At 67.2% G+C, this 54506-nt stretch carries 57 protein-coding genes and 2 tRNA genes (2 of these 59 running past the window's edge); 33 read left to right on the top strand and 26 right to left on the bottom strand.

Features of this window, described 5'->3' with window-relative positions; translation table 11 throughout:
- The 3 genes from AC3WMA_RS21130 to AC3WMA_RS21120 all read left to right on the top strand — a co-directional run.
- Nucleotides 1–236, top strand: partial view of a hypothetical protein gene (locus AC3WMA_RS21130; RefSeq protein WP_492287304.1) — the 3' end only. 787 nt of this gene lie to the left of the window's left edge; the window shows 236 of its 1023 coding nt (coding positions 788–1023); the start codon falls outside the window, past its left edge; it ends in the stop codon at nt 234–236.
- A gap of 180 nt (nt 237–416) precedes the next feature.
- Complete coding sequence (gene dksA / locus AC3WMA_RS21125) at nt 417–839, top strand: RNA polymerase-binding protein DksA (protein WP_492287303.1); 423 nt, start codon at nt 417–419, stop codon at nt 837–839.
- 130 nt (nt 840–969) lie between these two features.
- A complete protein-coding gene (locus AC3WMA_RS21120; protein ID WP_492287302.1) occupies nt 970–1362 on the top strand; it encodes a GFA family protein in 393 nt (130 codons plus the stop codon).
- 18 nt (nt 1363–1380) lie between these two features.
- Here AC3WMA_RS21120 and AC3WMA_RS21115 read toward each other — a convergent pair whose 3' ends face one another.
- The 6 genes from AC3WMA_RS21115 to flgF form a co-directional block, all read right to left on the bottom strand.
- Entirely contained in the window at nt 1381–2613 is a 1233-nt protein-coding gene (locus AC3WMA_RS21115) for an HlyD family secretion protein (RefSeq protein ID WP_492287301.1), read from the bottom strand.
- The gene (locus tag AC3WMA_RS21110) at nt 2606–3058 is read right to left on the bottom strand and encodes a hypothetical protein (protein WP_492287300.1); all 453 of its coding nucleotides are present in this window, start codon (nt 3056–3058) and stop codon (nt 2606–2608) included. Before AC3WMA_RS21110 ends, AC3WMA_RS21115 begins: the two co-directional genes overlap by 8 nt.
- A 378-nt stretch (nt 3059–3436) precedes the next feature.
- Complete coding sequence (flgH, locus tag AC3WMA_RS21105; protein WP_492287299.1) at nt 3437–4189, bottom strand: flagellar basal body L-ring protein FlgH; 753 nt, start codon at nt 4187–4189, stop codon at nt 3437–3439.
- 17 nt (nt 4190–4206) lie between these two features.
- Complete coding sequence (gene flgA, locus AC3WMA_RS21100) at nt 4207–5253, bottom strand: flagellar basal body P-ring formation chaperone FlgA (protein WP_492287298.1); 1047 nt, start codon at nt 5251–5253, stop codon at nt 4207–4209.
- 14 nt (nt 5254–5267) lie between these two features.
- The gene (flgG, locus tag AC3WMA_RS21095; protein ID WP_377838645.1) at nt 5268–6059 is read right to left on the bottom strand and encodes a flagellar basal-body rod protein FlgG; all 792 of its coding nucleotides are present in this window, start codon (nt 6057–6059) and stop codon (nt 5268–5270) included.
- A 21-nt stretch (nt 6060–6080) separates the two neighbouring features.
- Nucleotides 6081–6824, bottom strand: a complete 744-nt coding sequence (gene flgF, locus AC3WMA_RS21090; protein WP_492287297.1) for a flagellar basal-body rod protein FlgF — start codon at nt 6822–6824, stop codon at nt 6081–6083.
- A gap of 285 nt (nt 6825–7109) precedes the next feature.
- Here flgF and fliL point away from each other — a divergent pair, with 285 nt between their 5' ends.
- The 4 genes from fliL to AC3WMA_RS21070 are packed head-to-tail and all read left to right on the top strand — an operon-like array spanning nt 7110 to nt 10030.
- The gene (gene fliL, locus AC3WMA_RS21085) at nt 7110–7613 is read left to right on the top strand and encodes a flagellar basal body-associated protein FliL (RefSeq protein WP_492287296.1); all 504 of its coding nucleotides are present in this window, start codon (nt 7110–7112) and stop codon (nt 7611–7613) included.
- A 42-nt stretch (nt 7614–7655) separates the two neighbouring features.
- Nucleotides 7656–8783 (top strand): flagellar motor switch protein FliM, encoded by a 1128-nt coding sequence (gene fliM / locus AC3WMA_RS21080; RefSeq protein WP_492287295.1) that lies wholly within the window; start codon nt 7656–7658, stop codon nt 8781–8783.
- 9 nt (nt 8784–8792) lie between these two features.
- Nucleotides 8793–9248 carry a DUF6468 domain-containing protein gene (locus AC3WMA_RS21075; RefSeq protein ID WP_492287294.1) on the top strand — a complete coding sequence of 152 codons (456 nt, stop codon included), beginning with the start codon at nt 8793–8795 and terminating at the stop codon, nt 9246–9248.
- The gene (locus tag AC3WMA_RS21070; RefSeq protein WP_492287293.1) at nt 9245–10030 is read left to right on the top strand and encodes a MotE family protein; all 786 of its coding nucleotides are present in this window, start codon (nt 9245–9247) and stop codon (nt 10028–10030) included. Before AC3WMA_RS21075 ends, AC3WMA_RS21070 begins: the two co-directional genes overlap by 4 nt.
- A 12-nt stretch (nt 10031–10042) precedes the next feature.
- On the opposite strand, the gene AC3WMA_RS21065 is transcribed toward AC3WMA_RS21070, so the two are convergent.
- Entirely contained in the window at nt 10043–10582 is a 540-nt protein-coding gene (locus tag AC3WMA_RS21065) for a hypothetical protein (RefSeq protein WP_492287292.1), read from the bottom strand.
- A gap of 203 nt (nt 10583–10785) precedes the next feature.
- Here AC3WMA_RS21065 and AC3WMA_RS21060 point away from each other — a divergent pair, with 203 nt between their 5' ends.
- The gene (locus AC3WMA_RS21060; RefSeq protein ID WP_492287291.1) at nt 10786–14214 is read left to right on the top strand and encodes a hypothetical protein; all 3429 of its coding nucleotides are present in this window, start codon (nt 10786–10788) and stop codon (nt 14212–14214) included.
- Between the two features lie 9 nt (nt 14215–14223).
- Here the strand turns inward: AC3WMA_RS21060 and AC3WMA_RS21055 are convergent, their stop codons facing one another.
- From AC3WMA_RS21055 to AC3WMA_RS21040, 4 genes are all read right to left on the bottom strand, one after another.
- The gene (locus AC3WMA_RS21055; RefSeq protein ID WP_257732267.1) at nt 14224–14568 is read right to left on the bottom strand and encodes a lipid-A-disaccharide synthase N-terminal domain-containing protein; all 345 of its coding nucleotides are present in this window, start codon (nt 14566–14568) and stop codon (nt 14224–14226) included.
- Entirely contained in the window at nt 14568–15311 is a 744-nt protein-coding gene (locus AC3WMA_RS21050) for a glycosyltransferase family 2 protein (RefSeq protein WP_492287290.1), read from the bottom strand. The genes AC3WMA_RS21055 and AC3WMA_RS21050 overlap by 1 nt, the downstream gene beginning before the upstream one ends.
- 93 nt (nt 15312–15404) lie before the next feature.
- Nucleotides 15405–17102, bottom strand: coding sequence for an ArnT family glycosyltransferase (locus AC3WMA_RS21045; protein WP_492287289.1), 1698 nt, complete (start codon nt 17100–17102; stop codon nt 15405–15407).
- Nucleotides 17103–17318: 216 nt separating this feature from the next.
- Nucleotides 17319–17576 (bottom strand): hypothetical protein, encoded by a 258-nt coding sequence (locus tag AC3WMA_RS21040; protein WP_492287288.1) that lies wholly within the window; start codon nt 17574–17576, stop codon nt 17319–17321.
- Between the two features lie 104 nt (nt 17577–17680).
- Between AC3WMA_RS21040 and AC3WMA_RS21035 the strand changes: the two genes are divergently transcribed.
- The gene (locus AC3WMA_RS21035) at nt 17681–17968 is read left to right on the top strand and encodes a hypothetical protein (protein WP_492287287.1); all 288 of its coding nucleotides are present in this window, start codon (nt 17681–17683) and stop codon (nt 17966–17968) included.
- Between the two features lie 4 nt (nt 17969–17972).
- Here AC3WMA_RS21035 and AC3WMA_RS21030 read toward each other — a convergent pair whose 3' ends face one another.
- Together AC3WMA_RS21030 and AC3WMA_RS21025 are read right to left on the bottom strand one after the other, a co-directional pair.
- The gene (locus AC3WMA_RS21030; protein WP_492287286.1) at nt 17973–18983 is read right to left on the bottom strand and encodes a hypothetical protein; all 1011 of its coding nucleotides are present in this window, start codon (nt 18981–18983) and stop codon (nt 17973–17975) included.
- A 44-nt stretch (nt 18984–19027) separates the two neighbouring features.
- A complete protein-coding gene (locus AC3WMA_RS21025; protein WP_492287285.1) occupies nt 19028–20014 on the bottom strand; it encodes an extracellular solute-binding protein in 987 nt (328 codons plus the stop codon).
- 111 nt (nt 20015–20125) lie between these two features.
- On the opposite strand from AC3WMA_RS21025, the gene AC3WMA_RS21020 reads away from it, so the two are divergent.
- The 3 genes from AC3WMA_RS21020 to AC3WMA_RS21010 all read left to right on the top strand — a co-directional run bounded on the left by AC3WMA_RS21020 (nt 20126) and on the right by AC3WMA_RS21010 (nt 23223).
- A complete protein-coding gene (locus AC3WMA_RS21020; RefSeq protein ID WP_492287284.1) occupies nt 20126–21169 on the top strand; it encodes an ABC transporter ATP-binding protein in 1044 nt (347 codons plus the stop codon).
- Nucleotides 21166–22839 (top strand): ABC transporter permease, encoded by a 1674-nt coding sequence (locus AC3WMA_RS21015; protein WP_492287283.1) that lies wholly within the window; start codon nt 21166–21168, stop codon nt 22837–22839. The genes AC3WMA_RS21020 and AC3WMA_RS21015 overlap by 4 nt, the downstream gene beginning before the upstream one ends.
- 174 nt (nt 22840–23013) lie before the next feature.
- Nucleotides 23014–23223, top strand: coding sequence for a hypothetical protein (locus AC3WMA_RS21010; RefSeq protein WP_492287282.1), 210 nt, complete (start codon nt 23014–23016; stop codon nt 23221–23223).
- 118 nt (nt 23224–23341) lie between these two features.
- Here the strand turns inward: AC3WMA_RS21010 and AC3WMA_RS21005 are convergent.
- The 4 genes from AC3WMA_RS21005 to AC3WMA_RS20990 form a co-directional block, all read right to left on the bottom strand.
- Nucleotides 23342–23418, bottom strand: a tRNA-Arg gene (locus tag AC3WMA_RS21005).
- 31 nt (nt 23419–23449) lie between these two features.
- Nucleotides 23450–23755, bottom strand: coding sequence for an ETC complex I subunit (locus tag AC3WMA_RS21000; RefSeq protein WP_047574221.1), 306 nt, complete (start codon nt 23753–23755; stop codon nt 23450–23452).
- Between the two features lie 66 nt (nt 23756–23821).
- Nucleotides 23822–23898: transfer RNA gene (locus tag AC3WMA_RS20995), tRNA-Pro, on the bottom strand.
- 107 nt (nt 23899–24005) lie between these two features.
- The gene (locus AC3WMA_RS20990; RefSeq protein ID WP_492287281.1) at nt 24006–24488 is read right to left on the bottom strand and encodes a DUF192 domain-containing protein; all 483 of its coding nucleotides are present in this window, start codon (nt 24486–24488) and stop codon (nt 24006–24008) included.
- A 203-nt stretch (nt 24489–24691) separates the two neighbouring features.
- Between AC3WMA_RS20990 and AC3WMA_RS20985 the strand changes: the two genes are divergently transcribed.
- Nucleotides 24692–26521 carry an aq_1923 C-terminal domain gene (locus tag AC3WMA_RS20985; RefSeq protein ID WP_492287280.1) on the top strand — a complete coding sequence of 610 codons (1830 nt, stop codon included), beginning with the start codon at nt 24692–24694 and terminating at the stop codon, nt 26519–26521.
- Entirely contained in the window at nt 26511–27224 is a 714-nt protein-coding gene (locus AC3WMA_RS20980; protein ID WP_492287279.1) for a CatB-related O-acetyltransferase, read from the top strand. Before AC3WMA_RS20985 ends, AC3WMA_RS20980 begins: the two co-directional genes overlap by 11 nt.
- Here the strand turns inward: AC3WMA_RS20980 and AC3WMA_RS20975 are convergent.
- Genes AC3WMA_RS20975 through aspS form a run of 5 tightly spaced genes read right to left on the bottom strand, consistent with a single transcriptional unit; the run spans nt 27196 to nt 31637 of the window.
- Nucleotides 27196–28248 (bottom strand): acyltransferase family protein, encoded by a 1053-nt coding sequence (locus tag AC3WMA_RS20975; protein ID WP_492287278.1) that lies wholly within the window; start codon nt 28246–28248, stop codon nt 27196–27198. The two genes, AC3WMA_RS20980 and AC3WMA_RS20975, sit on opposite strands and share 29 nt — an antisense overlap.
- Nucleotides 28245–29126 carry a glycosyltransferase family 2 protein gene (locus tag AC3WMA_RS20970; protein WP_492287277.1) on the bottom strand — a complete coding sequence of 294 codons (882 nt, stop codon included), beginning with the start codon at nt 29124–29126 and terminating at the stop codon, nt 28245–28247. Before AC3WMA_RS20970 ends, AC3WMA_RS20975 begins: the two co-directional genes overlap by 4 nt.
- 42 nt (nt 29127–29168) lie before the next feature.
- Nucleotides 29169–29477, bottom strand: coding sequence for a hypothetical protein (locus AC3WMA_RS20965; RefSeq protein ID WP_492287276.1), 309 nt, complete (start codon nt 29475–29477; stop codon nt 29169–29171).
- A 7-nt stretch (nt 29478–29484) separates the two neighbouring features.
- Nucleotides 29485–29853 carry a hypothetical protein gene (locus tag AC3WMA_RS20960; RefSeq protein WP_492287275.1) on the bottom strand — a complete coding sequence of 123 codons (369 nt, stop codon included), beginning with the start codon at nt 29851–29853 and terminating at the stop codon, nt 29485–29487.
- Between the two features lie 5 nt (nt 29854–29858).
- A complete protein-coding gene (gene aspS, locus AC3WMA_RS20955; protein WP_492287443.1) occupies nt 29859–31637 on the bottom strand; it encodes an aspartate--tRNA ligase in 1779 nt (592 codons plus the stop codon).
- Nucleotides 31638–31822: 185 nt separating this feature from the next.
- Here aspS and AC3WMA_RS20950 point away from each other — a divergent pair, with 185 nt between their 5' ends.
- On the top strand, nt 31823–32086 hold the full coding sequence (locus AC3WMA_RS20950; protein ID WP_492287274.1) for a hypothetical protein: 264 nt from the start codon (nt 31823–31825) through the stop codon (nt 32084–32086).
- 48 nt (nt 32087–32134) lie between these two features.
- Complete coding sequence (rnd, locus tag AC3WMA_RS20945) at nt 32135–33274, top strand: ribonuclease D (RefSeq protein WP_492287273.1); 1140 nt, start codon at nt 32135–32137, stop codon at nt 33272–33274.
- A gap of 119 nt (nt 33275–33393) precedes the next feature.
- Here rnd and fliP read toward each other — a convergent pair whose 3' ends face one another.
- Together fliP and AC3WMA_RS20935 are read right to left on the bottom strand one after the other, a co-directional pair.
- Nucleotides 33394–34095, bottom strand: a complete 702-nt coding sequence (gene fliP / locus AC3WMA_RS20940) for a flagellar type III secretion system pore protein FliP (protein ID WP_492287442.1) — start codon at nt 34093–34095, stop codon at nt 33394–33396.
- A 221-nt stretch (nt 34096–34316) separates the two neighbouring features.
- The gene (locus tag AC3WMA_RS20935) at nt 34317–35654 is read right to left on the bottom strand and encodes a hypothetical protein (RefSeq protein ID WP_492287272.1); all 1338 of its coding nucleotides are present in this window, start codon (nt 35652–35654) and stop codon (nt 34317–34319) included.
- Between the two features lie 222 nt (nt 35655–35876).
- On the opposite strand from AC3WMA_RS20935, the gene flgB reads away from it, so the two are divergent.
- The 12 genes from flgB to AC3WMA_RS20875 all read left to right on the top strand — a co-directional run bounded on the left by flgB (nt 35877) and on the right by AC3WMA_RS20875 (nt 48645).
- Entirely contained in the window at nt 35877–36278 is a 402-nt protein-coding gene (gene flgB, locus AC3WMA_RS20930; RefSeq protein ID WP_492287271.1) for a flagellar basal body rod protein FlgB, read from the top strand.
- A gap of 2 nt (nt 36279–36280) precedes the next feature.
- Nucleotides 36281–36691: a flagellar basal body rod protein FlgC gene (gene flgC / locus AC3WMA_RS20925; RefSeq protein ID WP_492287270.1), complete on the top strand. Its 411-nt coding sequence runs from the start codon at nt 36281–36283 to the stop codon at nt 36689–36691.
- A gap of 32 nt (nt 36692–36723) precedes the next feature.
- A complete protein-coding gene (gene fliE, locus AC3WMA_RS20920; RefSeq protein ID WP_336814303.1) occupies nt 36724–37047 on the top strand; it encodes a flagellar hook-basal body complex protein FliE in 324 nt (107 codons plus the stop codon).
- Between the two features lie 25 nt (nt 37048–37072).
- On the top strand, nt 37073–37339 hold the full coding sequence (fliQ, locus tag AC3WMA_RS20915; RefSeq protein WP_336814302.1) for a flagellar biosynthesis protein FliQ: 267 nt from the start codon (nt 37073–37075) through the stop codon (nt 37337–37339).
- 77 nt (nt 37340–37416) lie between these two features.
- Nucleotides 37417–38172, top strand: coding sequence for a flagellar biosynthetic protein FliR (gene fliR / locus AC3WMA_RS20910; protein WP_492287441.1), 756 nt, complete (start codon nt 37417–37419; stop codon nt 38170–38172).
- Nucleotides 38173–38182: 10 nt separating this feature from the next.
- Nucleotides 38183–39250, top strand: a complete 1068-nt coding sequence (gene flhB, locus AC3WMA_RS20905; RefSeq protein WP_492287269.1) for a flagellar biosynthesis protein FlhB — start codon at nt 38183–38185, stop codon at nt 39248–39250.
- Between the two features lie 72 nt (nt 39251–39322).
- Entirely contained in the window at nt 39323–41827 is a 2505-nt protein-coding gene (cckA, locus tag AC3WMA_RS20900; protein WP_492287268.1) for a cell cycle histidine kinase CckA, read from the top strand.
- A 194-nt stretch (nt 41828–42021) separates the two neighbouring features.
- Nucleotides 42022–43107 carry a recombinase RecA gene (gene recA, locus AC3WMA_RS20895; RefSeq protein ID WP_349237279.1) on the top strand — a complete coding sequence of 362 codons (1086 nt, stop codon included), beginning with the start codon at nt 42022–42024 and terminating at the stop codon, nt 43105–43107.
- Between the two features lie 385 nt (nt 43108–43492).
- Complete coding sequence (gene alaS / locus AC3WMA_RS20890; RefSeq protein WP_492287267.1) at nt 43493–46135, top strand: alanine--tRNA ligase; 2643 nt, start codon at nt 43493–43495, stop codon at nt 46133–46135.
- Between the two features lie 7 nt (nt 46136–46142).
- The gene (locus tag AC3WMA_RS20885) at nt 46143–47306 is read left to right on the top strand and encodes a cyclic nucleotide-gated ion channel (RefSeq protein ID WP_492287266.1); all 1164 of its coding nucleotides are present in this window, start codon (nt 46143–46145) and stop codon (nt 47304–47306) included.
- Nucleotides 47307–47308: 2 nt separating this feature from the next.
- Nucleotides 47309–47929 (top strand): hypothetical protein, encoded by a 621-nt coding sequence (locus AC3WMA_RS20880; RefSeq protein WP_492287265.1) that lies wholly within the window; start codon nt 47309–47311, stop codon nt 47927–47929.
- A gap of 80 nt (nt 47930–48009) precedes the next feature.
- Nucleotides 48010–48645 (top strand): class I SAM-dependent methyltransferase, encoded by a 636-nt coding sequence (locus AC3WMA_RS20875; protein WP_492287264.1) that lies wholly within the window; start codon nt 48010–48012, stop codon nt 48643–48645.
- A 79-nt stretch (nt 48646–48724) separates the two neighbouring features.
- On the opposite strand, the gene AC3WMA_RS20870 is transcribed toward AC3WMA_RS20875, so the two are convergent.
- On the bottom strand, nt 48725–49939 hold the full coding sequence (locus tag AC3WMA_RS20870) for an NADP-dependent isocitrate dehydrogenase (protein WP_454656322.1): 1215 nt from the start codon (nt 49937–49939) through the stop codon (nt 48725–48727).
- Nucleotides 49940–50153: 214 nt separating this feature from the next.
- Between AC3WMA_RS20870 and AC3WMA_RS20865 the strand changes: the two genes are divergently transcribed.
- From AC3WMA_RS20865 to AC3WMA_RS20855, 3 genes are all read left to right on the top strand, one after another.
- Nucleotides 50154–50969: a hypothetical protein gene (locus AC3WMA_RS20865; RefSeq protein ID WP_492287263.1), complete on the top strand. Its 816-nt coding sequence runs from the start codon at nt 50154–50156 to the stop codon at nt 50967–50969.
- 77 nt (nt 50970–51046) lie between these two features.
- Nucleotides 51047–51784, top strand: a complete 738-nt coding sequence (locus tag AC3WMA_RS20860; protein ID WP_492287262.1) for an SDR family NAD(P)-dependent oxidoreductase — start codon at nt 51047–51049, stop codon at nt 51782–51784.
- A gap of 89 nt (nt 51785–51873) precedes the next feature.
- On the top strand, nt 51874–52419 hold the full coding sequence (locus AC3WMA_RS20855) for a 2,4'-dihydroxyacetophenone dioxygenase family protein (protein ID WP_492287261.1): 546 nt from the start codon (nt 51874–51876) through the stop codon (nt 52417–52419).
- A 139-nt stretch (nt 52420–52558) separates the two neighbouring features.
- On the opposite strand, the gene AC3WMA_RS20850 is transcribed toward AC3WMA_RS20855, so the two are convergent.
- Entirely contained in the window at nt 52559–52966 is a 408-nt protein-coding gene (locus AC3WMA_RS20850) for a flagellar assembly protein FliX (protein ID WP_492287260.1), read from the bottom strand.
- A gap of 228 nt (nt 52967–53194) precedes the next feature.
- Here AC3WMA_RS20850 and AC3WMA_RS20845 point away from each other — a divergent pair, with 228 nt between their 5' ends.
- Both AC3WMA_RS20845 and AC3WMA_RS20840 read left to right on the top strand, forming a co-directional pair.
- Nucleotides 53195–54328 (top strand): flagellar basal body P-ring protein FlgI, encoded by a 1134-nt coding sequence (locus AC3WMA_RS20845; protein ID WP_492287259.1) that lies wholly within the window; start codon nt 53195–53197, stop codon nt 54326–54328.
- Nucleotides 54328–54506, top strand: partial view of a rod-binding protein gene (locus tag AC3WMA_RS20840; RefSeq protein ID WP_492287258.1) — the 5' portion only. The gene runs 178 nt beyond the window's last position; only the first 179 of its 357 coding nucleotides appear in the window; it begins with the start codon at nt 54328–54330; its stop codon lies beyond the right edge, outside the window. The genes AC3WMA_RS20845 and AC3WMA_RS20840 overlap by 1 nt, the downstream gene beginning before the upstream one ends.

Below are 54506 nucleotides of genomic sequence, written 5' to 3'. Positions count from 1 at the left end.
TCTATGTCACCGCCCTGCCGAAACCCGGCACGCGCGACGCCGCGGCCGACGCCGCCTGCCGCAAAGCTTTCGCCGATCTGGCGGCCCGGCGCCCGCGCACCGCTCTAGTCGATTGGCGAGTCGACCGGCCAGAATTGCGCGATCCCAACCTCTTCTTCGACCATAGTCACTACCGCCAACCGATCGCCCGCTTGGTCGAAGCCGACATCGCCGAAGCCATCCGCAAGCTGAATTGACGTAAAACCTGCCGATTTCGTCGAAAATCGGCCTGAGATCGCATGTTTTCACGAAGCCGTTGAAGCCCTGTCGGAAGCGATTGTTCCAGTTGAAACGGACCGTTATAAGGGCGCCAAATCGGCTCCCCTCCCGCGGCACAGCCGATGGGTGCGTGAGGCGACAAACTAGAGAGCGCGCCCATGTCGAAGCAGATCATCATCGAGGCGGATTACAAACCGAGCGATGACGAGCCGTTCATGAACGACCGTCAACGCGAGTATTTCCGCGGCAAGCTCCTCGCCTGGAAGGACGAGATCCTGCGGGAGGCCAAGGAAACCCTGGTTACGCTGCAAAGCGAGAGCGAGAATCATCCGGACATCGCCGACCGGGCCTCCTCCGAAACCGACCGCGCCATCGAATTGCGCGCCCGCGACCGGCAGCGCAAGCTGATCGCCAAGATCGATGCGGCCATCGCCCGGATCGACGACAACTCCTACGGCTACTGCGAGGAGACCGGCGAGCCGATCTCGCTGAAGCGCCTCGAAGCCCGCCCGATCGCGACCCTCTCGCTGGAAGCGCAGGAGCGCCACGAGCGCAACGAGCGCGTCTTCCGCGACGATTGAGCTGCGGCTGGCTCTACCGGCTTTTCGAAAGGCCCCGCGTCGAAGGATGCGGGGCCTTTTTGCGTCAAGGAACCGCCGCTTCGGCGGTACGTTCTCGCGGCGAAGGCGGGCGAACAGGAGGAGACGAGGCATGGACCGTTTCACGGGCGGCTGCCGGTGCGGTGACATCCGGGTCGTGGCATCGGGGCGCCCTTACCGGGTCGGCATCTGCCATTGCCTGGACTGCCGCAAATATCACGGCGCCCTCTTCCACGCGTCGGCGATCTTTCCGCAGGACGCGGTGACGATCGAAGGGGAAGCTCGCGACTATGGCGGACGGTTCTTCTGCCCCCGCTGCGGCTCCACGGTCTTCGGGCGCAGCGGTGACGAGGTCGAGATCAATCTCGGCTCGCTGGACGCGCCGGACCAGCTGGTGCCGACCTACGAGCTTTGGACCATCCGCCGCGAATCCTGGCTGCCGCCCTTCCCGCTGAAGAAGCGCTATGAGCGCGATCGCGACTCCACCAGCCGCTCCGAGGACTAGCGCTGCCGCCGCTCGCCCTCAGTGCCCGCTGAAGACGAGGGTCTTGACCGGCAGGACGAGCGCCTGGATGCGCAGCAGCATGGCATGGACCAGCCCGGTCGCATCGACGGCATGGAGCGCGATACGGCGCAGCGTGCCGGTTTCCTTCGCGGCGATGATGTCGTGGTTGCTGCTATAGGCGTTGGCGATGCAGCTGCTGCCGGGCGTCACGCCGTCGAGCCCGCCCTGGTAGAGCGGCTCGAGATAGGTGAGGATCGTTCCGGGCCGGATCACCTGCTGTGCGTCGATCAGTTGCTCTCCGCTTCGGAGCTGGCCCGCAGCGATGAAGTCCTGCACACCCGTCACCACCATCGGGATGACCACCCAGGGCTTCGAGATGCAGGTCACCTCGGCAACCATGCCGACCTTGATCACCTGCGCCTCGATCTGACCGAAGCCGGCCTGCATCCTGCCCCTTCCCGCTTCTTCAGGGATGATGATCCCGGCCGGACGCATGAAGGGGTTGACGACGTCGCCAGCCCGCAGCGTGAACTGCTCGACATGCCCGGTGAAGCCGGCCCGCACCACGGTCTTGCCCAACTCCACCTCGGCCTGGGCCAAGGCCGCCTGGGCGCTCGCGCGCTCGGCCGGCAGCAGCGTCACGATCTTGGTCTGGGCAGCCGCCTGCGAGGCCGTCGCCGACGCAACCGCGGCCTCGCGCCCGGCCACGATGTTCTCGAGCCGCTCGAGCTCGCGGGTGGCGACGACGTTCTCATTGCGCTGCCTGAGCTCGCGCTTGGTCTGCAATTCGTCGAGCGCCTGCTGCAGCGCGCTCTTCGCTTCCTGGATCTTGCCGTCATAAGCGAGGATATCGGCCTTCGCGACGGCCAGCGTCGCGTCGACCTCAGCGATCTTGCGCCGCGCGGCCTCGACGGCTGCCTCCTGGCTCTTGCTGTCGAGCGTGAAGATCGGCGCGCCCTTTTCGATCTTCGCGCTGTAACCGACGTGGACCTGCGCGACGCGGCCATTGATCTCCGGCACGATCGGGACCGTGCGGAAGAAGACCGTGGCGCTGGTCGTGGAGGGGTGGTTGTAGAAGATCACGGTGATCAGGCCGACCGTCAGCATCACGCAGGTGACGAGGCCCCAGCGCAGCTCGAACCAGACCGAATAGAGCGTGAGCTCGCGGCCGAACCGCTTGCCCTGGCCGTAGCGGCGATAAAGATAGTCGGGAAGGAGCGTGAAGAGCGCGCAGACGAGAAGCTCAAGCATGGTTCTTCTCCTCGACGCTGGCGCCAGCATACGGCGCATTCCCGTCCGGCCCGGGGACGGCAGTCTCCGCGTCCGATGCCGCGTCGCCGCCGGTGCCCGGGGCGATGCCGGCCATTTTCTCGAGGGAGCCGGCCATCCGGCCGAACATCCCTGGAATGTCGGGCAGGTCGATCAGAGCGAGCAGCAGGCCGGCGACCCAGAAGGCGTGGACATGCGTGAAGAGCGCGAGCAAGCCGAGAACGGCGACGATCTCGAACTGGATCTTGTGCGTCTTGTGCGCCATCCGCTCGGGCAGGGTGTGAAGGCGCAGGAAAAGCAGCCCGATGCCCAGAACCGCGCCGATGAGGATGAAAGCCGCGACCACCATCAGGTAGTCCGTTCCCCCCGGCGCAGTAATGAAGCTCGGCAGGTGATGAGGTGCGACGGGGTTCACGGCTGCCGTCATGACGGTACTCCTGTCGCCGGAGGCATGGTCAGAGCTGCCGCACAACTCCGCTCAAGCCTCGTCGAGGCAGCAGGTCCGCCATCATCACAGCGTAAGGATGTCCCTAGGTCAACATGCCCATCGTCAATTCGGCCTGGGAGCAGGCGATGCAGAGGGTCTGTCCGCCATCTGGAACGTATCTCTCAACGGAAAGAGCTTTGTTGAGGAACGATGAGAAGCCCCGCGTCGGGAGAACGCGGGGCTTTTAGCCGCCAGCCTTGAAAGCTTGGGGAGCGTGGCAGGCGGCCGGGATGGTGGCGGCTCGGGAGAGACCGCCATCCGTCCGGCGCGGAGACAAGGGGGAGCGTTCCGCGCCGTCCGGGATTCCGGTGAAGAGGGTCAGAAGGGCAGTAGGATATCCATCACCTGCTGGCCGTAGCGCGGCTGCTGGACATCGGTGATCTGGCCGCGGCCGCCATAGGCGATGCGGGCCTGAGCGATCTTGGTCGAGTCGATGGTGTTGTCGGACTCGATGTCCTCGGGCCGGATCACGCCGGCGACGATCAGCTCGCGGATCTCGAAATTGACGCGGATCTCCTGCTTGCCCTCGATCACGAGATTGCCGTTGGGCAGGTTCTGGGTGACGACCGCCGCGACATTGGTCGCCAGAGTCTCGGAGCGGTTGACCGAGCCCGCGCCCTCGCTGGATGCATCGGAATCGAGCTTCAGGAGCGACGAGGCCTTGGCGCCGTTGGGCAGGAACGCGTCGAGCTTGTTCTCGAAGCCGAAGGTGTTGTCGGCGCCGAAATCCTCGCCGTTCTTGCGGCTGCGCTTGGTCGTGTTGTTGAGCTGGGCCTTGTCGGTGACCTTGACCTTGACGGTGACGAGGTCGCCGACATTGCGGGCGCGCTGATCCTTGAAGAAGGCGCGCGAGCCGGTGCGCCAGAGCGAATTCGGCGCGTAAGAGGCATGCGCGACCTCCGGCATCGGCATCTGCACCGGCTTGTAGCCCTTGGCAGCGGTCGGGTCGTCGACGGGCGACAGCGTCGGCGCCTGGCCGACATTGGCGAGACGATCGCCGATGCCGCAGGCACCGAGCGAGGCGGCCAGCAGCAGGAGCCCGGAGAGCTTGACGAGACGGTTGGCGTACATGGCGGTTTCCACGGGCTTTACTGGGCGCTGGCGACGCGGCCGGCGGTCGACGGCTGGACGGAGACCCGCCCGGGACCGGAGATCTTGCCTTGCAGCACGCGCTTGGACTGGGGATTGGTGACGGAGACGACATCGCCCATCGCGCCGGCCTCGTTGGCCTTGCCGCGCAACGTGATCAGCAGGCCCGGCGCCTCGTAGACGATGGTGACGAGGTCGCCCTTGCCGACGATCTCCTCGCGCTGGACGTCGCTGCCGCGCAGCGGCACCCCGGCGAGCAGGGCGCGGCGCGCGACCTTGTCGATGGCGGCACGGGTATCGCCGATGATCTCGGTGCCCTGCCCCTCGCGCGGGCGACGCTCGACGATGACATCGTCCTTGCCGAGCGTCTCGCCACGGGCGATCAGGCGCTTGGGCACCACGACCTCCATGGTCTCGACGAGCTGGCCGGAGATGCGCAGCGGCTTCAGCCGCATCGCCGCGCTGCCGGGCACCGCGAGGCGAGCCTGCAAGCGCCGCGAGCGGGCATCGAAGGAGAGATCGACCACCGCGACCTCACCGGTCAATTCGGGCTCGACGGCGACGCTCGGCGCCCCGCCATCGATTGCCAGAGCGAAGATGCGGGCATCGACGCCGAAGCGCTCCTGCAAGCCAGCCTTCACCGCAGCTTCGAGATCGAGCGCCGTGACACGGCGTGCGGCCCGCGTCACCACGACCTGCGCGAAACCTTGGCTCTGGATCTCGCTGGCATCGCGGACGATGCCGGCCGAGCGGGCCGCCTCGACGATGCGAGCGACCTGGATCGTGCCGGTCTCGCCGAGTGCCGGCGCCCGGAAGGCCGCCGTCGCGGCGGCCTCGCCGGCAAGGCCGGGGATGAGATCGCCGAAGGTGACGAGATCGCGCCCGAGATTGACCTCGGGGCGCAGCTGCAGCTTGGACGGCAGCGCGGCGGCAGCCGGAGCCGCGACGGCCGAAGCCATCGCGACCGGCGCGGGCTGGGCCTGCTGCGGCGAGGCGAAGGCGGCGGTGCCGGAGAGCAGCAGGGCGACCAGGGAGAGGCGGATCATGATGCGTATCCCCCTTAGCCGCGGAACATCTGGGTCGTCGCCGACATCATCTGGTCGGCAGCGGTGATGACCTTGGAGTTCATCTCGTAGGCGCGCTGCGCAGCGATCAGCGAGGAGAGCTCGGTGACGGCCTGGACGTTGCCTTCTTCGAGATAGTTCTGCTGCAGCGTGCCGAAGCCTTCGCCACCGCCGAAGCCGTCGATCGGCTGGCCCGAGGCCGCCGTCTCGACATAGAGATTGTCGCCGATCGACTCGAGGCCGACCTTGTTGACGAAGCGCACCAGCTGGATCTGGCCGAGCTGCTGCGGCGCGGTCTGCCCCGGCACCATCGCCTCGACGATGCCCTGCGCGTTGATGCTGACGCTGGAGGCGTTGTTCGGCACGGTGATGCCGGGCTCGACCTGATAGCCGTCGCGGGTGACGAGCTGTCCCTGGGCGTCGAGGTCGAAGGAGCCGTCGCGGCTGTAGGTGGTCCGGCCATCCGGCATGCGGATGCGGAAGAAGCCCTCGCCGCGGATGGCGAGGTCATAGGGCTTCTCCGTCGGGCTGATATTGCCCTGGGTCATGACGCGGCCGGTCGAGACCGTCTTGACGCCGGAGCCGATGAAGGTGCCCGCGGGCGCCTGGGTGTTCTGGTCCGAGGTGGCCGAGCCGGCGCGCCGGAAATTTTCATATAGCAGATCCTGGAAATGGACCTGCTGGCGCTTGTAACCGGTGGTCCGGACGTTCGCGATGTTGTTGGAGATGACCTGGACGTTCATCTCCTGGGCCATCATGCCGGTCGCGGCTGTCTGCATGGCGCGCATGGTGCGTGCTCCCTTCCGCTATCAGGCTTGCTGGTCGGCCAGGCGCGAGATCGCCCGGCTGCGCAGTTCATCGGATTTGCTGATCATGTTGGCGATGCTCTGGTAATTGCGCTGCACCTCCATCAGGCGGGTCAGTTCGACCACGGCCTTGACGTTGGAGCGCTCGATCGCGCCGGGTTCCAGCCGCGCTTCCGGGCCGGCCGGTTGGGCTGCCACGGTGGAGGAGAACAGGTTGGTGCCTTCATTCGCCAGCGTCGCCGGATCGGCGAAGCGGACCTGGCGCAGCTTGCCGCGCGTGCCCTGGTCGCTGCTGACGGTGCCGTCGGCGGCGATCCGCATGGAGTGCTCGCTGGAACCGAAGGCGATCGGCCCGGCCTCGCCCATCACCGGCAGGCCGGTCTGGGTCACGAGCCGGCCCTGCCGGTCGATATTGAGGGAGCCGGCGCGGGTGTAGCGCTCGCCGTTCGGCGTCTGCACGACGAGGTAGTTGTCGCCCTTCAGCGCCACGTCGAGCGGGTTGCCGGTGAGTTCCAGCGCCCCCTGCGATAGGTCGAGCGGCGTGCCCTTGTCGATGACATAGGACAGCGGCCGGTCGGCCGGCTTGAAGGCATCGGCCTTCGCGCCAGGCATGAGGAATTCGTTGAAGCGCGCGCTGCGCGCCTTGAATCCATTGGTGCCGACATTCGCCATGTTGTTGGCGATGACGTCCAGCTCGCGCGCCAGAGCCACCTGGCGCGACAGGCCGATGAGAAGCGCGTTCTCCACGGCTCAACTCCCGATCATGTCCCGCGGCAACCTCGACGCTCCCCAGCGCAGTCGCCACGGCCCAGTACTGGCAAGCGTCGTGCCAGCATGGTTAATCCAGGTAAGATACTGATATCATTAGATATCGATATGTAGACCTGCCCCACCGTACCCCGGCACAAGCTGCTGGAGAGGCAAGAAACGCCCGGCAAATTCTGCCGCCCTTAACGACGCGTTAACCGTAATTGGGGAAGGTGGCTCAAGGGGCGGCAGAACGCGGCCCGACGGCCCGGGACGCGTGACGAGATGGCGAAGAAAGCCAAGGCGAAAGAGGAAGGCGCTGCCGGCGAAGAGGCGCCGAAGAGCAAGAAGAAGCTCTTCATCATCATCGGCGGCGTCGTGCTGCTGGCGGCTGCCGGCGGTGGCGGCTGGTTCTTCCTGAAGAAGCCCTCGCCCGAGCAGGTCGCGGCCGCCGAAGCCGCCGCGAAGGCCAAGAACCCCATCGCCTTCCTCGACATGAAGGACATGATGATCAGCATGTCCAATGGCGGCCAGCAGGACCGCCCGCCGGTCATGAAGATCAAGGTCGTGCTGGAAATCGCCGATGCGAAGGCCGCCGATCAGGTCAGGCCGTTGCTGCCCCGCATCGAGGATGCCTTCCAGGTCTTCATGCGCGAATTGCGCCCCTCCGACCTCGAAGGTTCGGCCGGCATGTACCGCCTGAAGGAAGAGCTGCTGCGCCGCGTCAACCTGACCGTCTATCCGGTCAAGGTCGACGCCGTGCTGTTCAAGGAATTGTTGGTGCAGTGAGCCGGATTCCGGCCCTGACCGCACCGAGATGACGGCGGAACGATGAGCACCGAGCGCGACAAGAACACGCCGAGCGACGAGCCGCTGACCCCGGAGGTGATGGCGGCCGGCTGGGCGACGATGCCCGACATCATCGAGGAGGATGGCGAACAGGAAGGCGGTACCGACCGCCTGATGTCGCAGGAAGAAATCGACACGATGCTCGGTTTCTCCAGCGGCGACGACGGCGCGTCCCGCAACGGCATCCAGGCGATCGTCGATTCCGGTTCGGTCGCCTACGAGCGTCTGCCGATGCTCGAGATCATCTTCGAGCGCCTGGTGCGGCTGCTCTCGACCAGCCTGCGCAACTTCTTCACCGACAATGTCGAGGTCACGCTGGAGAGCATCCGCTCGGTGCGCTTCGGCGACTACGTCAACTCGATCTCGCAGCCGGCGCTGCTCTCGGTCTTCAAGGCCGAGGAATGGGACAATTTCGGCCTCATCACCATCGAGTCGGCGCTGATCTACTCCGTCCTCGACGCCATGTTCGGCGGCAAGCGCGGCCAGCCGGCGCCGCGCATCGACGGCCGCCCCTTCACCACCATCGAGATCCGCATGGTCCAGCGCGTCATCGAGCTCGTGCTCAGCGATGCCGAGGCCGCCTTCAAGCCGCTCTCGCCGGTGCACTTCACCGTCGACCGCGTCGAGTCCAATCCGCGCTTCGTCTCGATCTCCCGCCCCGCCAATGCCGCGATCCGCGTCGAGCTCAAGTTCGACATGGAAGGCCGCGGCGGCGCGCTTCACCTGCTGCTGCCCTACGCCACGATCGAGCCGATCCGTGAATTGCTGCTCGAAAGCTTCATGGGTGAGAAGCTCGGCCGCGACCCGACCTGGGAAAACCATCTCGCGACCGAGGTCTGGCAGGCGGATGTCGACGTCACCTGCGTGCTGCACGAGACCCGGATGCCGCTGAAGCGCGTCATGAAGCTGGAGATCGGCGATACCCTGATGTTCGACGCCCGCCCGGACGCGACCGTCTCGCTGCGCTGCGGCGACTTCATCGTCACCGAGGGCCGGATCGGCCGGGTCGACGACAAGATCGCCGTGCAGGTCGTCAGCCCCTTGCGTCGCTCCAAGACCACCATCGCTGCCTTCGACAGCCTCGCCAGCCATCTCGGCGCCACCGCCTGAAGAGGACACATGACGATCAACCTCATCGCCGACGTGCTTGTTGCCTCGCTTCTCGTCGCCACCATCATCACCTGCTTCATCCTGACCAAGCGCATCGAGCGCCTGAAGGCGGACGAGGCCGGCATGCGCCAGACCGTCGGCGCGCTGATCACCGCGACCGACAATGCCGAGCGCGCCATCGCCGGCCTCAAGTCGACGCTGGGCGATTGCGACCGCACCCTGGAAGAGCGCCTGCGCACCGCCGAGCGCTATGCCGCCGATCTCGCCGCCCAGGTCGAGGCCGGCCAGGCGGTGATGGAGCGCATCGGCCAGATCGTCAGCGCCGCGACCCTGGTCGGCGCCAAGGAAGCCCCGGTCGAGGCCCCTGCCGTGCCGGCCCCGGTCTCCCGCCTTGAGAGCGCGGCCCAGTCGGCGGCCGCCATCCGCGCCCGCGCCGCCCGCCGCCTCGAGGAACAGGCTGCGTGATCGAACGGCCCCGCCTCCTGCCGGCAGTGATTCTCGGCGCCATGGGTCTCCTGGCGCTGAAGCTGCTTGCCTGGACGGCGGAGCCGACCCCTGGCCACATCCCGGCCTCCCTGCCGCTGATGGCGCAGGCGCCCGCCGGCAAGAACACTACGCGCGCCATCTTCGATCCGGAAACGACCGGCTCCGTGCCTGCTCCCGATCCGAAGAAGGAGCAGGAGAAGAAGGAGGCCGAGGCCAAGGCCGAAGCCGCCCGCGCCGCCAATCCCAACAACAAGGCCGGCATCATCAACGGCACGGCCCAGCCGGTCTCTCCCGCGGAGAAGGCGATCCTGGAACGCCTCGGCGAGCGCCGCGAGGAGCTGGAAGGCCGCATGCGCGAGCTGGAGATGCGCGAGCGCCTGCTCAACTCCGCCGAAAAGAAGCTCGACGGCCGTGTCGGCGATCTCAAGGCGCTCGAGGAGAAGGCCGGCGGCCCGGGCGCCGCCAAGCCTGCCGTCGAGGAGGCCAAGGCGATCAAGAACCTCGTCATCATGTACGAAGCGATGAAGCCGAAGGACGCCGCGCGTGTCTTCGACCGGCTCGGCCTCGACGTGCTCGTGCCGGTCGTCCAACAGATGAACCCGCGCAAGATGTCCGAGGTCCTGGCGGCGATGGCGCCCGACCGCGCCGAGAAGCTCACCGTCGCTTTGGCGACCAGCGGGCGAAGCGCGCTCGTCGAGCGAGTGGCGAACGAAGCTCCTCTGTCCGGCAACGAACTCCCGGCAATCACGCCCCAGCGCTGAGCCGGCCGCGCCTCAGCGCGACTTGATCCGGGCGAGTGCGAAGTCCAGCTTCGGCACCGTTTCGGCTGGCGGTGCATCGTCAGGAAGATGGCGCGCGACCTTCGCCATGAGCTGGTCGAAGCCGTTGTCATAGGGCGAGAACCGAATGCGGGGGCCGCCGAAGCCGGAAATCCAGTAGTAGCCCGTCAACTCCACCCCGAACTGCGAGAGCTCGTTCCACGACAGGCTTCGTTCCTGCAGGAACATCGTCCGGCGCTCTATCCGCTCGCCGTTCCAGCGCACGCGCTCGATGATGATGTGAAGCGCCAGCACCAGCGTCACCAGCACGAAGAAGGCGGCGATCGGGACAGGCGCCTTGCCTGCCGCTGCAACGAGGGTCCCGACGGCCGACACCACCACCCCACTGACCATGCCCAGCCAGGAAAAGGGTCCCGGCGTCAGATAGCTCCAGCCGCCGCTACGCTGGGCGCGTCGCCGCTGGAAGCAGGTGCAGAGCGCGACCATCATCATGAAGGCCGGAACGAAGAGCGCGATCTGGCTCAAGGTCGACATGCGGCCTCATCGGCAACGGATGCAGCCGAAGAAGCCTAGCCGATGCCGCGGATACCGACAAAAGCGGCCTGGAAGGATGGCAAACAAACCCTGTTTGCCATCCGCCGGTGCTGGCCTCGGAAGCGCCTGCGTTAACACCGCATTATGGTTGACGCGCTAGCGTGCCGAAGGGCCGCTGCGTTCTCCGGACGCGGCGAGGCCCAGTGTCGCGTTGGGTCGAGTATCACGGTTTGCGTCTGTCGCGCTCCCTCGCCTTCGGTATCGGGCTGGCCGCTCTCGCGCTCGCCGCCGGCCTGGAGACGCCTGCCCTGGCGGCCGGTGCGAGCCTGCGTGGCGAAGCCATGCCGGCCGGCTTCGGCCGCCTGTCCCTGACCTTCGACGAGCCGATCCAGACCCGCATCCGCGTCGCCAACGGCGTGCTGATCGTCGCCTTCGGCGGCCAGGTCCAGGTCGATGTCGCGCGCATCGCCCGCGAATTGCCGAGCTACGTTTCGGTCGCCCGCGTCGACCCCGATGGGCGCGGCATGCGCTTCGCGCTGACCCAATCCTACAAGGCCAACCTGATCGAGGCCGGCGACAAGGCTTTCATCGATCTCCTGCCGCAGAGCTGGTCCGGCGTCATGCCCGGTCCGCCGGCGGAAGCCCTCGCCGAGCTGACCGAGCGCCTGCGCCTCGCCGAAGTCAGGGCGAAGGAGGCCGCGCGCCAGCCTGCCGCCCCCCCGGCCGTGCTCACGATGACCACGGCCAGCCTGCCGACGCTGGACCGCCTGATCTTCAAGGCTCCCGCCGAGACCAAACTCACCGCCAACCTGTCCAACGGCAGCCTGAAGCTCGTCTTCGACCGGCCGATGAATGTCGAGGCCGGCGCGATCCGCAGCGCCCTGCCCACCGATATCGGCCTCACCGGGCTCGATGCCGGCAAGGAAGCGCTGAGCCTGACCCTGTCCCTGCCCAAGGACTGGCAGATCCGCAGCTTCGACGACGAGACCGGGCTGGTCGTCGACCTGCTGCGCCCCGTGAAGCAGGAAGCGCCCTCGCTCACCGAGCTTGCAAAGCCGCCCGTGCCGACGCCCCCGGCAGCAGCGCCGCCAGCCGAGCCTGCCGTGAAGCCCGCAGCAATTCAGCCGGCTACGCCCCCAGTGCAGGCCGCAGTTGCAGCGCCAGCCGCCCCCGAAGTGCCGCCGGGTCCCGTCGTGGTCAGCGCCGACGGCAAGCGCCTCAACTTCCGCTTCACCCGCCCCACGGGTGCCGCCGCCTTCCTCGATGCCGGCGTGATGACACTGGTCTTCGACACCCGCGACACGATCGACCCCGCGAAGCTCGCGGGGGTGATGCCGAAGCTGATCGAGGAGAGCTCGGTGACGCGCGAGGGCAAGGTCACCCTCGTGAAGCTCAGGCTGGCCGGCCAGCCGCTGGCTCGCCTGTTCGACAACGGCCCGGCCTGGTCGCTCGACCTCGGCGAGGATGCTGGCCGCCCCGCCGCCCCGGTCGAGCCGCAGCGCAGCATGGACGAGCGCGGCCAGACCATCGTCGCAGTGCCTCTCGCCGGCCTCACCGGCATCCACTGGCTGGAAGCCGGCCCCGCCGGCCTGCCCGTTGCGGTCGCGACCGCGACCGGCCCGACCCGGCTCACACCCAAGCCCTACCAGTTCGTCGAATTCGGCCTGCTCCCGACCGCGCAGGGCCTGGCCGTCCAGGCGCATGCCGACGACGTCGCCGTGCGGGCCGGCACCGAACAGGTCCGCATCGGCCGCAGCGGCGGGCTCAACGTGTCGCTCGATATCGGCGACCCCACCCACAAGGCCGAGGAGAAGACCGAGAAGCGGAAGGTCGCGCCGCTGCTCGATGGCGATGCCTGGGCGGAGCTACGCGTCGGCAACCCACTTGAGCGCGCCCGTACCCTCCTGCTCGACGTCACCGACGCCTCGCGCGGCCGCAAGTCGGACGCCCGGCTGGCACTCGCCCGCTTCTATGCGGCCCATGGCTTGATGCCTGAGGCCGCCGGGCCGCTGAACGCCATGCTCGCCGACGACAAGGCGATGCGCGGCAATCGCGAGGCGCTTTTCCTCAGGGGCGTCATCGCCACCGGGATGTATCGCGACCAGCAGGCACTGGCGGCCTTCGATGCCGACCCGATCAAGGACGATGTCGAGGTCGGGCTTTGGCGCGCTTTGGTCGAGCAGCGCATGAATCGCGATGCGCAGGCGCTCGTCGGCTTCCGCCGGGCCGAGGCCGTCATCGACCGCTACCCGGCCGATCTGCAGGGCGTGTTCCGCGAGGCGACGGCACGTGCCGCCCTGGCCCAGCAGGATATCGCTGTCGCCGAGCGCCAGATCCAGGCTTTGGCCGATATGCCGCGCGGCAGCTTCGACCAGGAGCATCTCGCCCTGCTCCAGGCGCGGCTCGACGATATCAGCGGCCGCCCGGAAGCCGCGATGAACGGCTACAAGTCGCTCTTCGAGGCCAAGAGCCGTCCGATCGCCGCCGAGGCGCAGTTGCGCGCCGTCAAGCTGGCCGATGCCGAGAAGCGCACCGACATCAAGGCCGACGAGGCCATCGCCCGGCTGGAGACGGTCTCCGTCATCTGGCGCGGCGGCAGGCTGGAGATCGAGGCCCTGGCCGAGCTCGGCCGGCTCTATGGCGACCAGCAGCGCTGGCGCGACGCCTTCATGGTCGCGCGCCGCGCCAACGAGAACTTCACCGAGGACCCGCTGACCCGCCGCATGCATGACGAGACGGCGCAGCGCTTCGCCGAATTGTTCAGCGGCAGCGGCCTCGGCAAGCTGCCGCGCATCGAGACGCTGGCCCTGTTCTACGATTTCAAGGAATTCCTGCCGATCGGCCGGCGCGGCGACGAGATCACCCGCCTGCTCGCCGACCGGCTGGTGGAGCTCGACCTGCTCGACCAGGCGGCCGAGATCCTCAAATACCAGATGGACCGCCGCCTCAGCGGCGCGGCGCGTTCCACGGTCGCGGCGCGGCTTGCCATGATCAACCTGATGAACGGCAAGCCCGCCGACGCGGTGCGCGCGCTCAACACGACGCGCATCGTCGAACTGCCGGCCGACGTCAAGCGCGCCCGCCTGCTGCTGGAGGCCAAGGCGCTCTCCGACCTCTCGCGCACCGATCAGGCGCTCGAAATGCTGGAGGCCGAGCGTGGCCCCGAGATCGACCGGCTGCGCGCCGACATCTACTGGACCGGCCGCCGCTGGCGCGAGGCGGGGGAGGCTTACGAGCGTCTGCTCGGCGAAACCTGGCGCGGCGATGGCACGCTCAATGACAGCGAGCGCGCCGATGTGATGCGCGCCGGCGTCTCCTATGTGATGGGGAGTGAGAACCTGTCGCTCGACCGGCTGCGCAGCAAGTTCGCGCCGAAGATGGCCCGCGGCGCCGATGCCCGCACCTTCGCCTTCATCACCGGTGCGGACCGGACGCGCGCCGCCGACATCCGTGAGATGGCGCGCGCCACCGCCAATGCCGACACGCTCTCGGAGTTCCTGAAGGCCTATCGCGAGCGCTATCCGGACTATTCGGCCGCAATGCGCAAGCCGCAGGCACCTGCCGCCGACAAGCTGCCCTCGCCCGCCGATGGTGCAGCGGCCGAGCCCGGAGCGCCGCCCTCGCGGAGCTGAAGCCGAGCCCTAGCCCGGTCCGGAATTGGTATCCTCGCCGCGCGCCCTGGCGCGCAGGACGAATTGCAGGTTGCGGATATAGACGAAGACGCCGAAGCCTTGGCCGAGGATGAAGACCGGGTCGCGCCGGTAGAGCGCATACATCAGCAACAGGGCGCCGCCACCGATCGAGAACCACCAGAAGGTCATCGGCACGACCGAGCGCCCGGCCTTCTCGCTCGCCAGCCACTGCACGACGAAGCGCATGGTGAAGAGCCCCTGCGCGACGACACCGAGCAGGACCCACCAGTCGATATTGTTGACGAAGACGTCGTGGAAATAATTGCCGATGGTCTGCTGCAGGTCGATGAGCATCACATCGTCTCCGAGACGATCTGGGGCACGCGCTTGCGCCGCCGGATCAGCCACCAGACACCGGCGAGATCGAGGATACCCACCCAGAGCCGGTCGAAGAAGCCGTAATTCGAGACGCCGGTCAGCCGCGGCCGGTCGCGCACGTCGACATGCAGCACCTTGTGGCCCTCGCGCGCCATCAGCGCCGGCATGAAGCGATGCAGCGCGTCGAAATACGGCAGGGCGAGATAGGCCTCTCGGCGGAAGCATTTCAACCCGCAGCCGGTGTCGCGCGTATCGTCCTTCAGCACGCGCACGCGCACGCCGTTGGCGATCTTCGACTGCCAGCGCTTGAAGCCGGTATCCTTGCGCCCGACGCGCTGCCCCTGCACCATCCCGGCCTGGAGCCCGGCCTTCTGCAGGGCTTCGACCATCTCCGGCAGGAAGGCGGGATCGTTCTGGCCGTCGCCGTCGAGCGTCGCGACGATCGCCGAGCGGGCATGGCGCACGCCGCTGCGCACCGCCGCGCTCTGGCCACAGGACTGAGCATGGGTGACGACGCGCAGCCAGGGCCGTGTCGTCGCGAGCTCGGCCAATGCGGCGGCCGTGCCGTCGGTCGAGCCGTCATTGACGTAGACGACCTCGAACGGGCCGATTCCCGCGCAGGCCTTCTCGATATCGGCGACGAGCGGCGCGATGTTGCCGACTTCGTTGCGCACCGGCACGACGACGCTGAGCAGCGGATGGGAAGAGGTTTCGGTCAAAGGAGGATCATCCGGAAAAACGGCCCGCAAACTGCGTCAGCTTAGCCGAGAGGGCAAGGGTTTCGAGCAGAAGGGTTTCGGGCGCGATGGTTCTCAATTGGGCGAGTTGGCGAAGACGGCGATCTCCAGCTTGCGCCCGCCATTCAGGTTGAAGCCGTTGATCGTGGTCACGAGGCGCGGCTTGACGCTCTGGCTCGCCAGCGCCGAATTGAAGTCGTTGGCGAAGCGGCTCTCGACGAAGGCGACGCGGCAGCCGGGCTGGTTGAGGAAGGCCGCCGCATCGGCGCCGCTTGCAGCCATCGCGAGCTTCGTGCCGGTCAGGAAGACGAGGCTCGGCTCGCGGTAGCCGAGCGTCAACACGGCCGGTTCGGCGCAACCGGCGGCCTTGACCGTCTCCGCCAGACGCGGCGACAGCTTCAGCGAGCGCAGGCTCTCGATGGCGAAGGGATAGACGGCGATGGTCAGCAGCAGGCTCGCCGGCACGCAACGCCAGAGCGCACCCTCGAAATCCTGCCTGCGGAAGGCCGCGATGACGCTGATGCCGATGAGCAGAACGAGCGCGAAGAACGGCAGCGCGAACCAAGGCACGGCCCGGTCCAGCGTCCAGTTGCCGAACAGGATCGTGCCCATCAGCGCCAGCGGCACGATCACGACGAGGCAGGCGGTGAGCACCGCGCCGCGCCGGTAACGGTTGATGCCGCCGTTGAGCACGGCGAGCAGCAGCAGTGCGGTGATCGCCGGATAGAGCGGCAGCACGTAATGCGGCAGCTTGGTCGGCACAGCCTCGAAGACCAGCCAGGACGGCACGATCCAGGCGATCAGGAACAGGATCTGCGGCTCCCTGCGGCGCACCCAGGCGAAGGGCACCGCCATCGCGGCGAAGGCCGCCGCCGGCCAGTAGGTCGCGAAGAAGACGACGAGATAGAGCCCGGGCGGCCCCCAGTGCTTCTCCTGCCCCTCGGCGACCTTGCCGAGCATGTCCTGCCCGACGCTGTCGGCGAAGAAGCTGCCGCCGGTCTTGATCATGATCGCCGCGAACCAGGGCAAAGCGACCACGAGGCAGAGCAGGATGCCGGCGCCGAAGCGCAGCGGCTTCAGCCAGCGGAAGGAGCGCTGGCTCGCACTCAGTACGAGGATGGCGAGGCCCCAGACCATCGGCACGATCGGCCCCTTGATCAACAGACCGAGCGCGGTGGCGCCCCAGAACACCAGCCAGTTGCGCCGGTCCGGCACGAAGGCGAGCGAGCGCGTCCAGTCGAGCCAGGTCCGCGCCAGCGCGCCCATGGTCGCAACGGCGCAGGCGGCGAGCAGCGCATCCGTCTTGGCAATGCGCGCCTCGACGCCGAGCAGCACGGCGACCGCCATCAGCGCCCCGCCGAGCAGGGCCAGCGGCGGCGAGAGAAAGGCCAGCAGCGCCCAATAGGTCAGGAGCACGGTCGCGGTCGCGCCGATCAGCGAGGGAATGCGGTAGAGCCAGATCTGCGTACGCGCCTCCGGCACGCCGAGCGCCTCGCCAGCCTTCACCGCCGCGCTCTGCAGCCAGTAGATGCCGACCGGCTTCTTGTGGCGCGCCTCGTCCTGGAAGCGGATATCGACGAAATCGCCGCTCTCCAGCATCTGCTTGCTCGCTTGCGCGAAGCGCGGCTCGTCGCGGTCGAGCGGCTGGAGCGTGCTGTATCCGGGCAGGAAGGCGACGAGCGACAGGAGCAGCAGGAAGATGCAGGCCCGCAGATGGCTGGCCGAAGCCGCTTCCTTGAGGCGGTCGATCGCTGGCGTGAGCGAAAACATCATTCATCCCCGCGGCTGCCGGCCGCAACTATCCAGAATGCCGGCTGCCGCCCGATGGCGGGCCATTCAGGCACCATCAAGGCGGTGCCGCGCGGGGTTTACGCTGCCGGGCCATGGTCGGCAAGCGCCGAAGGCCGATGGAGCCCATGCGGGGGCTGGACCGCATCATGGATTGCGATGCAGCCGAGCACCCTCGGCTGCCCCAGTGTCCGACCTTCGTCAGTCGATCGACGCCTTGTTGTCGATACGGATCGCCTGGACCATGCGCGGTGACAGGGTCATGGCCTGCTCGGACGCGGCCACGGCGGGATCAGCCGCGACCGACAGGCTGACCGGCAATTCGCAAGCCGCCCTGGGGCTGAGCGCGTAGGCGGACCCCAGCGCCGGCAGACTGACCGTCTTGACGAAACCGGGCTCGGCCAAGGCCGGGGACGAAAGAGCCGCCGCAAGGGCGGTGATGGCAACGAACCGCAACATGGTTGCTCTCCGCGTTTCCCCCGCTCTCACAACGTGGCAAGGCGGCGCCTGTTCCGTCGGACGAAAGCCAGGCTATGCTCAGCGGGAATGGGGGAAGGCTCGGCATGGCGCGCCTGCTGACCAAGGCATTGCTGGCAGGCCTCGTCGGCCTCGTCATCGGCCCGCTTCTGGGCCTGATCTGGGTCTTCGGGCTGATGCTGTTCGACCCGAAATGCGGCCCCGGCGATTCCGGCGGCTGCGCCATGGGCCTGCTGACGGTGCCGGTCGTCCTCGCCCTGCCGAGCTTCGTGCTGTTCGCGCTCGCCAGCCTGATCCGGAACCTGTGGAGGCTGCGCCCGCGTGACCCCGCCGCCACGATCCGTAAATTGCGGAATTGGGGCCGCGAAGACTGACCCCTCAGCGGTCGAAGGCGATTCCGAGATAGGTCCGGTCGTCGGTCCAGCTATCGGCCCCGGAGCCCTTCACGCTGGCATAGGGACCGATCTTGTCGGGATCGATCCGCTCGACCTCGGCGAAGCTGGCCTCCCATGCCGCCACTCCGAAGGCGTCCGGCTCGGCGAAATACCCGTCGCTGAACAATTCGAACGTCGCGACCTCGGTAGCGGGATAGTCCGCCGTGAAGACATGCCGATCGGCGATGGCGAAGCCGTCGAGCACGCCATAGCCGAGATCGCTCGTGGGGTGATTGGAGAAGGCGCGCTGGCCGCTGATGCCGCTATCGACCAGCCGCTCGATCTCGGCCCGATCGATCGTCGGCATCTCCTCCTCGCAGAGGCGCAGCACATGCGCCCTGATCGTGGCGCAGGCCTCCGCGCCCAATCCGGCCGGTGGTTCGCGCAAGCCGTTCCAGACGGCATCCTCCGAGATCGCGCGCTGAGGCAGCGGATCGGCCCGCACCCTGCCGAGATGCGCCCAGCATTCGCGCCGGATCAGCGCCGTCACCCGGTCGAGCGGCTTCTCCTCGACATGGCGGACCGTTCCCAGCGCCTTCCCACTCAGCCTAATCCCGGAATCGCCGACCGAGACCAGTTGCAGCGCCGGGCCGTCATGATAGCCCAGCGCCAGCGTGCAGCCGATCCGGGAGGCGGGATCGGCCGAGGCCTTGTCCAGCAGGCCATGCGCCGCATAGCCCGCCTGCAACGCATCGCCCAAGGCCTGAACCAGCCTGCGCACACGCTCCGGCCCGCCGCGAACGCTCAGGTCCTCGTCGAGCAGGAAGCGGGTGACCTCCGTCGCCACCAGGCCGGAAGCGAAGCGCCCGGCCCGCATGGCGCCGAAGCGGCGCCCGCTGCGGTCGGTCACCCCGTCGATCACGGCATAGCCGCGGCCGGGCAGGATGACGACGCTGTCCTCGTTCTCCTCAGGGCTGGCGAAGCGCTTGCCGAGGCTGAAGCATTCGATCTGCATGGTCGTCGTCGTATCCGGCTGTCAGCGTATGCCCGTCGCCCCCGTCAGTTGCCAGTCACCTGGCGCCACTTCTCGATCAAGGCCTTGGTGCCGCCGAGTTCCTCGACGGACTTGAGCTTGACCAGGGTCAGTTCGGACAGCGGCTTCACATCGCCCGGCGCGGCGACGTCCTTGCGCACCGAGCGCCGTCCGGCTTCCTTGACCAGCGCCTCCTGCGTCTTCTTCGACAGGGCCCAGTCGATGAAACGCTTCGCCGGCTCCGGATTGGGCGCGCCCTTCAGCATCGCCACGCCGTCGGGCGAGGTCGTGGTGCCGTCCTCGATATAGGAGATCTTCACCGGCGCGCCGCCCGCGACATACTCGAGCGCGTTGTCCTCGAGCGTCAGGCCAAGCGGCGCCTCGCCATCGGCGACGAAGCGCGGCACGGCGCCGGAGCTGTCGGAGAAGACGAAATTCTTGGCGAGCTTGCCGTAATTCTCCCAGCCCTTGTCACCCCCGGCGGTCAGCACCGTCGTCATCTGCTGGAAGGCCGAGCCGGAATTGTCGACGCGGGCCGAGGCGACCTTGCCCTTCCATTTCGGATCGGAGAGCGCAGCCCAGGTCTTCGGGACGTCGGCTTCCTTGACCATGCGATTATTGACCATCAGGACGTAGATGACGGTCGTGTAGGGCGTCCAGGCCGGGTTGCTGACGAAGCGCTCGTCGATCGCGCCCTGGTCCTTCGGCGCATAGGGCGCGAGCAGGTCGGCATTCTCGCCCAAAAGCGAGCCGGTGACGCTCCAGATCACGTCGGCCTTCGGCGCGGCGGCCTCGGCACGGGCACGGCGGAAGACGTCGCCGGAACCGAGTTGCACCACCTCGGCCTTGATCCCGGTCTCCGCCTCGAAGAGCGGGATCATCTTCTGCACGATCGAGGATTTGTGGGCGGTGTAGAGCACGACCTTGTTGTCGGCAGCATGGGCCGCTCCCGCGGCGCCAAGCAGCCCCGCCGCGAGCAGAATGCGCCCGACCCAGATTTTGCGCGACGTCATGATGTTCCCGATCCTCTCCCAGGGCGTCGATCTGTGCCGACGATGATGAGCCATCTTGCCGTCCAATCGCGGCCATGCGCAACTAGGGGAAAGGGGAGATTCTTTGCCGGCATGGCTTATTTGAACGTCGAAGGCGCGATCAAGCGCTACGGGGCTACGACGGCATTGAACGGCGTGTCCTTTTCCGTCGCCCAAGGGGAATTCTTCACGCTGCTCGGCCCGTCCGGCTGCGGCAAGACGACCTTGCTGCGCTCGATCGCGGGCTTCTCGCAATTGTCGGAGGGCAAGGTCTCGCTCGCCGGCACCGATCTGCTGGCTGTGCCACCGCACAGGCGCGATATCGGCATGGTCTTCCAGGATTATGCGATCTTCCCGCATCTGACCGTCGCCGAGAACGTCGCCTTCGGCCTCAAGGCGCGCAAGGTCGCCGCGTCCGAGATTCGCGACCGCGTCGCCGAGGCACTGGCGACCGTGCGCCTCTCGGCGCTGTCCGAACGCCTGCCGGCTGCACTCTCTGGCGGCCAGCAGCAGCGCATCGGCATCGCCCGGGCGATGGTGGTGAAGCCGCGCCTGCTCCTCATGGACGAGCCGCTCTCCAATCTCGACGCCAAGCTCCGGCTCGACCTGCGCGACGAGATCCGCGACATCCAGCGGACGATCGGCATCGCCGCGATCTATGTAACCCATGATCAGGAGGAGGCGCTCGCCATTTCCGACCGGATCTGCGTGATGGATGGCGGCTCGATCGAGCAGATCGGCACGCCCCAGCAGATCTATGGCCAGCCGGCGACCCGCTTCGTAGCCTCCTTCGTCGGAACGATGAACTTGCTCGCGCCCTCCGCCTTCGGCCTGCCGGATGTGCCGGGCGTGGCGCAATTGGCGCTGCGGCCGGAGCGCCTGCGCCTCGCCGAGGCGGGAGAGGCCGGACACAGTGCCTCCGCCATCGCCGGCGTGGTCGAGCATTTCACCTATCTCGGCCGCGAGGCGCATCTCACGGTCCAGGCGCAGGGACACCGGCTCGTCGCGCAGATCGCCGCCCCTCCCCCGAACCTCGTCATCGAGGCCGGCCGCGAGATCAGGCTCGGCTTCGACCGGGCCGACCTGCACGCTTTCGATGCCGCAGGCCGGCGTCTCCAAACGGAGCTTGCGGCATGAGCACGGTTGCCGCCCCGGCAAGGCGCATCGGCTGGCGCCCGGATTTCTGGACGCTCGTCGCGGTAGGAGCCTGGGCGATCCTGATCGTGCTGCTGCTCATCCCGCTCGGCCTCGTGCTGGTCTCCAGCTTTCGCGACGAGAGCGGTGCTCTCACCCTGGCCAACTGGCAGCGACTGTTCACCAGCACGCGTTACTTCAACGCGCTGATCAACACGCTGATCGTCGGTTTCGGCGGGCTGGCCGGCGCGCTCCTGCTCGGTTCAGTCATGGCGTTCTGCATGGCCCGCCTCCGGATCAAGGGCGGCCGCTTCGTCTCGATGATGGCGATCCTTGCGCTGGTCTCGCCGCCCTTCATCGGCGCCTATTCCTGGATCGTGCTGTTCGGCTCGGGCGGCATCGTCCGGCAGACCCTGATGGGCTGGGGCATCTTCATGCCGCCGATCTACGGCGTCTGGGGCATCCTCATCGTCTTCGCCTTCAAGTTCTATCCTTACGTCTACCTGCTGACCTCCGGCGCGCTCGCCAACATCAATCGCTCACTGGAAGAAGCCGCTGAGAATCTCGGGCTGACGCCGTTCCAGCGCGTGATGAAGATCTCGTTCCCGCTGGTCCTGCCGGCGCTCTCGGCCGGCGGCCTGCTGGCGCTGATCCATGCGATCGCCGATTTCGGCACGCCGCGCCTGCTCGGACGCGGCTTCAACGTGCTCGCGACCGAGGCCTACACCGCCTATTCCGCCGAGATCGGCTCCAATCTCGGCATGGCGACCACGCTCAGCCTCGTGCTGATCCTGATGTCGATGATCTTCGTCTTCATCCAGCGCTACATGTCGCGGCGCAACGTCTATCACAGCAACCTGATCAACCGGCCGGAGAAGATCCAGCTGCGTGGCTTCGCCAATGTCGCGGCCCATGCGGCGGTCTATTTCATCGCGCTGGGCGGTGCGATGCCGGCGATCATCGCGGCGATCTACTCGATCCGGAAGACGAACGGCCCGGTCTTCCAGCCCGGTTTCGGCCTTGAAAGCTATACCCGCATCATCGCCACGCTCGGCGACGTCGTGCGCAACTCGCTCGTCTTCTCCGGCGTCTCGGTGCTACTGATCGTCGTCATCGGCACGCTGATCGGCTGCCTCGTGACAAGGCGCAACACCGCGCAGAGCTCGCTGCTCGATGCGACCCTGATGGTGCCCTATGTCATGCCGGGCATCGTCGTCGGCGTCGCCTTCATCGCAGCTTTCAACACGCCGCCCCTGGCGATGACCGGCACGGCCGCGATCATCATCCTCTCCGTCTTCATCCGCCGCCTGCCCTATGCGGTGCGCTCGTCAGCAGCAGCACTGCGGCAGGTCGGGCCGAGCATGGAGGAGGCCGCGATCTCGCTCGGCTACAGCCCGGTCCAGGCCTTTCTCAAGGTCACGATCCCACTGATCCTGCCGGGCATCGTCGCCGGCGCGATGCTGTCCTTCGTGACGGCGGTCAACGAGCTTTCGTCATCGCTCGTGCTCTATGTCGGCGGGACGATCACGATGCCGGTCAAGATCTACATCGCGATCAACGACGGCGACTACGGCACGGCCGCCTCGCTCTCGACGATCCTGCTCGTGCTCAGTGGCACGGCGATCTACCTGGCCTTCCGTCTGCTGGGCCGCGACGAGCGCGCCTTGCTCTAAAGGCACAAAGCCCGGCAAGGTCGACAGGCAGATCATGGCCCGGTTCTTGAAACGCCGCTACCGAGAGGCCATCTCTCGGATCAGGACGGACCAACCCGTCCTCGCAATGGAACAAAAAGGGCACAAATGTCGCTTTACAGGACTTTGAAGCGTAGCGTCGCGGCGGTTCGCAAGATGCCGGTTCCGACCCGTCAGCAGGCCCCGATTGCCTTCGGCATGATCAGCTTGGCGATGGTTTACTACCTCCGCACGATTCTTGCTCTGTACGACGCCGCCGCCGTCACTCCGCTTGCGTTCTCGTTGCTTTCCGTTGCTGGAGCGGCGCTCCTGACATGCGCGATCGCGGTCGCGGCCGGCTTTGTCGCCGAGGCCGAAAGGCGCTGAGCAGGCGTTGCGGCAGCACGGCAATGCCAGCTCAATCACGCATTGAAAGACAGTTGGAAAGCGGCAGGCTTCTTCCAACTGTCGAAGCACCGCAACATAGGCTAAGTGCTTGATATTATGGCGAGCCCGGCAGGATTCGAACCTGCGACCAGCAGCTTAGAAGGCTGCTGCTCTATCCATCTGAGCTACGGGCCCGAAAGCGAGGGAGCGCCCTCGCCTGTCGGCTTCAATGCGTCCACTGACCGACGCGCGTGAACTTGAAATTGTCGGAATAGGAGACCGTACGGCGCTTGGCCTCGTTGGGCTGCTCGACGCGGTAGGCGATGCCGTTGCGCGTGGCATAGGCGACCGCTTCGGCCTCGCTGTCGAACCAGAGCTTGAGCTGGCTCTTCATGTCAGAGGACGAGGTCCAGCCCATCAGCGGCTCGATCTGGCGCGGCGCCTCCGGCTCGTATTCGAGCAGCCAGCGCTCGGTCTTGGCCGTGCCGGACTGCATGGCCGTGCGGGCCGGGCGATAGATGCGTGCGGTCATGAAAGCGCTCTGCCGTCACCAAAATCCCTGCAGCCCGTGCATCGGGCTGCCGTAAAACGTTTCCAGTGGTCGGGGCACCAGGATTCGAACCTGGGACCCTCTGCTCCCAAAGCAGATGCGCTACCGGGCTGCGCTATACCCCGACGGCACTCGAAACGTTGCGGTTCGCTATCATGCCACAGGCTGAACCCGCAAGCGAAAGCCAATCATCCGGCATCAGGCTTGTGCAGCGACGCAGCCGTCGCCCGCGTCAGCGCTTGAACAGGGCGTGCTCGACCTTGTCGCCCGGCTTGATGCCAAGCTGCTTGCTGACGCCGCCATTGATCTCCAGCACGGAAAGCACCGGCTCGCCCGAGGGAATCGTCCGCGTCGAGAGCGGCTCGGTGCGCTCAGCGATGCGCGCGATCGTGCCGTCGGCTCGGATGAACAGCATGTCGAGGGAGATGTAGGTGTTCTGCATCCACATCGCCACCGGCTCGCTGGCGGCGAAATCGAACAGCATGCCGCGGTCAGTCGGCATGTAGTTGCGGAACATCAGCCCCTTCGCCCGCTGGTCCGGCGTACGCATCACCTCGACCTGGAAAGCGTGGCGCGTGCCGCCACTGACGATGACGAGCGATTCGAGGCCCGATCCTCCGACTGCCGCCGGCTGGCCCTGCGCCTGCGATCCGGCCGGAGCGAGTGCGATCAGCGCCAGCGCAAGGGCGGCGAGAACGGTTCTGACGGCATGCATCGCTTTGGACTCCGTGGCGGCCATGGCCTTCGTGCTCTAGAAGCGGCCGATGGCAAATCTTCGGCAGATGGCCGCGTTCGCCGCCTTTCGGTCAAGCCTTTCGTCATCATATGAATGCGGGATGCCAGGCCGCATCGGCTGACGGCTTTCTTTCGTCATCCGCTTGCGGCAGTTTCGCCGGATTAGAGAACCAGGAGATATCCATGATCGCTGCGCGCCCTCGTCGGACGACGCATCTCGCCGGCACGGCTCTGGCCGCCGTCTTCCTGACCTTCGCGTCCTCGGCCTGGGCCGCCGATTTCCAGCTCGACAATGTCAAGATCGACCTCGGCAAGCTGGTGATCAACGCGCCGAAGATCGCGGTCAAGGGCTCGACCCTGGAGAAGGATGCCTTCCTGGCCCTGTTCACCAGCGCTGGCGAATCGGCTGCCGGCCGGGCGGCCAAGCTGAACGCGGCCGAGATCAGCGCGCCGGAACTCTCGCTGGTCCAGACCGTCGGTGACCAGAAGCAGACGACGACCTATCGCGACATCCGCCTCACCGATATCCGCGAGGGCAAGGTCGGCCGCGGCGAATCGGCCAGCGCCAGCATCACCGCCGACGGCGCCGCTACCGGCCCGATGAAGGGCGAGCTGAAGCGCACCGCCTTCGACGCCTTCGACCTGCGCCAGATCACCCGCGTCCTGACCGAGAAGGCCGCGCCCGGCACCAATGAGGCGATGCTGCCGATCATCGGGAATTTCGAGCAGGACGGCTACAACCTGGACATGGGCAAGGCCGGCAAGATGTCGCTCGGCAAGACGACGGCGCGTGGCTTCGCCGCCAAGGTCGGCCCCGAGCCGCTGCTCGACGTGATGTCCCGCCTCGCGGCCGCCAGCGAGGAGGTCGAGCGCAAGCAGGGCGACAAGAAGGCCGATGTCGACAAGTCCCCCGCGAAGACCGAGGCCGAACGGCAGCTCGGCCTCTCCGTGCTCGCGCTCTTCGACATGTTCGAATACGGCAGCGGCGAGGCGCGCGACCTCGTCATGAATGTGAGCCCACCGCCGAAGGCCGGGGCCAAGGGTGACCCCGTCGACATGCGGATCGCCCGCATGGCCTTCGGCGAGAGCACCCCGGCGAAATCCGGCTTCGTCATGGAAGGCTTCCAGTTCCGCTCCGGCGAGGCCAAGGGCGGCATCGATTCGATCGGCTATTCCGGCTTCGCCTTCGGCTCCGTCATCCGCGAATTGCGGGCCGCGCTGGCCGAGCCCGACAAACCGATCGACGAGGTCGATTTCCGCCGCTTCATCCCGACCCTCGGCACCATCCGCCTCGCCGGCATCTCGATCGATGCGCCTGCGATCATCACCGGCAAGGAGCCGATCAAGATCTCGCTCGGCACCTTCGAGATCAAGGCGGGCGAGCAGCTGAACGGCATCCCGACCAGCCTGGCATTGACGATCAACAACCTCGTCACCCCCGTGTCCGAGGCCACCGGCAACCCGGCCGCCAAGGACATGATCGCGATGGGCATCCGCACGCTCGACCTCTCGGCCAAGCTCGACCTCGCTTGGGAAGCGGCGAAGAACGAGATCGCGATCCGCACGCTCTCCTTCGGCAGCGCCGGCCTCGCCCAGATCGAAGCCTCCGGCACGCTCGGCAACGTCACCAAGGACCTGTTCGCCAGCGATCTCGCCCTCGCGCAGGTCGCCGCGCTCGGAGCGACCGCCCGCAACCTGCAGGTCAAATTGCAGAATTTCGGCCTGGTCGAGAAGCTGATCGAGAACGAGGCGCGCAAGTCCAAGCGCAAGGTCGAGGATGTTCGCCAGCAGTTCACGATGGTCGCGAGCCTCGGCCTCGCCGCGATCCTCGGCCCGTCCGACGGCGCCAAGAGCGTGGCCGCCGCCGCCTCCCGCTTCGTCGCCAAGCCGGGCACGCTCACCGTCGCCGCCAGCGCCCGGTCGGCGACGGGCCTCGGCCTCGCCGACATCATCACCATGACGGAGCCGACGGAGATCTTCGAGAAGATCGATCTGAAGGCCGATGCGCAGTGACGACCAGGGCGTGGTAACGCCCGAGGACAGCGACTGGCGCCCATCAGGCCTCGAGGCCTGGTGGGCGGGCCTGCCGCAGGTTCCCCGAGGCTGGCTGCGCAAGCGCCTGAACCCAGACAACCAGACCCGGCTGCACCTTGCGAAGCTCGTCGCAAGGCGGCCGGGGCAAATCACGATCAGCCCCTATACCTATGGCCGCCCGAAGGTGCGCTTTCCCGAAAGCGGCGCCCGGCTCGTCATCGGGCGCTATGGCTCGATCGCCGATGGCGTCGAGATCCTGCTCGGCGGCAATCATCGCCTGGACTGGGCGACGACCTACCCCTTCCCCGCCCTGCCCCGGCTCTGGCCTCGGGCAGCGGGAATGAGCGGCCATGACACGACTCGCGGCGATGTCGTCATCGGCCACGATGTCTGGCTCGGCTCGCAATGCATGATCATGTCCGGCGTCACCATCGGCCACGGCGCCGTGGTCGCGGCGCGCGCGGTCGTCACGCGCGACGTGCCGCCCTACGCGATCGTCGCCGGCAATCCGGCCCGCGTGGTCAGGCTGCGCTTCGATGAGACTCGCATCGCCGCACTTCTCGAAACGGCATGGTGGAATCGCCCCGGCGCCGAGATCGAGCCGCTGATCCCGCTGCTGCTCTCCGAGCGGATCGACGATCTGCTGGAAGCGCTCAGGAAGCGCCCATCAGCCGGCGTTTGAGCCCGAGCGCCGGCTTCTCGACCAGATACCAGGACAGCGCTGCCACGACGACGGTCACGGCCAGCGACGGCCAGAGCAGCGCCACCGCGCCAAGCGATGGGAACAGCGTGTGCAGCGCCTGCTGCGCCGGCCAGCCATAGAGATAGACACCGTAAGAGAGATCGGCAGGCGGCTCGACCGCGCGCCGCGTCAGGGCCGGCGCCAGCGCCAGCACGAGAACGCCCCAGGCGGTGACGAGATAGAGCGCCGCCTTGTAGAGCGGCGTGAAGGAAAGCGGCACCAGCGCGAGCAGCGCAACAGCCAGTAGCGGCAGCGAAAGCGGCACTTTCTCGCGATAGAGGTAGACCACGCCGCCGGCGAGAAAGATCAGCGGCAGGCGCAGCGCCGTCTCGGTGCCCTTCGAACCATGCGGCGCCATGACCTCGCGCAGGATGACGGCAAGCGTCAGCACCAGGAGCGCCGCCAGCGCGAGGCGCGGCCGCGCCAGTATCCCGGCAAGGCCGGCGACGAGCACGCCGAGATAGCACAGCGTCTCGTATTTCAGCGTCCACACCGTCCCCAGCGGGAAGGGCAGCGGGTTGGTCTCGAACACGCCGGGCAAGGCCGCTGCGCTCTTGAAAGTGGTGAGCGTCCCCGTGATGAAGCGCCACAGCCGCGGATCGCTGAAATAGGCGGATCGATCGAGCGTCGTCATCGCCGCGCCCAGCACGAGCGCGACGATCAGCGTCGCCGCGATCAGCCCCGGCGCGATCCTGAGCAGGCGCGCGACGACATAGTCGCGCCAGCCGCGCCGCACGAAACTCATCGTCACCAGGAAGCCGGAGACCGCGAAGAAGCCGTTGACCGCATGCTCACCCAGCGTGAAGCCGGTGGTCTGGAACCAGGGCTCCTGTTCCACCCGCCCGTCGGTCACGCTGAAGGCATGCGACACGACCACGGCGAGCGCCATGACGAGCCGCAGCAGGCCGAAATTGTTGTGCGGATTGGCGAGCGCCTCCGCGACCGTGGGCCGGGCCCGGCTCATGGCATCTCCCCCAGCCCTTCATGGGTGAGCGCCGTCTCGCCGCGCCGCCAGGCGCGCGCGCCGGCGGCGGAACCAGCATGCGCGAACATCTTCTCGCGCTTCAGCAGCAACCCGTAGCCCGCCGCCTTGCCGGCATTCTCCAGCATCCGGATCGGCCCCGGCCCGGCGAGCCCGTATTTCCGGGCGATATAGTGCTCGGACCAGGCGAGGTGCCAGCGCGCCTTGAAGCGCCGCTGCGGCGACGGCGCCGTCGAGCGGCCACGGCCATGACGCGCCTCGGCTTCATGGACATGGACGAGCGCGTGACCGGCATCGCGCATGCGCCGGCACAGGTCGTCATCCTCGTAGAACAGGAAAATCGCCGGGTCGAAGCCGCCGATCGCGACGAAAACCTCACGCCGGATCAGCAGGCAGGCCCCCGACAGGAACGGCAGACAGGCATCTCCCTCGGGGATCGCCATCGTGCCCGAGCGGTTGAGATGAGGTGGGGACAGCAGCGAGCGCGGCTGCAGGAAGATGCGGCCGGATGGCTCGACGATGCGCGGCGCCAGCATCCCGGCATCGGGATAGCGTTCCGCCGCTTGCAGCAGCGCAGCAGCAGCCCCGCGCCCGATTTCCAGATCCGGATTGACGATCAGTACATAGGGCGTCTCAGTTGCCGCGACGCCGATATTGTTGGCGCGGCCATAGCCCTCGTTGCGGGCATTCGCGATCACCCGCGCGCCTTTCGCCTCTGCGATCGCACGGCTGTCGTCGCCGCTGGCATTGTCGACGACGATGGCGGGCACGCCCTCCCCGGCCAGCGCATCGAGGCAGGCGGGCAGGACCTCGGCGCTGTCATAGCTGACGACGATGGCGGTGATGGCGGCGGCGGGCATTGCCGCCTTGTGGCCTTGTCAGGAGGCCGGAGGCAAGCGATTTCAGCGGCGTGCGAGCGCGCCGATCTCGCCCTTGATCCGCTCGCGCTCGCTCGCTTCGCAGCGATGAGGCGCCTTGTAGGACTTCACGGCATAGCCGGCATTGGCCGCGACGAAGCGCTGCCGCTCCTGACGGTCGAGCCGCGCGATGATTCGGCCGCGATCGACCTGCAGGCCGCAATCATAGGCACGCGAGACGGTGGCCGCGGCATATTCCACCGTGCCCGGCATCGGCCCCGCTGCGGTGCAGGCAGCGAGCATCGCGCATAGGGCCACTGCGGCAGCCCGCTTCTGGATCGAGGATAGCGGCACGGGCGGCTCAGAGCTTGTCGAACTCTCCGGCGCGGATGCGGCCCATCCGGGCCTTCAGCTCCGCCCGCTCCTCGGCCGTGCAGGCTTGAGGCCTGACACCCTGATTGACCATCTCGGCCTCGGAAACGCCGACATAGGCCGCGCGCGCCGCCGCGATCTGCTGGTCATCAGCGCCCCTCGCCTTCTCGGCCGCGAGGAAACGGTCGAGCGTCGAGCGCTGCGGCGAGCCCGCCTTGCAGGTTGTGGCGCGCGACACCGTCGTCGCCAGCGCCGAGGCCCGGCCGGCACTGCTGTCGCCGGCGGCAACGCAGGCGCCCAGCAGCGGCGCAAGAAGGCAGGCGAGCGGCAGCGCCCGCCCGATCGGCAGCAGGGCCATGGACGTCAGCCGTTCTTCTCGGGAGCGTTGATGCGCAGATGCGCCTCGCGCAGCTGCTTCGGCGTTGCCTCGGCCGGTGCCCCCATCAGCAGGTCGACGGCCTGCTGGTTCATCGGGAACAGCGCGACCTCGCGCAGGTTCGTCGCGCGCGCCAGCAGCATGATGATGCGGTCCACGCCGGCCGCCATGCCGCCATGCGGCGGGGCGCCGTACTGGAACGCGCGATACATGCCGCCGAAGCGCTCGATCACCGTCTCCTCGCCATAGCCGGCGATCTCGAAGGCCTTCACCATCGCTTCCGGCTTGTGGTTGCGGATGCCGCCCGAGGCGAGCTCGAAGCCATTGCAGGCGATGTCGTACTGGAAGGCCTTGAGCGAGAGCGGGTCTTCCTCGGTCAGCGCCTTCAGGCCGCCCTGCGGCATCGAGAAGGGGTTATGCGAGAAATCGACCTTCTTCTCGTCCTCATTGTACTCGAACATCGGGAAATCGACGATCCAGGCGAAGGCGAAGGCGTTCTCGTCGATCAGGTTGAGCTCCTGGCCGACCTTGTTCCGGGCGCTGCCGGCAAACTTGTAGAACTTGTCCGGATCGCCCGCGACGAAGAAGCAGGCATCGCCGCCTTTCAGTCCCATCTGCTTGATGATGGCGGCGACGCGCTCAGGCCCGATGTTGTTGGCGATCGGCCCCTGGCCCTCGCCGTCCTCCTTGACCATCAGGTAGCCGAGGCCCGGCTGGCCTTCGCCCTGCGCCCAGGAGTTCATCCGGTCGCAGAAAGCGCGCGAACCGCCGCCCGGCGCAGGGATCGCCCAGACACGGTTCTTCTCGCCTTCGAGGATGCGCGCGAAGACCTTGAAGCCCGAGCCGCGGAAATGCTCGGAGATGTCCTGCATCTCGATCGGGTTGCGCAGGTCCGGCTTGTCGGAGCCGTATTTGGCAATGGCCTCAGCATAGGGGATGCGCGGCCAGTTCTTCTGGACGCTGCGGCCCTCGGCGAACTCCTCGAACACCCCGGTGATGACTGGCTCCATCGTCGCGAACACGTCCTCCTGCTCGACGAAGCTCATCTCGACGTCGAGCTGGTAGAACTCGCCCGGCAGGCGGTCGGCGCGCGGGTCCTCGTCGCGGAAGCAGGGCGCGATCTGGAAGTAGCGATCGAAGCCCGCCATCATCAGGAGCTGCTTGTACTGCTGCGGCGCCTGCGGCAGCGCGTAGAACTTGCCGGCATGCAGGCGGCTCGGCACCAGGAAGTCGCGCGCGCCTTCCGGCGAGGAGGCCGTCAGGATCGGCGTCTGGAACTCCGAGAAGCCCGAATCCTTCATGCGGCGGCGCATCGAGTCGATGACCTTGGTGCGCAGCATGATGTTATTGTGCAGCTTCTCGCGACGCAGGTCGAGGAAGCGGTACTTGAGGCGGGTATCCTCGGGATATTCGAGATCGCCGAAGACCGGCAGCGGCAATTCGGCCGAAGGACCGAGCACCTCGATCGCGGTCGCGAAGACCTCGACCGCGCCGGTCGGCAGGTTGGCGTTCTCGGTGCCGGCAAGGCGAGCCTTGACCTTGCCGTCGATGCGAACGACCCATTCCGAGCGCAGCGTCTCGGCCTCAGTGAAGGCCGGCGAATCAGGATCGATCACCACCTGCGTCATGCCGTAATGGTCGCGCAGGTCGATGAAGAGCACGCCACCATGGTCGCGGATGCGATGGCACCAGCCGGAGAGGCGGACATTCTGGCCGATATCGCTGTCACGGAGCGCGCCGCAGGTGTGGGAACGGTAGCGATGCAGGGTCACGGGCGTGTCTTTCGGAAATGCGTCGAAGGCCGGCGAAGAAGCCAGCCGCAGCTTGCGGCTAACCACACGCGCGCGCCCGAAATGTCAAGAACGCCCGCGACATCCCGCGGGAGCACTGCTAGCCTCCCGCACCGACGGCCCGCATGGCGTGTGGAAGAATCGATATGGTCCGATTTGCGATGCTGAAGCGTTTGGCGATGGTTCTCCTCGCGGCCATGCTACTCACTGGAGCAGACACCGCAGCGCAGGCGCAAAGCAGCAGCGCTTACAGCGCCGGCCTGAACATCGCCCGCAAGCGCGGCTATCCCAACGCGCATTGCTTTGCCGGAGTCTTCGCCCGGCACGCCATGCCTCACCCGGATGGCCGCCGCAATCATTGGGTCGCGAATGCCGGTCGCAGCTACCAGGGCGAATTATGGAGCCGGTGCGGCATCAGCCGCTGACAGGTTCGAGACTCGACGAAAGCCCGCTTCCTCCGCTAAGCCCGTGCCATGCATCTCATTTCCGATACCGCCGCGCTCTCCGCCGCCTGTGACCGCCTCGCGAGCCACCCTTTCGTCACGGTCGACACCGAGTTCCTGCGCGAGACCACCTATTACCCCAAGCTGTGCCTGATCCAGCTCGCCTCGCCGGACGAGGCCGTGCTGATCGATCCGCTCGCGCCCGAACTCGACCTCGCGCCCTTCTTCGCGCTGATGGTCAACGAGAACGTCGTCAAGGTCTTCCACGCCGCGCGGCAGGACCTGGAGATCGTCTGGCTGCTCGGGCGCGTGCTGCCTCACCCGCTCTTCGATACGCAGGTTGCCGCCATGGTCTGCGGTTATGGCGACTCGGTCGGCTACGAGCAGCTCGCCAACGACCTCGCCAAGGCCCGCATCGACAAGTCCTCGCGCTTCACCGACTGGTCGCGCCGCCCGCTGACCGAGGCACAGCTCGCCTATGCCGAGTCGGACGTCACCTATCTGCGCGACATCTATCTCGCCCTGAAGGCCGATCTCGACGCCAGCGGCCGCGAGAGCTGGGTCGCCGAGGAAATGTCCGTGCTGACCTCGCCTTCGACCTATGAGGTCAAGCCGGAGAACGCCTGGCAGCGCCTCAAGGGCCGCATCCGCAAGCCGCGCGAACTGCCGAACCTGATGGAGATCGCCGCCTGGCGCGAGCGCGAAGCGCAGACCCGCGACGTGCCGCGCCAGCGCGTGCTCAAGGACGACGCCATGATGGACATCGTCCAGCGTGGCCCGCGCTCGGTCGAGGCCCTTGCCGAGCTGCGCTCCGTCCCCAACGGCTTCGAGCGCTCGCGCAGCGGCGCCGAGGTCCTGGCCGCGATCGAGCGCGCCGCCGCGATCGATCCCAAGACCTTGCCCCGGCTGGAGCGCGAGCGCGGCCGCCCGACCAATGCCGCCGTGCTCGACCTGCTCAAGGTGTTGCTCAAGGCGGTGGCGGATGCCGAGCGCGTGGCGCCCAAGATCATCGCCTCCAGCGACGATCTCGACGCCATCGCCTCCGACGACCTCGCCGACGTGCCCGCCCTCCAGGGCTGGCGCCGCGGCGTCTTCGGCGAGAAGGCTTTGGCCCTGAAGAACGGAACGCTCAGCCTGCGCATCCAGCGCGGCCGGGTGGTGGTGGGCTGACGGGGCAAGCCGCCCACCGTCATTCTCGGGCGAAGCGCAGCGCAGACCCGAGAATCTCGTGACAAGATAGCTCTGGTTTCAGAGATGCTCGGGTCAAGCCCGAGCTGACGAGCTTCTGCTCACCCGCTGCCGTAACTCTTCACCAGCGAGCCCGCGACCAATCCCCAGCCGTCGACTAGCACGAAGAAGATCAGCTTGAACGGCAGTGCCACCGTCACTGGCGGCAGCATCATCATGCCGACCGACATCAGGATCGAGGCCACGACGAGATCGATGATCAGGAAGGGCACGAACAGCAGGAAGCCGATCTCGAAGGCACGGCGCAGCTCCGAGATCATGAAGGCCGGGATCAGCACCTCGACGCCGACATCCTGCGGCGTCTGCGGGCGCGGCCCCTGCGACATGTCGAGGAACAGTGCCAGGTCCTTCTCCCGGACATGCCTGAGCATGAAGGTCTTGAAGGGCACGACGCCGCGATTATACGCCTCCTGCGGCTGGATCTGGCCGGCGACCAGCGGCTGGACGGCGTTGGTATAAGCCTCGCGCAGCGTCGGGGCCATCACGAAGCCGGTCAGGAACAGCGAGAGCCCGAGGATCACGGCGTTCGGCGGCGCGGTCTGCGTGCCGAGCGCCGAGCGCAGCAGCGACAGCACCACCACGATCCGGGTGAACGACGTCACCATGATCAGGATCGACGGCGCCAGCGACAGCACCGTGATGACGGCGATGAGCTGCAGCGCCCGCTCCGCGACGCCGCCGCCCTGCCCGAGATCGAGCGACAGCGTCTGCGGCAGCGCCGGCACGCTCTGGAGCACGAGCATCAGCGCGGCCGCCACCAGGGCGCGCCCGCCTCGAAACCGTCTCGCTCGTCCGCCGATGAATGTCACGCGCGCCGCCACAGCCCGACTCAACCGACCGGGCGCCGACGAGGCTAGCCACGCGAAAACGCCGCGCAACCGATGCGCGGCGTCATGAGGCCAGATGGCCGACAATCCTGTTGATGGCCTGCCACCCGAAGGCGTTCAGGCCATGCGCGACGGCCTCAGGACTTGGCCTTCGGATCGCGGCCGAGCAGCCGGGCGAACTCGGCTTCGATCGCGTCCACCGAGAACGGGTCGATTTCCTTGGTGGCGGGTTCCACCGGCTTTTCAGGCTCGGGCTGCGGCTTCGGAGTTTCGACCGGAGCCGGCTCTTCCACGATCGCGATCGTTTCCTCGTCCTCGATGACCGGCTCGTCCTCGAGCACGGGCTCGAACGCCGGGATGGGTTCCGGTTGAGGCACTTCGGCCGGCTTCGGCTCGAACGGCTTGGGTTCCGGCGCCTTCTGGATCGGGGGTTCCGGCGCCTTCTGGATCGGGCGATCCAGCGACAGTCCCAGGGCCGCCGCGAGCTCCGCCTCGACATCGCTCGGGATCGGCTTCTGGCGCGGCGGCACAACCGGGGCCGGAGCCGGCGCCACGACGATCTCGGGCACGATCTCAGGCTCGGGCGCTGGCGGCTCGACGACCGCGGCGGCCTTCACGGGCGGCGCCTTCTCCTCAACGACAGGCGCGGGAGCGAGCTTTTCGGTGACGAGAGGCGGTTCCACGGCCGGCGCAGCAACCTCCGGGGCCGCGTCAGCGCCGAGATTGGCCGGACGCACGGCGGAGAACGGCCGCTTCAGCGCTTCTTCGAGCTGGCGCGTCATGTCGTCGAGCTCGCCGGCGCTGACGGCGGGCTGCGGCGCATGCTCGCGCGCAAAGCTCGGCGCAGGACCGGTGGTGACGGGCGGCACCGGCATTGCCGGCGCGGCGGGCTTGGCGGCGGCGCCAACCGATTCCGCCGCAGCCACGCCGAGCGCGGCGGCGACACCTGCGGTGGCGACCATGCCGGCTGCGCTGGTCAGCGGCGGCTCCGTCTGGACAGGCACGGCGCGGCTCGGCAGCGGCGGCAGCAGCTCGGGTCCCTCGGGCGCATAGCCGGCGCGGCGGGCTTCATCCCCTGCCCGCATCGCCGGCTCGCTCGGCGGAACCAGCGACTCGAACGGCGGCAGCGGCCGGTCGGCCGCGGTATCGACATAGGTCGGCGGGGCCGCGCGGCTGCCGCTGCGCATGATATTGGTCTCGACCACGACGTCGGAAGCGCCGCCGATCATCAGCAGGTGCTCGATATTGTCGCGCCGGATCAGCACGAGCTGGCGCTGGCGGTCGAGGTCGTAGGTATCGACCACGCCGAGCCGGGGCTGACGCTGCCGCCCTCCGGCCTGGCCGCGCAGGCGCAGGCGCCCGCCCTGGATCTGCCGCACGAACAATCCGAGCAGCGCGAGGAGCACGAGAATGACGACAGAGGCGACGATCACCTTCTGCGCGGTCGAGAGTTCCAATCCGAACAAGCTCTGCAAGGTATGCCTCTTACGCGACGGCGGCCCGGACGGCCGTTAAGTCCCGTCCATGTTTCAACACCTTGGCTATAGCATAACGCTTTCGCTATCGGGAAACATGGTGAACGCGTGGTTAATCACACCCGCGAAAACCCGCCGCTTTAACCGGATATTAACCATGCACCCGGCAGGATTTGCCGGGTAGACCGACCTCGCCGGCTACGCAAACGGGGAGCTGGAGCCATGGCGAACGACGGATTCAGCCTCAGTGGCGGCCTGATGCAGGCGCTGAAGACGCGCATGCATTACCAGCAGTCGCGCCAGAAAATCCTCGCTGAGAACGTCGCCAATGCCGACAGCCCCGGCTTCCGCCCGGTCGACCTGAAGCCGCCGAGCGCCGATCCGGCTCGCGCCGGCGTCGCGGTCGCCCGCACCAGCGTCGGGCATATGAGCCTGAACACCGCCAATGGCGGCTTCGACGGCACCGGCGCCCCGCGTTTCGAGACCACGCCCAACGGCAACGCGGTCAATCTCGAGGACGAGATGCTCAAGGTCGCGCAGAACCAGTCCGACTATCAGCTTGCCGCCTCGCTCTACAGCAAGGGGCTCGGCCTGATGAAGATCGCGATCGGCAAGGGGCGCTGATCATGGACCTGATCAAGAGCATCGCCGTCGCGGCTTCCGGCCTGCGCAGCCAGTCCGGGCGCATGCGCATCATCTCCGAGAACATCGCCAATGCCGATTCGGGTCCCGAGAAAGCCGGCGCCGAGCCCTATCGCCGCAAGGTCCCGACCTTCCAGCGCCATGTGGACCGCACGCTCGACGCCCAGCTCGTGGCCCTCGGCAAGGTCCAGCGCGACCCGAGCGCCTTCAAGACCAAGCACGAGCCCGGCAACCCGGCAGCCGACGCCAACGGCAACGTCCAGATGCCGAACGTCAACTCGCTGGTCGAGATGGTCGACATGCGCGAGGCCCAGCGCAGCTACGAAGCCAATCTCAACCTGATCTCTTCGACGCGCCGGATGATCCAGCGCACCATCGACATCCTGCGCGCCTGAACCGCGCGGCTCCAGAAGGAGACTGAATAGCCATGGCCACTCCGGGTTTCGCCGCGGGCGCCTACGCCTCCATCCAGGGGATGGGTGCCGGCAATCTGATGCGCAAGCCGCTCGCCACGGGCGGCGCGGAAGCGGGGGGACCGGATTTCTCCGCCCTCCTCGGCAAGGCGCTCGATGCCACCGCCAATGCCGGCCGTCAGGCCGATGCCCAGACCGCGAGCGTCGCGGGTGGACGGGCCGATATCGTCAATGTCGTGACGGCGGTGGCCGAGAGCGAGGCCGCGATCGAGACGCTGGTCGCCGTGCGCGACCGCGTCATCGCGGCTTACGAAGAAATCATGCGGATGCCGGTCTGACGGCCAAGAAGATCGGACTGACATCATGACTTCCGGAGCCATTCTCGACATCGCCCGCGACGGCATCGTCGTCTTCCTCAAGGTCGGCGGCCCGCTGATGGTGATCGCGCTCGCGGTCGGCCTCATCGTCTCGCTGGTGCAGGCGCTGACCCAGATCCAGGAACAGACGCTGGTCTTCGTGCCGAAGATCGTCGCCGTCTTTGCCGCGCTGCTGCTGTTTCTTCCGTTCATGGGAGACGCGCTGGCGGGTTATATGGGGCGAGTCGCCGCCCGAATCGCCACGGGCGGATGAGCCCGTCGCGCCTGACGCCGGCCCTGGCCGGCGCGGGTCCGCGGCGCACCCATTGGCGCGAAGGTGCCCGCGGCACGATGCAGATCGCGATCCTGCCCGAGATCAGCGCCATCTTCGTGCTCGTCTTCGCGCGGGTCGGCACGCTCGTCATGCTGATGCCCGGCATCGGCGAACGCTTCATCTTCTCGCGAGCGCGGCTGTCGCTCGCCTTCTTCATCGCCCTGATGATCGTCCCGATCGCCCGGCCCTCGCTGCGCGTGCCCGGCGATGTCTCCGGGGTCGTCACGCTGCTCATCGGCGAATTGCTGGTCGGCCTCGTCATCGGGCTTTGCGCCCGGCTGGTCATGGCCTGCCTGCAGACCGCCGGCACGCTCGTCGCCCAGACCATGGGGCTCGGCTTCGCCATGACGGTCGATCCGACCGGCGGCATGCAGAACCCCTCGATCGGCAACTTCCTGACGATGCTCGGCATCACGCTGATCCTGACCACGGACCTGCACCATATCGCGATCGCCGCGATCCATGAGAGCTACCGCCTGCTGCCACCGGGCGGTGCCGTCGACATGACCGACACCATGGCGCTGGCGATCCGCTCGACCGCGCGCGGCTTCGCGCTCGCCGTCCAGATTTCCGCGCCCTTCCTCATCTTCGGCCTGCTCTTCAATCTCGGCCTCGGCGTGCTCGCACGGATGATGCCGCAATTGCAGGTCTTCTTCCTTGCCGTTCCCGCCTCGATCATGGGCGGAATGCTCGTCCTGCTCGTCGTGCTCAGCGTGATGATGAGCGTCTTCATCGCCGACCTCGGCGCCTTCCTCCGTCAGTTCACCGGCTGAGGGGAGCGCGATGTCCGAGGACACAGAAAACGAAGATAGAACAGAAGACCCGACCCAGCGAAAGCTGGACGAAGCCACGGAGAAGGGCGACGTCCCCAAATCGCAGGAGATCGGGACCTTCTTCGTGCTCTGCGGCTTCACGCTCGCCCTGATGGTCGCCGCTGGCTGGTCGGCACGCGAGGCCATGCTGTCGCTGCGCTCCTTCCTGATGAACGCGCATCAGGTCCCCTCCGACGGCGCCTCCTTCATGCAGGTCACGCAGCGCGGCGTGCTCACCGGCTTCATGGCGCTGGGCCTGCCCTTCGCCTTCATCCTCTGCGCAGGGCTCGCCGGCGCGATGCTTCAGCACAAGCCGCTCTGGACCTTCGAGCCGCTGATGCCGAAATTCGATCGGATATCGCCGATGGCCGGCGCCAAGCGCCTGTTCGGCAAGGAGGCCTGGGTCAATTTCGCCAAGGGCCTCGCCAAGACGGCGCTGATCGGCATCGTCGTCTGGTACACGCTCTGGGCGCAGCACGACCGGCTCGAAGGCTTCGCCCAGATGGGCATCGAGGCGCTCATGCCGGCTGCGCTCTCGCTCGCGATCCAATTGATGGGCGCAGTGCTCGCCCTCTTCGCCATCATCGCCATCGGCGATTTCGGCTGGCAGCGCTTCTCCTGGTACCAGCGCCAGAAGATGACCAAGCAGGAGATGAAGGACGAGTTCAAGAACTCGGAAGGCAATCCCGAGATCAAGGCGAAGCTGCGCCAGATTCGCGCCAGCCGCGTCCGCAAGCGCATGATGGCGGCGGTGCCCAAGGCGACCGTGATCATCACCAACCCGACCCACTTCGCCGTCGCGCTGCAATACGAACCCGGCATGCCGGCTCCCTTGTGCCTCGCCAAGGGCGTCGATACGGTGGCCCTGAAGATCCGCGAGGTCGCCGGCGAGCATCGCGTGCCGATCGTCGAAAATCCCCCGCTGGCGCGTGCGCTCTATGCCACGGTCGACATCGACGAAGAAATTCCTGTCGAACACTATCAGGCTGTCGCCGAAGTCATCGGATACGTCTTGCGCCTGAAGGGCCGTCGCGCCTAACTCCGGGATGGATGCGAAGGAAGCTTGGCTGCCGGGTTTCCGCGCGGCCGCAAGGGAACGGACTCCACCGCAATGAGCGGCACCACGGCGACCAATACGATCGATCGCTCGGACAAGCCCGGCCATATCGGGATCATCCTGTTCGTTGCGGCGCTGCTCGTCGGCGCGGCGATCGCGCTCGGCTTCCTCGCCAATGAATGGGCGCAGCCGCTGATCCTCGGGCTACTCGCCCTGCTCTCGGTCGTCGGCGTCTTCGGCCTCTTCGCCTTCGCCATCGGGCTCGTCCAGTTTTCCGGCCGCGCCTCCCGCAACGACCTGACCAAGGCGATCGTCGACCGCGCCGATGACGGCATCGTCGTCACCGAAAGCGAGAACGAGGTCGTCTATGCCAACGAGGCCTATCTCGCGCTGGCAGGCGCGACCGGCGCCAACGATCTCAAGCCTGTCGGGCGCCTGCTGACCGGCCGCGCCGACGTCTCCGAGGCGATCTACCGGCTCGCGACCGCCGCCCGCGAGCATCGCCGCCTCGTCGAGGAAGTCCGGCTGGAGCCCGCCCTGAACGGTCGCGGCGAAGTCGGCTGGTACCGCGTCCGCGTCTCGCCCGTGCGCCGCGAGGCCACGACCGCGACGATCTGGTCGGTCTCCGACATCACGCCCGAGCGCGAGCGCCAGGAGAACGCCTTCCAGGAGCTCCAGCACGCGATCGACTATCTCGACCACGCGCCGGCAGGCTTCATCTCGATCGATGCCGATGGCGAGGTCTCCTATCTCAACGCGACCCTCTCCGGCTGGCTCGATTTCGACCTCGCCCGCTTCGGCTCCGGCGGCCTGCATCTCGACGATGTCTGCACGCCCTCCGCCGCCGCCCTGGTCCAGGCGATCCGCGGCCAGCCCGGCGATGTCCGCGTCGAGGTGCTTGATGTCGACCTGAAGCGCCGCAACGGCGCCCCCCTGCCCGTGCGCCTGCACCACCAGGTCGCCTTCGGGCAGGACGGCCGCGCCGGCCCTTCGCGCACCCTCGTTCTCAACCGCACGGCCGGCGAGGCCGGGGCCGACGGCGGCAGCGATGCCGAGGTCCGCTTCGCCCGCTTCTTCCATTCGACGCCGATGGCGATCGCGACAGTCGACGAGACCGGCGCGATCCTGCATTCCAACGCCGCCTTTGCCCGCCTGATCCCGGCTGGCCTCAGGCCCCGCACCATCCACGACCTCGTCGCTTCTGGCGCCGGGCTAGACGAGGCGTTGGCCGAGGTGGTCGCCGGCCGCTCTGGCGGCAACCCGCTCGACCTCACGCTCGCGGGCGAGGACGGCCGCTCGGCCAAGCTCTACCTCACGCCGGTTGCCGGCACCGAGGGCGGCGACGGCGAGCGCGCCATCGTCTACGCGCTGGAGACCACGGCCGAGCGCAAGCTGCGCGACAACATGGACCAGGCCGGCAAGATGCAGGCGGTCGGCCAGCTCGCCGGCGGCATCGCGCACGACTTCAACAACGTGCTGCAGGTCATCATCAACGCCTCGGAGTTCCTGCTGGCGAGCCACCGGCCGACCGACCCGTCCTTCCCGGACATCATGCAGATCAAGCAGAACGCCTACCGCGCCGCGGCGCTGGTCAGGCAATTGCTCGCCTTCTCGCGCCGCCAGACCCTGCGCCCGCAAGTGCTGGAGCTCGGCGAGGTGCTCTCCGACCTCTCGCTGATGCTGAAGCGCGTCGTCGCCGACAAGGTCACGCTCGACGTCCGCCAGGGCCGCGACCTCTGGCCGGTCAAGGCCGATCTCGGCCAGCTCGAACAGGTCATCGTCAACCTCGCCGTCAACGCCCGCGACGCCATGCCGAACGGCGGCAAGCTCGCGGTGCGCACCCGCAACGTCACCCGCGAGGACTGCGCTTCCTTCAGCCATGAGGCCCTGCCGACCGACGACTACGTGCTGCTGGAGGTCGAGGACACCGGCACCGGCATCCCGCAGGAGCATCTCGACAAGATCTTCGAGCCCTTCTTCACCACCAAGGAGGTCGGTAAGGGCACCGGCCTCGGCCTCTCCATGGTCTACGGCATCGTCAAGCAGACCGGCGGCTATGTCTTCGTCGACTCGACCATCGGCAAGGGCACGGCCTTCCAGATCTTCCTGCCGCGCCATGTCCCGAGCCAGGAGGAGATCGCAGCCGAGGCCGCCGCCAAGGAAGCGCCGAAGAAGCTCGCCGCCGACCATACCGGCGCCGGCGTCATCCTGCTGGTCGAGGACGAGGACGCGGTGCGTGCGCTCAACGCCCGCATGCTGGTCTCGCGCGGCTACACCGTCCACGAGGCGGCGTCCGGCGTCGAGGCGCTCGACCTCTTCCTCCAGAACGACGGCAAGATCGACCTCGTCGTCTCCGACGTGGTGATGCCGGAAATGGACGGACCGACGCTGCTCGGCGAACTGCGCAAGCGCAACCCGAACACCAAGGTCGTCTTCGTCTCCGGCTATGCCGAGGAGGCCTTCCGCAAGAACCTGCCCGAGGGCGAGGAATTCCACTTCCTGCCCAAGCCCTTCACGATGAAGCAGCTCGTCGAGACCGTGAAGGCGGCGATGGGCTAAAGGCCGGCGGCACCCGCCTCCGGGCGCCGTTTCCCGTCACGTTGCGCCATCTCGTGACAGCTCCTGACACTCCTCCTGACAGAAACTGACACCGAGAACAAAAAAAGAACTTGCGACTGAGAACAAAGCATGACCATTCTCATGTCAAGACGCATTGAGATGTCCCCCTCGCCCTGTCATAAGGAGCCCGAACCGTGAATCAGGCGAATCTCAAACTCGTGGAAGGCTCCTCGATGGACAAGGCCAAGGCGCTCGATGCGGCGCTCTCCCAGATCGAGCGCGCCTTCGGCAAGGGCTCGATCATGCGGCTCGGCAAGAATTCGCCGTCGATCGAGATCGAGACGATTTCGACCGGTTCGCTTGGCCTCGACATCGCGCTCGGCGTCGGCGGCCTGCCCCGGGGCCGCGTCATCGAGATCTACGGGCCGGAATCCTCGGGTAAGACCACGCTGGCGCTGCACACCATCGCCGAAGCCCAGAAGAAGGGCGGCGTCTGCGCCTTCGTCGATGCCGAGCACGCGCTCGATCCGGTCTATGCCCGCAAGCTCGGCGTCAATCTCGACGATCTCCTGATCTCGCAGCCCGATACCGGCGAGCAGGCGCTCGAGATCACCGACACCCTCGTCCGCTCCGGCGCGATCGACGTGCTCGTGGTCGACTCCGTTGCGGCGCTGACGCCCCGCGCCGAGATCGAGGGCGAGATGGGCGATGTTCAGCCCGGCCTCCAGGCCCGCCTGATGAGCCAGGCCCTGCGCAAGCTCACCGCTTCGATCTCGCGCTCGAACTGCATGGTCATCTTCATCAACCAGATCCGCATGAAGATCGGCGTGATGTACGGCTCGCCGGAGACCACGACCGGCGGCAACGCACTCAAGTTCTACGCCTCGGTGCGTCTCGACATCCGCCGCGTCTCGACGCTGAAGGAGCGCGACGAGGCGACCGGCAACCAGGTCCGCGTCAAGGTCGTCAAGAACAAGGTCGCGCCGCCCTTCAAGCAGGTCGAGTTCGACATCATGTTCGGCGAGGGCATCTCGAAGGTCGGCGAGCTGATCGATCTCGGCGTCAAGGCCGGCATGGTCGAGAAGGCGGGCGCCTGGTTCTCCTTCGACAGCCAGCGCCTCGGCCAGGGCCGCGAGAACGCCAAGACCTTCCTCAAGGCCAATCCGGACCTCGCCGCGAAGATCGAAGCCACGATCCGCCAGAATTCCGGCCTCGTCGCCGACCGCATCCTCGATCAGGCGGACCCGACCGCGGACGATCTCGACGAAGGCGAAGCCTGAGATAGCCAACGCCGTCATGCTCGGGCTTGGCCCGAGCATCTCAGGCCGAATGAGGCGACCTATCCTGAGAGAGATTCTCGGGTCTGCGCTTCGCTCCGCCCGAGAATGACGTTCCGATGCAAGCGGGCGGTCTTCGGGCCGCCCGTTTTCGTTTGCCGATAAGGCTTTGCGGGCTGTGCGCTGCATCCCAAGCATTTTCAAGCGAAGTGGCCACCGGTTCGCGTGAAGAGAATGCGGCAACTAGAAGACCGGAGCCTTTCCGTGTTTCGCAGAAACGCGGAAAGGCTCCGGCTTTCTGGACAGGCGCCAACCGCCTGACTAGAACCGGTTCTTCCCGCCGAGCGCGAGCCCGGCCTCCTGCCCAAGATCAGAGCGCAAAAGAGCGATGAGCGGCGTCAACGATATCCGGTCGACCTTCCTCGACTACTTCAAGTCCCAGGGCCACGAGATCGTGCCGTCGAGCCCGCTCGTCCCGCGCAACGACCCGACGCTGATGTTCGCCAATTCGGGCATGGTGCAGTTCAAGAACGTCTTCACCGGGCAGGAGAAGCGCCCCTATTCGCGCGCCACCACCGCCCAGAAATGCGTGCGCGCCGGTGGCAAGCACAACGACCTCGACAATGTCGGCTACACCGCCCGTCACCACACCTTCTTCGAGATGCTGGGGAACTTCTCCTTCGGCGACTATTTCAAGGAACAGGCGATCCACCACGCCTGGACGCTGGTCACGCGCGAATTCGGCCTGCCCAAGGACAAGCTGACGGTCACCGTCTACTCCGAGGACGACGAGGCGCATGCGCTTTGGAAGAAGATCGCCGGCCTGACCGACGACAAGATCATCCGTATCCCGACCTCCGACAATTTCTGGCGCATGGGCGATACCGGCCCTTGCGGCCCCTGCTCCGAGATCTTCTACGATCATGGCGACCATATCTGGGGCGGCCCGCCGGGCTCCGCCGAGCAGGACGGCGACCGCTTCATCGAGATCTGGAACCTCGTGTTCATGCAGTACGAGGAAGCGGCCGGCGGCATCCGCACCAACCTGCCCCGCCCCTCGATCGATACCGGCATGGGGCTGGAGCGCATCGCGGCCGTGCTCCAGGGCACGCATGACAACTACAATATCGACCTGTTCCGCGCCCTGATCACCGCGATCGCCGACCTGACCTCGGTCGATCCGGACGGCCCGATGAAGGCGAGCCACCGCGTCATCGCCGACCATCTGCGCTGCTCCGCCTTCCTGATCGCCGATGGCGTGCTGCCCTCGAACGAAGGCCGCGGCTATGTGCTGCGCCGGATCATGCGCCGCGGCATGCGCCATGCGCAGCTCCTCGGCGCCAAGGAGCCGCTGCTCTACAAGCTCGTGCCGGCGCTGACCCGCGAGATGGGCCGCGCCTATCCCGAGCTGCTCCGTGCCGAGGCGCTGATCACCGAGACGCTGAAGCTGGAGGAAACCCGCTTCCGCACCACGCTGGCGCGCGGCCTCACCTTGCTCGACGACGCCTCGAAGGACCTGACCGCCGGCCAGAGCCTCAAGGGCGATGTCGCCTTCACGCTCTACGACACCTACGGCTTCCCGCTCGACCTGACGCAGGACGCGCTGCGCGCCCGCGAGATCACCGTCGATACCGAGGGCTTCGACGCCGCCATGCAGCAGCAGAAGGCCAAGGCGCGCGCCGCCTGGTCCGGCTCCGGCGAGGCTGCGACCGAGACGCTCTGGTTCCCGCTGCGCGACAAGGTCGGCGCGACCGAATTCTTGGGCTACGACACCGAGACCGCCGAGGGCGTCGTCACCGCGCTGATCCGCGACAATGCCGAGGTCTCCTTGCTGAAGGCTGGCGAGAGCGGCTTCATGCTGGTCAACCAGACGCCGTTCTATGGCGAGTCCGGCGGCCAGGTCGGCGATGCCGGCCTGGTCAAGGCGCCGGGCACGGTGGTCGAGGTCACCGACGTCCAGAAGAAGCTCGGCGATGTCTTCGCCCATAGTGTCACCGTCAAGGAAGGCGAATTGAAGCTCGGCGCCGCCGTCGAGCTCGTCGTCGACCATGAGCGCCGCACCGCAATCCGCGCCAACCACTCGGCGACGCATCTGCTGCATGAGGCGCTGCGCCTCGTCCTCGGCGACCATGTCGCGCAGAAGGGCTCGCTGGTCTCGGCCGATCGCCTGCGCTTCGACTTCTCGCATCCCAAGCCCATCAGCGCCGAGGAGCTGCGCGAGGTCGAGGAGATCGCCAACGCGATCGTCCTCCGGAACGAGCCGGTCACGACCCGCCTGATGAGCGTCGACGAGGCGATCGCGTCGGGCGCCCGCGCGCTCTTCGGCGAGAAATACGGCGACGAGGTTCGCGTCGTCGCGATGGGCACGAACCCGGCCGGCCGCGCCTACTCGGTCGAGCTCTGCGGCGGCACCCATGCCTCGCGCACCGGCGATATCGGCCTCGTCAGCATCGTCGGCGAAGGCGCGGTGGCGGCCGGCGTGCGCCGCCTCGAAGCCATGACCGGCAATGGCGCGCGCCTGCGCCTCAACGAGGAATCGCGCCTGCTCGACGGGCTTGCGAGCCTGCTCAAGGTCCCCGCCAACGAGGCCGGCAACCGCCTCGCCGCCCTGATCGAGGAGCGCCGCAAGCTCGACCGCGAATTGACCGAGGCCCGCAAGAAGCTCGCCATGGGCGGCGGCGGCGCGGCTGAGGACCCGGTCCAGGAGATCGCGGGTGCCAAGCTCTTGGCGCGCGCCGTCACCGGCATCGAGATGAAGGACCTGAAGAGCCTCGCCGACGAGGCCAAGGCTCGCGTCGGCTCCGGCGTCGTCGCCATCGTCGGCGTCGCCGATGACGGCAAGGCCGGCGTCGTCGTCGGCGTCACGCCTGATATGACCGAGCGCTTCGATGCGGTCGCGCTGGTCCGCGTCGCCTCCGAGCAGCTCGGCGGCAAGGGCGGCGGCGGACGCCGCGACATGGCCCAGGCCGGCGGGCCTGACGGCAGCAAGGCGCAAGCCGCGCTCGACGCCGTCGCGGCCGCGATGGGCTGACGAAGAGATGGCCGCCGCCACGCCTCGACGGGGCTGGCGGTGGCAGGTTCACCTGTGGTTCGATCACGGTGCCGGCGACGACCTCGTCGCCACCGTGATCCACCGGGCGCTGGTCGCGCTGATCTGCGCCAACGTGCTCGGAATCGTGCTGGCCTCGGTTCCGTCGATCGCAGCACGGTTCGGGCCAGCCCTTGTGTTGCTGGAGCGCGTCTCGCTCGCGGTCTTCACGCTCGAATATCTCGTCCGCATCTGGATCGCGCCCGAGCACGCCCGCTATCGCGGCCTGAGCGCGACGCGGGCGCGGCTCGCCTATCTCGGTTCCTTCCCGGCCATCATCGACCTTATCGCGATCCTGCCGCTCGCCGCAGGGCTGCTCGGCTTCGGCGAGTTCGAGTTCCTCCTGCTGCTGCGCCTCCTGCGCTTCTTCAAGCTCGGCCGCTATTCACCGGGCATGGCTTCGCTTGCGGCGGCGCTCGCGGCGGAACGCAAGGCGCTGGTCGCCTGCTTCGTCATCCTGATGGGCGTGATGCTGGTCGCGGCGAGCGCCATGCATCTGGTCGAGCATGAGGCCCAGCCCGACAAGTTCGGCACGATTCCCGATGCGATGTGGTGGGCGATCATCACCCTGACCACGGTCGGCTATGGCGATGTCTTTCCGATCACCGTAGCCGGCAAGGCGGTCGCGGCCGTCACCGCCGTACTCGGCCTCGTCATGCTCGCCTTGCCGGTCGGCATCGTCGCGACCGCCTTCGCGCAGGAGATCCACCGGCGCGAGTTCGTCGTCACCTGGAGCATGGTCGCGCGCGTGCCGCTCTTCGGCGGGCTCGATGCCAGCGAGATCGCCGCCGTGATGCAGTTCCTGCGCGCCCAATCGGTACGATCAGGCGCGGTCATCATGCATCAGGGCGAGCCCGGCCGAGCGCTCTACTTCATCGCCAGCGGCGAGGTCGAGGTCGCGCTCGCCAACAGCCGCGACCGGCTGGACGAAGGCCATTTTTTCGGCGAACTCCAGCTCGATGATATCGCCATCGCCAGCCACTCGCCCTGCCCGCAAGCGGCCGTGGCGACGGTTCCTTCCAAGCTCCTGGTGCTCGACCCCATCGATTTCCGGGCCCTCACCACGCGCCACCCCCGGCTTGCCGAGCGCATCCGGGCGCTGGCGAGAGGATGAACGTGAAACGCCGCTCCCTGATCGGGCTCGCCGCGCTCCTGCCGGCGCTCGCCATTGCGCAGACAAAGCCCGCTCAACGCCGCAACGACGCCCCCTCCCTCTCGGCGGCGCGGACGATCGTTGCCGGTGCCCCGCTCAGCGTCTTCCTGAGCAACGCGCCGCAAGGCGCACGCCTCGCGATCGCCCGCCCCGACGATCCCGCGAGCAAGGCGATCGTCGTCGTCGAGCCGAAGAATGCGGTGCCCACCCTGCCGACGCCTGGCGCCGTAGGCGCCTATGAACTGCGCCTCACCGTGGAGAAGGACGGCGCGCTCGTGATCCTGCTGCGCCAGCCCCTCGCCACGACAGAGCCCAGCGCGACGCTGGCCGCGCCCGAACACGTCGGCCGTGGCCAAGGCCTGCCGGTGCGCGGCATCGGCCCCAATGGCGAGCAGGACCGCGTCATGCTGGTGAGGCCCGATGCGCCCGCCGATGCCGATGGCCCGCGCTTCTTCCCGGCCGAGAATGTCGAGGCGACGCTGGAAGCGCCGGACCAACCGGGCCTCTATGAATTGCGCTACGTGCTGCATGCGCCGCTGGCCGAGCATCGCATCCTGGCGCGACGCGCGGTGAAGGTCGAATGAGACGCCTGCAGCGGCTGGATCAGTAAAACTCCCGCAATCTTCCCCGCCTATATCGGCCTTGATTTGGGGAGTACCGAAGGATGAGCAGCGTGAGCGATGCCCGCTTCTGGGATCGGACATCCGGCCGATACGCGCGTAGCACCATCTCGGACATCGCCGGCTATGAACGCACGCTGGAGCGGACGCGCGGGCTGCTGAGGCCGCAGGATCGGGTGCTGGAACTCGGCTGCGGCACGGGATCGACGGCGCTCAGGCTGGCCGACGGCGTGCAAAGCTATCTCGCGACGGACATCTCGACCGGCATGATCGCGATTGCCGAGCAGAAACTGGCGACCGAAGCGATCCCGGGATTGAGCTTCCTCGTCGCGACAGTGGAAGCGCTCGCGCCCGAGACCGGTTTCAATGCCGTTCTGGGCTTCAGCTACCTGCATCTGGTTCGTGATCTGCCCGGCACGCTGAAGCACATCCGTGGTTTGCTCGCCGAGGGCGGACTGTTCATCTCGAAGACCCCCTGCATCGGGGACATGAACCCGCTCGTCGGATACGCTGCCCTGCCCGTGATGCGCGCGCTCCGGCTGGCGCCCTATGCTGCCGTCTTCGGCGCGGCAGAGCTGAAGGAGCTTGTGTCTGCGGCGGGCTTTCAGGTTCTGGACGTCGAGAACCACGCGAGCAAGGGCAAGCACTGGCGCCCCTATATCGTGGCCCGGAAGGCCTGATCGCGCAGGCGCGCACAGCGCATGAAAAAGCCCGGCCTTTCGGCCGGGCTTCTTATTCCACGCAGAGATGTGCCTGAAATCAGGCAGCCATCGCCTTGCGCATGTTGTCGCTGACCTTCTCGAGGAAGCCGGTGGTCGAGAGCCACTTCTGCTCGGCGCCGACCAGCAGGGCGAGGTCCTTGGTCATGTCGCCGGCCTCGACCGTGTCGACGGTGACCTTCTCCAGCAGCGAAGCGAACTTGGCGAGCTCGGCATTGTTGTCGAGCTTGGCGCGGTGCGCGAGGCCACGGGTCCAGGCGAAGATCGAGGCGATCGAGTTCGTCGAGGTCTCCTTGCCCTTCTGGTGCTCGCGATAGTGGCGGGTCACCGTGCCATGCGCGGCCTCGGCCTCGACGGTCTTGCCGTCCGGCGTCATCAGCACGGAGGTCATCAGGCCGAGCGAACCGAAGCCCTGCGCCACGGTGTCGGACTGCACGTCGCCGTCGTAGTTCTTGCAGGCCCAGACATAGCCGCCCGACCACTTCATCGCGGAAGCGACCATGTCGTCGATCAGGCGGTGCTCGTAGGTGATCCCGAGCTTGTCGAACTCGGCCTTGAACTCGGCCTGGTAGATCTCCTCGAAGATGTCCTTGAAGCGGCCGTCATAGGTCTTGAGGATGGTGTTCTTGGTCGAGAGATAGACCGGGTACTTGCGGATCAGGCCGTAGTTCAGCGAGGCGCGAGCGAAGTCGCGGATCGAGTCGTCGAGGTTGTACATCGCCATCGCGACGCCGGCCTCGGGAGCCTTGAAGACCTCCTTCTCGATGACCTTGCCATCCTCGCCGACGAACTTGATCGAGAGCGTGCCCTTGCCCGGGAACTTGAAGTCGGTCGCACGGTACTGGTCGCCGAAGGCATGGCGGCCGATGACGATCGGCTGGGTCCAGCCCGGCACCAGGCGCGGCACGTTCTTGCAGATGATCGGCTCGCGGAAGATCACGCCGCCGAGGATGTTGCGGATCGTGCCGTTCGGCGACTTCCACATTTCCTTGAGGTTGAACTCCTTCACGCGGCCCTCGTCCGGCGTGATGGTCGCGCACTTCACCGCGACGCCATGCTTCTTGGTGGCGTTGGCGGCGTCGATCGTGACCTGGTCGTTGGTCGCGTCGCGGTTCTCGACCGAGAGGTCGTAATAGTCGAGCTCGAGATCCAGATACGGGAAGATCAGGGTGTCCTTGATCTTCTGCCAGATGATCCGGGTCATCTCGTCGCCGTCCATGTCGACGACCGGGTTGGCGACCTTGATCTTGCTCATGCGATGACCCCTGTTCTCTCCAGATAGAACGATCCGAAACCACGCCTTTCGGCATGGCCTGCGGCTGGGTCGCTTCCTAGCGGGTTACGCGCGGCGGGGGAAGCGCGGCTTTCGGGCAATCTCGCGCAACAATCATTATGCTGCACTGCCGCAAAATCGGCATCTTCCCCGCCTAGCCTGACCTGCCGCTCGTCATAGCGACAGGACGAACGACGTGTTCCGTTTCATTCCCGATTGCCGGTCCGGCCTCGCGCCGGCCATGCTCCTTCTTGCGGCGACGCTCAGTCCCGCCCTCGCCTCCACGCCGCTCACGGCCGAGGAGCAGCCCGCCATGCCGCTGCCGATCCCGCGTGGCGCCTTGATCGATCCCGACGCGGACGAGATGCCGGCGCTTGCCGCGAGCGAGCCCGATGCCATCGTCTTCGATCCGGGGTTGGCCGCGCTCGGTCGCGCCGCCGCATCATCGGGCGCACATCTGCGGGCGCGGGCGCCGATCCCGGTCGACATCATCCGCAAAGGGTTTGCGGCCCGCCAGCATACGATGAGCGCAGCGCAGGACCGCTCGGTCGGCTTCAAGCTCGGGCAGGACATCTTCTCGCTCTCGACCACGCTCTCCGATCCGGCCAGCACCGGCGCGACGCGGAATGCGGAATTGCGCTGGCGGCTCGCCCAGCCTGTCGGGGCAGGCAAAGGCTTCATCTGGGGCCTCGCCACCGGTGGCGGCAGCGCGCTCTACGGCAATCCCGAACAGATCGGCGAGGCGCTGATCGGGTACCGGCAGGAGCTGTTCCCCCACCTCACCCTGACCTCCCAGCTCACCATGGGCGGGACTTACGTCTTCGCGCCGGGCGACGGCATTCACACCGCGATGACGCCGGAGATGAAGCTTTCGGTCGATCTAGCCAGACTGGCCGACCTGCCCTGGCAAACCTCCTTCGACGTCACGCTGGCGCGCAAGGTGCCACTCGTGGCCAGCGATTTCGAGACGCGCGGCCGGGCGATGCTCTCCCTGAAGTACAAGTGGGACTGAGCGGCATGGCCGCCACCGCATGGCGGCCTGCATCATCCTGCCTTCCCCCTCGGCGCGGGCCGCTCTAGCCTCGCCCCATGACACACGCGACTTCGACCAAATTCGCCCTCGTCACCGGCGGTACGCGCGGCATCGGCGCCGGTGCCGCTCTCTCCCTCGCCACGGCCGGCTACGAGGTCCTTGCCACCGGCCTGACCGAGGAGGAGGTCGCGGCGGCACCAGCCCATCCCGCTATCCGTCATGCCCGGCTCGACGTCACCCGCGACGCTGAGGTTGCGGCGATCGTCGCGACCTGCCCGCGCCTCGATGCGTTGGTGAACTGCGCCGGCATGATCCAGCGCGGCGGCAAGGAATTCGAGATCGACGCCTTCCGCCTGACGATCGAGGTCAATCTCAACGGCACGATGCGGATGTGCCTCGCCGCCAAGGACAAGCTCGCCGCCAAGGGCGCGGACAAGGCCGGCGGCGGCATCGTCAATATCGCCTCGATGCTGACCTTCCACGGCTCGCCCTTCGCGCCGGGCTATGCCGCCTCGAAAGGCGGCATCGGCCAGCTCACCAAGTCGCTCGGCGCCGCCTGGGCGCAGGACGGCATCCGCGTCAACGCGGTCGCCCCAGGCTGGATCGAGACCGAATTGACCCGGCCGCTCGTCGAGGATGCCGAGCGTTCGGCACCGATCCTCGCCCGCACGCCGATGGGCCGCTGGGGCAAGCCCGGCGATGTCGGCGGCGCCATCGCCTTCCTGCTTTCGGACGCGGCCCAGTTCATCACGGGCGCGATCCTGCCGGTCGATGGCGGCTATCTCGCCGTCTAGGAAAGCGATTCCAGCCCAATGACTTGGGCCGGAAACCTGAATCAGATTGTGCGCGGATTGAATCAGAACATCAGCCCGGGAGAGACGCCATGAACACGACGAGCCCGATGCCCGTCGCGGCCACGCAGGAGGAGCGCTGGACGCCTTATCGCCATCCCCAGCCAAAGGAATCGCCGCCCGAGCTGATCGTCCCGAACGTCATCCCGACCGACGAGCGCGTCTGGGTTCCGGTCGACGACAATGTCTGGTTCCGGCCCCTGCTCCTCTGCACCTCACGCGGCTACTGGATGAACCTGCTCAAGGTCCGCCGCGCCGGCGTGCTCTCACGCCATCGTCACCCGCTGCCGGTCCACGGCTATGTGCTCAAGGGCCAATGGCGCTATCTGGAGCACGATTGGGTCGCGACCGAGGGCTCCTATGTTTACGAGGCGCCGGGCGAGACGCATACGCTGGTGGTCGATCCCGATGTCGAGGAGATGATCACCATGTTCCAGGTCAACGGCGCGATGATCTATGTCGATCCGGACGGCAAGTGCCTGGGCTATGACGACGTCTTCACCCGCATCGACAAATGCCGCGCGCATTACGCCCAGAACGGGTTGGGCGCGGAGTATGTCGATCAGTTCATTCGATAGGTCGACCAGTGCAGAGGGCCGTCATTCTCGGGCGAAGCGAAGCGCAGACCCGAGAATCTCTGGCAGAGTAGAGCTATGAGCCCCTCTTTTGGCATGAGATGCTCGGGTCAAGCCCGAGCATGACGGCGCTTTGTCGCCCTCAGCGCTTCAGCTTCGCCAGCTCCACGGCCGCGCGCAATTCGATATGTGCCAGCACCTCGTCGAGCCGCGGATCGTCCGTGGTCTCGCGCCGGAGCGCCAATGTCGTGCGCAAACGCTCCAGCTCGGAGGGTAGAACACGGCCGGCGAGAAGCGCCGCCTTCAGCCGGTCGAGCCCGTCGAGCAGGTCATGTCCGCGCCTCGCCTGCCGACGCTTGCGGTCCTGCGTGTCTTCCTGCGCCTGGACGGCGAGCAAGGTGTCGAGCGGACCTGCTGCGCTGACGCCGCTGCTGCGGGCAGCGGTCGCCGATTCCTGCGTCGGAAGCGTGAAGGCCGCGCCGCTCGAGCGCCTCGCGGAACTGGCCGGGCCGGCATTCGAAACGGGCGCGCGCTGGTCGATCCTGATCATCGGCGGCCTCGTGAAGGGTTAACGAACTCTTGCGGCAAGACGGTTAACAGCCGGTAAATTGCCCGGCAGAAACTGCCGCCCCGGCAGGAAGCGCAGGCCCCGCAAGAGCCTCCCGACCATGACGCCGAACTGCAAAGGACTGACAAACAAGGATTTTCAATTTTGAGCGGTTTGGCACGCCGCTCGCAAGGGCTCTGGTGAGTTCAACCACCCTTTGGTGCCAGACGCATGTTCCGCAACCCCGCCCTGAAGACGCTGCTGAAGCCGCTGGCCGCCATGCTGGCCGTCGTCGTCGGCCTGTCGTCGCAGCCGGTGTTCGCGCTCTCGCGCATCAAGGACCTTGCCTCCGTCGAGGGCGTCCGGACCAACCAGCTGCTCGGATACGGCATCGTCGTCGGCCTCAACGGCACCGGCGACACGCTCAACAACACGCCCTTCACCAAGCAGTCGCTGCAGGCGATGCTGGAGCGCCTCGGGGTCAACACCCGCGGCGCCAACATGCGCACGGCCAACGTCGCCGCCGTGATGGTGACGGCCAACCTGCCGCCCTTCGCCACGCAGGGCACGCGCGTCGACGTCACCGTCTCGGCCATGGGCGATTCCAAGTCGCTGCAGGGCGGCACGCTGCTGGTCACCCCGCTGCTCGGCGCCGATGGCGAGGTCTACGCGGTGTCGCAGGGCCCGGTCGCGATCTCCGGCTTCTCGGCCGAGGGCGAGGCCAGCAAGATCACCCGCGGCGTGCCGACCGTCGGCCGCATCGCCAATGGCGGCGTCGTCGAGCGCGAGATCGACTTCGCGCTGAACAAGCTCTCGACGCTGCGCCTGTCGCTGCGCAATCCCGACCTGACCACCGCACGGCGCGTCGCCGCCGCGATCAACGATTTCGTCGGCGGCGACTCGGCCGAGCCGACCGATCCCTCGACCGTGGTCCTGCAGATTCCGCCGCGCTTCAAGGGCAACATGATCCGGCTGCTCACCGATATCGAGCAGCTGCGCGTCGAGCCCGACCAGCTCGCCCGCATCGTCATCGACGAGCGCTCCGGCATCATCGTCATGGGCAAGGACGTCCGCGTCTCCACGGTCGCCGTGGCGCAGGGCAACCTCACCGTCACGATCAGCGAGCAGCCGCAGGTCTCCCAGCCCGAGCCGTTCGGGCGTGGCCAGACCGTCGTGACGCCCCGGACCAACGTCAAGGTCGATACCGGCGGCGGCAACAAGCTCGCCCTCGTCAAGGAAAGCGTGACGCTGGCCGAACTCGTCGACGGGCTCAACGCGCTCGGCATCGGCCCGCGCGACCTGATCTCCATTCTCCAGGCCATCAAGTCGGCAGGCGCCCTGCAGGCCGAAATCGAGGTGATGTGATGACTGCTGCCCTCGCGCTTCCCGCCGCGAACCTTGCCCTCGGCGTCGCCGGCAAGGTCGCCAGCGGCATCGCCGATGCGCTCGACCCGGCCAAGGCCAAGGCGAAGAAGCAGGCCGACGAGTTCGAGACCATGTTTCTCGAGCAGATGACCGAGAAGCTCTTCGCCAACGCGGGCAC

It is taken from the genome of Allobosea sp. FW305-C-101, from assembly GCF_058783685.1.
Note: the sequence above shows the minus strand (reverse complement) of the source record. Positions and strands in the feature narration are given on the sequence as shown.

Bases quoted from the DNA above. Each gene is read 5' to 3' on its own strand.
- dksA (WP_492287303.1), top strand. From the start codon at position 417: ATGTCGAAGCAGATCATCATCGAGGCGGATTACAAACCGAGCGATGAC.
- AC3WMA_RS21120 (WP_492287302.1), top strand. From the start codon at position 970: ATGGACCGTTTCACGGGCGGCTGCCGGTGCGGTGACATCCGGGTCGTG.
- AC3WMA_RS21115 (WP_492287301.1), bottom strand. From the start codon at position 2,613: ATGCTTGAGCTTCTCGTCTGCGCGCTCTTCACGCTCCTTCCCGACTAT.
- AC3WMA_RS21110 (WP_492287300.1), bottom strand. From the start codon at position 3,058: ATGACGGCAGCCGTGAACCCCGTCGCACCTCATCACCTGCCGAGCTTC.
- flgH (WP_492287299.1), bottom strand. From the start codon at position 4,189: ATGTACGCCAACCGTCTCGTCAAGCTCTCCGGGCTCCTGCTGCTGGCC.
- flgA (WP_492287298.1), bottom strand. From the start codon at position 5,253: ATGATCCGCCTCTCCCTGGTCGCCCTGCTGCTCTCCGGCACCGCCGCC.
- flgG (WP_377838645.1), bottom strand. From the start codon at position 6,059: ATGCGCGCCATGCAGACAGCCGCGACCGGCATGATGGCCCAGGAGATG.
- fliL (WP_492287296.1), top strand. From the start codon at position 7,110: ATGGCGAAGAAAGCCAAGGCGAAAGAGGAAGGCGCTGCCGGCGAAGAG.
- fliM (WP_492287295.1), top strand. From the start codon at position 7,656: ATGAGCACCGAGCGCGACAAGAACACGCCGAGCGACGAGCCGCTGACC.
- AC3WMA_RS21075 (WP_492287294.1), top strand. From the start codon at position 8,793: ATGACGATCAACCTCATCGCCGACGTGCTTGTTGCCTCGCTTCTCGTC.
- AC3WMA_RS21065 (WP_492287292.1), bottom strand. From the start codon at position 10,582: ATGTCGACCTTGAGCCAGATCGCGCTCTTCGTTCCGGCCTTCATGATG.
- AC3WMA_RS21055 (WP_257732267.1), bottom strand. From the start codon at position 14,568: ATGCTCATCGACCTGCAGCAGACCATCGGCAATTATTTCCACGACGTC.
- AC3WMA_RS21045 (WP_492287289.1), bottom strand. From the start codon at position 17,102: ATGATGTTTTCGCTCACGCCAGCGATCGACCGCCTCAAGGAAGCGGCT.
- AC3WMA_RS21040 (WP_492287288.1), bottom strand. From the start codon at position 17,576: ATGTTGCGGTTCGTTGCCATCACCGCCCTTGCGGCGGCTCTTTCGTCC.
- AC3WMA_RS21035 (WP_492287287.1), top strand. From the start codon at position 17,681: ATGGCGCGCCTGCTGACCAAGGCATTGCTGGCAGGCCTCGTCGGCCTC.
- AC3WMA_RS21030 (WP_492287286.1), bottom strand. From the start codon at position 18,983: ATGCAGATCGAATGCTTCAGCCTCGGCAAGCGCTTCGCCAGCCCTGAG.
- AC3WMA_RS21025 (WP_492287285.1), bottom strand. From the start codon at position 20,014: ATGACGTCGCGCAAAATCTGGGTCGGGCGCATTCTGCTCGCGGCGGGG.
- AC3WMA_RS21020 (WP_492287284.1), top strand. From the start codon at position 20,126: ATGGCTTATTTGAACGTCGAAGGCGCGATCAAGCGCTACGGGGCTACG.
- AC3WMA_RS21015 (WP_492287283.1), top strand. From the start codon at position 21,166: ATGAGCACGGTTGCCGCCCCGGCAAGGCGCATCGGCTGGCGCCCGGAT.
- AC3WMA_RS21010 (WP_492287282.1), top strand. From the start codon at position 23,014: ATGCCGGTTCCGACCCGTCAGCAGGCCCCGATTGCCTTCGGCATGATC.
- AC3WMA_RS21000 (WP_047574221.1), bottom strand. From the start codon at position 23,755: ATGACCGCACGCATCTATCGCCCGGCCCGCACGGCCATGCAGTCCGGC.
- AC3WMA_RS20990 (WP_492287281.1), bottom strand. From the start codon at position 24,488: ATGCATGCCGTCAGAACCGTTCTCGCCGCCCTTGCGCTGGCGCTGATC.
- AC3WMA_RS20985 (WP_492287280.1), top strand. From the start codon at position 24,692: ATGATCGCTGCGCGCCCTCGTCGGACGACGCATCTCGCCGGCACGGCT.
- AC3WMA_RS20980 (WP_492287279.1), top strand. From the start codon at position 26,511: ATGCGCAGTGACGACCAGGGCGTGGTAACGCCCGAGGACAGCGACTGG.
- AC3WMA_RS20975 (WP_492287278.1), bottom strand. From the start codon at position 28,248: ATGAGCCGGGCCCGGCCCACGGTCGCGGAGGCGCTCGCCAATCCGCAC.
- AC3WMA_RS20970 (WP_492287277.1), bottom strand. From the start codon at position 29,126: ATGCCCGCCGCCGCCATCACCGCCATCGTCGTCAGCTATGACAGCGCC.
- AC3WMA_RS20960 (WP_492287275.1), bottom strand. From the start codon at position 29,853: ATGGCCCTGCTGCCGATCGGGCGGGCGCTGCCGCTCGCCTGCCTTCTT.
- AC3WMA_RS20950 (WP_492287274.1), top strand. From the start codon at position 31,823: ATGCTGAAGCGTTTGGCGATGGTTCTCCTCGCGGCCATGCTACTCACT.
- rnd (WP_492287273.1), top strand. From the start codon at position 32,135: ATGCATCTCATTTCCGATACCGCCGCGCTCTCCGCCGCCTGTGACCGC.
- fliP (WP_492287442.1), bottom strand. From the start codon at position 34,095: ATGCTCGTGCTCCAGAGCGTGCCGGCGCTGCCGCAGACGCTGTCGCTC.
- flgB (WP_492287271.1), top strand. From the start codon at position 35,877: ATGGCGAACGACGGATTCAGCCTCAGTGGCGGCCTGATGCAGGCGCTG.
- flgC (WP_492287270.1), top strand. From the start codon at position 36,281: ATGGACCTGATCAAGAGCATCGCCGTCGCGGCTTCCGGCCTGCGCAGC.
- fliE (WP_336814303.1), top strand. From the start codon at position 36,724: ATGGCCACTCCGGGTTTCGCCGCGGGCGCCTACGCCTCCATCCAGGGG.
- fliQ (WP_336814302.1), top strand. From the start codon at position 37,073: ATGACTTCCGGAGCCATTCTCGACATCGCCCGCGACGGCATCGTCGTC.
- fliR (WP_492287441.1), top strand. From the start codon at position 37,417: ATGCAGATCGCGATCCTGCCCGAGATCAGCGCCATCTTCGTGCTCGTC.
- flhB (WP_492287269.1), top strand. From the start codon at position 38,183: ATGTCCGAGGACACAGAAAACGAAGATAGAACAGAAGACCCGACCCAG.
- cckA (WP_492287268.1), top strand. From the start codon at position 39,323: ATGAGCGGCACCACGGCGACCAATACGATCGATCGCTCGGACAAGCCC.
- alaS (WP_492287267.1), top strand. From the start codon at position 43,493: ATGAGCGGCGTCAACGATATCCGGTCGACCTTCCTCGACTACTTCAAG.
- AC3WMA_RS20885 (WP_492287266.1), top strand. From the start codon at position 46,143: ATGGCCGCCGCCACGCCTCGACGGGGCTGGCGGTGGCAGGTTCACCTG.
- AC3WMA_RS20875 (WP_492287264.1), top strand. From the start codon at position 48,010: ATGAGCAGCGTGAGCGATGCCCGCTTCTGGGATCGGACATCCGGCCGA.
- AC3WMA_RS20870 (WP_454656322.1), bottom strand. From the start codon at position 49,939: ATGAGCAAGATCAAGGTCGCCAACCCGGTCGTCGACATGGACGGCGAC.
- AC3WMA_RS20860 (WP_492287262.1), top strand. From the start codon at position 51,047: ATGACACACGCGACTTCGACCAAATTCGCCCTCGTCACCGGCGGTACG.
- AC3WMA_RS20855 (WP_492287261.1), top strand. From the start codon at position 51,874: ATGAACACGACGAGCCCGATGCCCGTCGCGGCCACGCAGGAGGAGCGC.
- AC3WMA_RS20850 (WP_492287260.1), bottom strand. From the start codon at position 52,966: ATGATCAGGATCGACCAGCGCGCGCCCGTTTCGAATGCCGGCCCGGCC.
- AC3WMA_RS20845 (WP_492287259.1), top strand. From the start codon at position 53,195: ATGTTCCGCAACCCCGCCCTGAAGACGCTGCTGAAGCCGCTGGCCGCC.